The sequence below is a fragment of the Pseudoxanthomonas sp. LH2527 genome, from assembly GCF_022539275.1.
In the GTDB taxonomy this organism is placed as follows: Bacteria; Pseudomonadota; Gammaproteobacteria; order Xanthomonadales; family Xanthomonadaceae; genus Pseudoxanthomonas_A.
In genome coordinates this window covers 1-57,337 of record NZ_JAKZBW010000029.1, presented here as the reverse complement: position 1 = coordinate 57,337, position 57,337 = coordinate 1, and the positions used below count along the sequence as shown (strand labels likewise).

46 protein-coding genes and 1 pseudogene are annotated in these 57,337 nt (G+C 67.9%); 16 read left to right on the top strand and 31 right to left on the bottom strand.

Going from position 1 to position 57,337, the window contains the following annotated elements:
* Together MMG85_RS15125 and MMG85_RS15120 are read right to left on the bottom strand one after the other, a co-directional pair.
* Nucleotides 1-1,184: M56 family metallopeptidase (locus tag MMG85_RS15125; protein WP_241046774.1), on the bottom strand; the 1,184-nt coding region annotated here is incomplete at its 3' end.
* 1 nt (nucleotide 1,185) lies between these two features.
* Nucleotides 1,186-1,581 carry a BlaI/MecI/CopY family transcriptional regulator gene (locus MMG85_RS15120; protein WP_055939387.1) on the bottom strand — a complete coding sequence of 132 codons (396 nt, stop codon included), beginning with the start codon at nucleotides 1,579-1,581 and terminating at the stop codon, nucleotides 1,186-1,188.
* Nucleotides 1,582-1,744: 163 nt separating this feature from the next.
* Here MMG85_RS15120 and motA point away from each other — a divergent pair, with 163 nt between their 5' ends.
* Both motA and motB read left to right on the top strand, forming a co-directional pair.
* Nucleotides 1,745-2,599, top strand: coding sequence for a flagellar motor stator protein MotA (gene motA / locus MMG85_RS15115; protein WP_241046779.1), 855 nt, complete (start codon nucleotides 1,745-1,747; stop codon nucleotides 2,597-2,599).
* Nucleotides 2,600-2,608: 9 nt separating this feature from the next.
* A complete protein-coding gene (motB, locus tag MMG85_RS15110) occupies nucleotides 2,609-3,607 on the top strand; it encodes a flagellar motor protein MotB (RefSeq protein ID WP_241046773.1) in 999 nt (332 codons plus the stop codon).
* A 21-nt stretch (nucleotides 3,608-3,628) separates the two neighbouring features.
* Here motB and MMG85_RS15105 read toward each other — a convergent pair whose 3' ends face one another.
* The 4 genes from MMG85_RS15105 to MMG85_RS15090 form a co-directional block, all read right to left on the bottom strand.
* Complete coding sequence (locus MMG85_RS15105; protein WP_241046772.1) at nucleotides 3,629-4,051, bottom strand: VOC family protein; 423 nt, start codon at nucleotides 4,049-4,051, stop codon at nucleotides 3,629-3,631.
* A 65-nt stretch (nucleotides 4,052-4,116) separates the two neighbouring features.
* Nucleotides 4,117-4,581: an AAC(3)-I family aminoglycoside N-acetyltransferase gene (locus MMG85_RS15100; RefSeq protein ID WP_241046771.1), complete on the bottom strand. Its 465-nt coding sequence runs from the start codon at nucleotides 4,579-4,581 to the stop codon at nucleotides 4,117-4,119.
* Nucleotides 4,571-7,051 (bottom strand): mechanosensitive ion channel domain-containing protein, encoded by a 2,481-nt coding sequence (locus MMG85_RS15095; RefSeq protein WP_241046770.1) that lies wholly within the window; start codon nucleotides 7,049-7,051, stop codon nucleotides 4,571-4,573. Before MMG85_RS15095 ends, MMG85_RS15100 begins: the two co-directional genes overlap by 11 nt.
* A 62-nt stretch (nucleotides 7,052-7,113) precedes the next feature.
* The gene (locus MMG85_RS15090) at nucleotides 7,114-7,668 is read right to left on the bottom strand and encodes a hypothetical protein (protein ID WP_241046769.1); all 555 of its coding nucleotides are present in this window, start codon (nucleotides 7,666-7,668) and stop codon (nucleotides 7,114-7,116) included.
* A gap of 249 nt (nucleotides 7,669-7,917) precedes the next feature.
* Here MMG85_RS15090 and MMG85_RS15085 point away from each other — a divergent pair, with 249 nt between their 5' ends.
* The 4 genes from MMG85_RS15085 to MMG85_RS15070 all read left to right on the top strand — a co-directional run bounded on the left by MMG85_RS15085 (nucleotide 7,918) and on the right by MMG85_RS15070 (nucleotide 10,014).
* Nucleotides 7,918-8,421 (top strand): fasciclin domain-containing protein, encoded by a 504-nt coding sequence (locus tag MMG85_RS15085; RefSeq protein ID WP_241046778.1) that lies wholly within the window; start codon nucleotides 7,918-7,920, stop codon nucleotides 8,419-8,421.
* A 127-nt stretch (nucleotides 8,422-8,548) separates the two neighbouring features.
* Entirely contained in the window at nucleotides 8,549-9,259 is a 711-nt protein-coding gene (locus tag MMG85_RS15080) for a DUF6445 family protein (RefSeq protein WP_241046768.1), read from the top strand.
* Between the two features lie 52 nt (nucleotides 9,260-9,311).
* Nucleotides 9,312-9,560 carry a DUF3297 family protein gene (locus tag MMG85_RS15075; protein WP_241046767.1) on the top strand — a complete coding sequence of 83 codons (249 nt, stop codon included), beginning with the start codon at nucleotides 9,312-9,314 and terminating at the stop codon, nucleotides 9,558-9,560.
* A 79-nt stretch (nucleotides 9,561-9,639) separates the two neighbouring features.
* Nucleotides 9,640-10,014, top strand: coding sequence for a YciI family protein (locus MMG85_RS15070; protein WP_241046766.1), 375 nt, complete (start codon nucleotides 9,640-9,642; stop codon nucleotides 10,012-10,014).
* 630 nt (nucleotides 10,015-10,644) lie between these two features.
* Here the strand turns inward: MMG85_RS15070 and MMG85_RS15065 are convergent.
* From MMG85_RS15065 to MMG85_RS15005, 13 genes and pseudogenes are all read right to left on the bottom strand, one after another.
* Nucleotides 10,645-11,514, bottom strand: coding sequence for an RHS repeat-associated core domain-containing protein (locus MMG85_RS15065; RefSeq protein ID WP_241046765.1), 870 nt, complete (start codon nucleotides 11,512-11,514; stop codon nucleotides 10,645-10,647).
* A 14-nt stretch (nucleotides 11,515-11,528) separates the two neighbouring features.
* Complete coding sequence (locus tag MMG85_RS15060; RefSeq protein ID WP_241046764.1) at nucleotides 11,529-16,856, bottom strand: RHS repeat protein; 5,328 nt, start codon at nucleotides 16,854-16,856, stop codon at nucleotides 11,529-11,531.
* 499 nt (nucleotides 16,857-17,355) lie between these two features.
* A complete protein-coding gene (locus tag MMG85_RS15055; protein WP_241046763.1) occupies nucleotides 17,356-19,293 on the bottom strand; it encodes a prolyl oligopeptidase family serine peptidase in 1,938 nt (645 codons plus the stop codon).
* A 97-nt stretch (nucleotides 19,294-19,390) separates the two neighbouring features.
* Nucleotides 19,391-20,764: a DUF2235 domain-containing protein gene (locus MMG85_RS15050; RefSeq protein WP_241046762.1), complete on the bottom strand. Its 1,374-nt coding sequence runs from the start codon at nucleotides 20,762-20,764 to the stop codon at nucleotides 19,391-19,393.
* A gap of 21 nt (nucleotides 20,765-20,785) precedes the next feature.
* The gene (locus MMG85_RS15045; RefSeq protein WP_241046761.1) at nucleotides 20,786-21,325 is read right to left on the bottom strand and encodes a hypothetical protein; all 540 of its coding nucleotides are present in this window, start codon (nucleotides 21,323-21,325) and stop codon (nucleotides 20,786-20,788) included.
* Between the two features lie 211 nt (nucleotides 21,326-21,536).
* Nucleotides 21,537-21,944, bottom strand: coding sequence for a VOC family protein (locus tag MMG85_RS15040; RefSeq protein ID WP_241046760.1), 408 nt, complete (start codon nucleotides 21,942-21,944; stop codon nucleotides 21,537-21,539).
* Nucleotides 21,945-21,954: 10 nt separating this feature from the next.
* Nucleotides 21,955-22,380, bottom strand: a complete 426-nt coding sequence (locus tag MMG85_RS15035) for a YciI family protein (RefSeq protein WP_241046759.1) — start codon at nucleotides 22,378-22,380, stop codon at nucleotides 21,955-21,957.
* 137 nt (nucleotides 22,381-22,517) lie between these two features.
* Complete coding sequence (locus tag MMG85_RS15030; protein WP_241046758.1) at nucleotides 22,518-24,617, bottom strand: gluconolaconase; 2,100 nt, start codon at nucleotides 24,615-24,617, stop codon at nucleotides 22,518-22,520.
* Between the two features lie 74 nt (nucleotides 24,618-24,691).
* Nucleotides 24,692-26,425, bottom strand: coding sequence for a DUF11 domain-containing protein (locus MMG85_RS15025; RefSeq protein ID WP_241046757.1), 1,734 nt, complete (start codon nucleotides 26,423-26,425; stop codon nucleotides 24,692-24,694).
* A gap of 241 nt (nucleotides 26,426-26,666) precedes the next feature.
* The gene (locus tag MMG85_RS15020) at nucleotides 26,667-27,377 is read right to left on the bottom strand and encodes an energy transducer TonB (RefSeq protein WP_241046756.1); all 711 of its coding nucleotides are present in this window, start codon (nucleotides 27,375-27,377) and stop codon (nucleotides 26,667-26,669) included.
* 49 nt (nucleotides 27,378-27,426) lie between these two features.
* Nucleotides 27,427-28,167 carry a hypothetical protein gene (locus tag MMG85_RS15015; protein ID WP_241046755.1) on the bottom strand — a complete coding sequence of 247 codons (741 nt, stop codon included), beginning with the start codon at nucleotides 28,165-28,167 and terminating at the stop codon, nucleotides 27,427-27,429.
* Between the two features lie 48 nt (nucleotides 28,168-28,215).
* Nucleotides 28,216-29,196 (bottom strand): isoaspartyl peptidase/L-asparaginase, encoded by a 981-nt coding sequence (locus tag MMG85_RS15010; RefSeq protein WP_241046777.1) that lies wholly within the window; start codon nucleotides 29,194-29,196, stop codon nucleotides 28,216-28,218.
* A gap of 201 nt (nucleotides 29,197-29,397) precedes the next feature.
* A pseudogene (locus tag MMG85_RS15005) lies at nucleotides 29,398-29,961 on the bottom strand (cyanophycinase); the annotation flags it as partial.
* Between the two features lie 314 nt (nucleotides 29,962-30,275).
* Here MMG85_RS15005 and MMG85_RS15000 point away from each other — a divergent pair.
* From MMG85_RS15000 to MMG85_RS14990, 3 genes are all read left to right on the top strand, one after another.
* The gene (locus MMG85_RS15000) at nucleotides 30,276-30,869 is read left to right on the top strand and encodes a sigma-70 family RNA polymerase sigma factor (protein ID WP_241046754.1); all 594 of its coding nucleotides are present in this window, start codon (nucleotides 30,276-30,278) and stop codon (nucleotides 30,867-30,869) included.
* The gene (locus tag MMG85_RS14995; RefSeq protein ID WP_241046753.1) at nucleotides 30,847-31,902 is read left to right on the top strand and encodes a FecR domain-containing protein; all 1,056 of its coding nucleotides are present in this window, start codon (nucleotides 30,847-30,849) and stop codon (nucleotides 31,900-31,902) included. The genes MMG85_RS15000 and MMG85_RS14995 overlap by 23 nt, the downstream gene beginning before the upstream one ends.
* 99 nt (nucleotides 31,903-32,001) lie before the next feature.
* Nucleotides 32,002-35,085 carry a TonB-dependent receptor gene (locus MMG85_RS14990; protein ID WP_241046752.1) on the top strand — a complete coding sequence of 1,028 codons (3,084 nt, stop codon included), beginning with the start codon at nucleotides 32,002-32,004 and terminating at the stop codon, nucleotides 35,083-35,085.
* An 839-nt stretch (nucleotides 35,086-35,924) separates the two neighbouring features.
* On the opposite strand, the gene MMG85_RS14985 is transcribed toward MMG85_RS14990, so the two are convergent.
* Both MMG85_RS14985 and arfB read right to left on the bottom strand, forming a co-directional pair.
* The gene (locus tag MMG85_RS14985) at nucleotides 35,925-36,521 is read right to left on the bottom strand and encodes a lysophospholipid acyltransferase family protein (protein WP_277399907.1); all 597 of its coding nucleotides are present in this window, start codon (nucleotides 36,519-36,521) and stop codon (nucleotides 35,925-35,927) included.
* A gap of 4 nt (nucleotides 36,522-36,525) precedes the next feature.
* Complete coding sequence (gene arfB, locus MMG85_RS14980) at nucleotides 36,526-36,960, bottom strand: alternative ribosome rescue aminoacyl-tRNA hydrolase ArfB (RefSeq protein ID WP_241046751.1); 435 nt, start codon at nucleotides 36,958-36,960, stop codon at nucleotides 36,526-36,528.
* Nucleotides 36,961-37,084: 124 nt separating this feature from the next.
* On the opposite strand from arfB, the gene MMG85_RS14975 reads away from it, so the two are divergent.
* Nucleotides 37,085-37,645: a DUF2059 domain-containing protein gene (locus MMG85_RS14975; RefSeq protein ID WP_241046750.1), complete on the top strand. Its 561-nt coding sequence runs from the start codon at nucleotides 37,085-37,087 to the stop codon at nucleotides 37,643-37,645.
* A gap of 112 nt (nucleotides 37,646-37,757) precedes the next feature.
* Here MMG85_RS14975 and ung read toward each other — a convergent pair whose 3' ends face one another.
* From ung to rhlB, 5 genes are all read right to left on the bottom strand, one after another.
* Entirely contained in the window at nucleotides 37,758-38,465 is a 708-nt protein-coding gene (ung, locus tag MMG85_RS14970) for a uracil-DNA glycosylase (protein WP_241046749.1), read from the bottom strand.
* A 16-nt stretch (nucleotides 38,466-38,481) separates the two neighbouring features.
* Nucleotides 38,482-39,321, bottom strand: a complete 840-nt coding sequence (locus MMG85_RS14965) for a response regulator (RefSeq protein WP_241046748.1) — start codon at nucleotides 39,319-39,321, stop codon at nucleotides 38,482-38,484.
* A 16-nt stretch (nucleotides 39,322-39,337) separates the two neighbouring features.
* On the bottom strand, nucleotides 39,338-40,282 hold the full coding sequence (gene ftsX / locus MMG85_RS14960) for a permease-like cell division protein FtsX (RefSeq protein WP_241046747.1): 945 nt from the start codon (nucleotides 40,280-40,282) through the stop codon (nucleotides 39,338-39,340).
* Nucleotides 40,279-40,965 carry a cell division ATP-binding protein FtsE gene (gene ftsE, locus MMG85_RS14955; RefSeq protein ID WP_241046746.1) on the bottom strand — a complete coding sequence of 229 codons (687 nt, stop codon included), beginning with the start codon at nucleotides 40,963-40,965 and terminating at the stop codon, nucleotides 40,279-40,281. The genes ftsX and ftsE overlap by 4 nt, the downstream gene beginning before the upstream one ends.
* Before the next feature lie 103 nt (nucleotides 40,966-41,068).
* Complete coding sequence (gene rhlB, locus MMG85_RS14950; RefSeq protein ID WP_241046745.1) at nucleotides 41,069-42,769, bottom strand: ATP-dependent RNA helicase RhlB; 1,701 nt, start codon at nucleotides 42,767-42,769, stop codon at nucleotides 41,069-41,071.
* Nucleotides 42,770-42,994: 225 nt separating this feature from the next.
* Here rhlB and trxA point away from each other — a divergent pair, with 225 nt between their 5' ends.
* Both trxA and rho read left to right on the top strand, forming a co-directional pair.
* Nucleotides 42,995-43,336, top strand: a complete 342-nt coding sequence (gene trxA / locus MMG85_RS14945) for a thioredoxin TrxA (RefSeq protein WP_055939299.1) — start codon at nucleotides 42,995-42,997, stop codon at nucleotides 43,334-43,336.
* 215 nt (nucleotides 43,337-43,551) lie between these two features.
* Complete coding sequence (rho, locus tag MMG85_RS14940; RefSeq protein WP_241046744.1) at nucleotides 43,552-45,255, top strand: transcription termination factor Rho; 1,704 nt, start codon at nucleotides 43,552-43,554, stop codon at nucleotides 45,253-45,255.
* 76 nt (nucleotides 45,256-45,331) lie between these two features.
* Here the strand turns inward: rho and MMG85_RS14935 are convergent, their stop codons facing one another.
* Nucleotides 45,332-46,180: an energy transducer TonB gene (locus MMG85_RS14935; RefSeq protein ID WP_241046743.1), complete on the bottom strand. Its 849-nt coding sequence runs from the start codon at nucleotides 46,178-46,180 to the stop codon at nucleotides 45,332-45,334.
* Nucleotides 46,181-46,238: 58 nt separating this feature from the next.
* The gene (locus tag MMG85_RS14930; protein WP_241046742.1) at nucleotides 46,239-47,105 is read right to left on the bottom strand and encodes a TonB family protein; all 867 of its coding nucleotides are present in this window, start codon (nucleotides 47,103-47,105) and stop codon (nucleotides 46,239-46,241) included.
* A gap of 72 nt (nucleotides 47,106-47,177) precedes the next feature.
* Between MMG85_RS14930 and MMG85_RS14925 the strand changes: the two genes are divergently transcribed.
* The gene (locus tag MMG85_RS14925) at nucleotides 47,178-48,971 is read left to right on the top strand and encodes a monovalent cation:proton antiporter-2 (CPA2) family protein (protein WP_241046741.1); all 1,794 of its coding nucleotides are present in this window, start codon (nucleotides 47,178-47,180) and stop codon (nucleotides 48,969-48,971) included.
* Here the strand turns inward: MMG85_RS14925 and MMG85_RS14920 are convergent.
* Nucleotides 48,968-52,207 carry an ankyrin repeat domain-containing protein gene (locus tag MMG85_RS14920; protein ID WP_241046775.1) on the bottom strand — a complete coding sequence of 1,080 codons (3,240 nt, stop codon included), beginning with the start codon at nucleotides 52,205-52,207 and terminating at the stop codon, nucleotides 48,968-48,970. The two genes, MMG85_RS14925 and MMG85_RS14920, sit on opposite strands and share 4 nt — an antisense overlap.
* 49 nt (nucleotides 52,208-52,256) lie before the next feature.
* On the bottom strand, nucleotides 52,257-52,514 hold the full coding sequence (locus MMG85_RS14915) for a YcgL domain-containing protein (RefSeq protein WP_241046740.1): 258 nt from the start codon (nucleotides 52,512-52,514) through the stop codon (nucleotides 52,257-52,259).
* A 163-nt stretch (nucleotides 52,515-52,677) separates the two neighbouring features.
* On the opposite strand from MMG85_RS14915, the gene MMG85_RS14910 reads away from it, so the two are divergent.
* The 3 genes from MMG85_RS14910 to hemF are packed head-to-tail and all read left to right on the top strand — an operon-like array spanning nucleotide 52,678 to nucleotide 56,557.
* Nucleotides 52,678-55,044, top strand: coding sequence for a S9 family peptidase (locus MMG85_RS14910; RefSeq protein ID WP_241046739.1), 2,367 nt, complete (start codon nucleotides 52,678-52,680; stop codon nucleotides 55,042-55,044).
* A 6-nt stretch (nucleotides 55,045-55,050) separates the two neighbouring features.
* Entirely contained in the window at nucleotides 55,051-55,617 is a 567-nt protein-coding gene (locus MMG85_RS14905; RefSeq protein WP_241046738.1) for a hypothetical protein, read from the top strand.
* Between the two features lie 10 nt (nucleotides 55,618-55,627).
* Entirely contained in the window at nucleotides 55,628-56,557 is a 930-nt protein-coding gene (gene hemF, locus MMG85_RS14900) for an oxygen-dependent coproporphyrinogen oxidase (protein WP_241046737.1), read from the top strand.
* A gap of 186 nt (nucleotides 56,558-56,743) precedes the next feature.
* Here hemF and MMG85_RS14895 read toward each other — a convergent pair whose 3' ends face one another.
* Nucleotides 56,744-57,232, bottom strand: a complete 489-nt coding sequence (locus MMG85_RS14895) for a YetF domain-containing protein (RefSeq protein ID WP_241046736.1) — start codon at nucleotides 57,230-57,232, stop codon at nucleotides 56,744-56,746.
* Nucleotides 57,233-57,337: the final 105 nt, after the last annotated feature.

Below are 57,337 nucleotides of genomic sequence, written 5' to 3'. Positions count from 1 at the left end.
GCCGGAGGCGGGGCGGGTGGCGCGGGAGGCGCCGGCATGTCGCGCGCATCGGCGACCACGACGGGCCGGGGCGCTGCCAGCGGCGAGGGCCTGGCGACGGGATCGGCCTGCGGCGCGATGGCGGGCGTCGCCACCGGCGCAGCCGCGACCGGCGCCATCGGCGCGGGTGCCGCCATCGGTGTGCTGCTGGCGATCACGCGGTACGGCACCACGCCCAGCAGCACGAGGCCGATGGTGAGGGCCAGCGCACTCGTGCGCAGGGGCGAAGCGGTGTGCTGCAACATCAGCAGTCTCCTCTTGAGGATGCGGAACGTGGGGGAGGCGCCGGCGAGCGCCGGCGAGGGCGCGGTGGAAACGCCCAGCTTCACCAGCAGGCGTCCGTAGTCGTGGGCGGCGTGGCGTTCGTCTTCGAGCACGGCCGCATCGCAGGCGACTTCGCGGGCGAAGGCGTACTCGCGCGCGGCCAGGTGCGCGACCGGATGGAAGAAGAACAGGTGCTGCGCGAGCGCCGGCATCCACGCCCACCACAGATCGCGCCGCTGCAGGTGCGCCAGTTCGTGGTGCAGGGCCATGTGCAGGTCGTCGGTGCGCATGCCGGCGATGCTGGCGGCCGGCAGCATCAGCACGGGGCGCCAGGGCCGGGCCAGCATCGGCGAGTCGATCTCGTCGCTGACCCGCAGCGAAGGTGGGCGGGCGATGGCCAGGTGCTGCGTCAGCGACCGGTACACCGCGCGCACGCGGCGATCGCGGCACGGACGGGCGTGCCGGATCTGCCGGCGCAGGCGCCAGGCGTGGCGCAGCGTGTTGGCCAGCATCACCGCCACGCCGGACAGCCACGCGACGAGCAGCAGCACGCCGGTATCGAGACTGGAGGCCTGCGACGTCGCCACCGGCACCACCGTCACTGCCGCAGGGAACAGCGCCGACGCATCGGCGGCCGCCGCCAGCGTGGCCGGTGCCGCCAGCGATTCCGCCGGCAGCAGCGGCAGCGCGACCGGCGCATGCCAGACCAGGCCGACCACCATCTGCGTGGCCACCAGCCACCACAGCCACGCGCGGGTGCGTGCATCCAGCCGCGGCAGGTAGCGGCACAGCGCCCACACCAGCGCGGCGAGCAGCAGCGACTGCAGGCCGACGGCAAGCAGGCGGGACATCAGGTCATCGGCCAGCGCAACGAGGTCCATGTCAGCCCTCCTTCCGCTTCGACTGCAGGTTGGCGACCAGCGCTTCCAGTTCCGCCAGTTCGTCGTCGCTGACCTCGGTGCGCTGCGACATCCAGGCCACCAACGGCGACAGCGAGCCCTGCAGCGTCTTCTCGACGAAGCTGCCCACCGCGTGGCGCATCACCTCGGTGGACTGGGCGACCGCCGCGTAGCGGTAGACGCCATCGACCTGGCGGCGGCGCAGGTAGGCCTTGGCGCGCAGCCGCTCCATCATCGTCAGCACGGTGGAACGGGCCAGGCCGCGGGGCTCGCCGAACGCGGCGGCGACTTCGCCGACACTGGCTTCACCGTGTGCGGACAGATGCTGCAGCAGCGCCAGTTCCTGGTCGCCGATGGACTTGCGGGCCTTGCCGGGCATGGGTTCGCCTTGTGACTACACTTGTCGTCAACATGCCCGTGACGACAAGTGTAGTCAACCCTGCCGAAGGTCATTCCCGGCGCACCGCCGACGAACGGTCGCGGCTCAAGAAACCGCCGCGCGGGCCGATCCTTGGGTGACCCCACCCTGCGGCCGCGTCGCCATGCTCATCATCGTCGGCTTCATCATCGTCACCCTGAGCGTGATCGGCGGCTACCTCGGCTCGCACGGCAAGCTGGCCGCCCTGTGGCAACCGTTCGAGCTGGTCATCATCGGCGGCGCCGCGCTGGGCGCGTTCATGGCCAGCAACCCGACCAAGGTGGTGAAGAGCACCCTCGCCGCGTCGCTGTCGGTGTTCAAGGGCGCCAAGTACAAGTCGTCCGACTACCTGGACGTGCTGACGCTTATCCACGAGATGCTCAACAAGGCGCGCCGCGACGGCTTCATGTCGCTGGAAGAGCACATCGAGAATCCGACCAACAGCCCGCTGTTCCAGAAGTACCCCAAGATCCTGGCCGACCACCATCTGCTCGATTTCCTCACCGAGTGCCTGCGCCTGATGGTGGGCAGCAACATCGAGCCGCACGAGCTGGAACCGCTGCTCGAACTGGAACTTGAAAAGCACCACCACGAAGCGATGGCGCCGGCGCACGCGCTGCAGAAGGTTTCCGATGGCCTGCCCGGCTTCGGCATCGTGGCGGCGGTGCTGGGCATCATCGTGACGATGGGCTCGATCGGCGGCGACATCGCCGCGGTCGGCGCGCACGTCGCCGCCGCGCTGGTCGGCACCTTCCTCGGCATCCTGCTGGCGTACGGCTTCGTGTCGCCGCTGGCCGCCGCCATCGAGGCGCAGGTGGAGCAGGACAGCCGCATGTACGAATCGGTGAAGACCGCGTTGCTGGCCTGCCTGCGCGGCTACAACCCGGCGGTGGCGCTGGAGTTCGCGCGCAAGACGCTGCCCTCGGACGTGCGCCCGCCGTTCGCCGAGTTCGAAGCGCATCTCAAGGCCAACAAGTAAGCCACGGCGATGAGCGAGCAGCGCCCCACCATCATCGTCCGCCGGGTCAAGAAGGTCGCCGGCGGCGGCCATCATGGCGGCTCGTGGAAGGTCGCCTACGCGGACTTCGTCACCGCGATGATGGCGTTCTTCCTGGTGATGTGGCTGATGGGCGCCACCACCAACAAGGAACGCGCGGCGATCTCGGAATACTTCCGCAATCCCAGCCCGTTGAGCGGCAAGAGCTTTTCGCCGGCGCCCGGTCCGGCGGGTCCTGGCGGCGCCAGCACGTCGATGATCAAGCTCGGCGGCACCATGGACATGCCCAAGGGCGAAAGCGACAACCCGTTCGCCCAGCCGCCCGGCGACGCGCAGCAGGCCTCGGAAGAACAGCAGAAGGCGCAGGAAAAGCAGCGCCTGGAAACCCTGATGCAGGCGCTGCAGGAGGCCATCGGCAAGAGCCAGGCGCTGGAACCGTTCAAGGACCAGCTGCTGCTCGACCTGACGCCGGAAGGTCTGCGCATCCAGATCGTCGACCAGCAGAACCGGCCGATGTTCGACCTGGGCGGCACGGTGCTGAAGCCGTACACGCAGGCGATCCTCGCCGAACTCGCCGGCTTCGTGAACCAGGTGCCGAACCACATCAGCATCACCGGCCACACCGACACCACCCAGTACACGAGCAACCGCGGCTACACCAACTGGGAGCTCAGTGCCGAACGCGCCAATGCCGCGCGCCGCGCACTGGTGGTCGGCGGCATGCACGAGGACAAGGTATCGCGCGTGGTCGGCCTGTCGTCGTCGGTGCTGTTCGACAAGCAGAATCCGCAGAACCCCATCAACCGCCGCATCAGCATCGTGGTGATGACCAAGGCGGCCGAGGAAGCGCTGCAGGGCGAAGGCAGGCTGCTGGCACCGGGCGCGCCGCTGCCGGACGCCGACATCGCGATGCCGGATGCGCCGGTGGACGCGGGCGCCCTCGCCCAGGCCCCGGCGCCCGCCGAGCCGCGCGCCAGCGCATCTCCCTGACCGCCTGCCACGGCACGCGCTTCACCCTGAGCGCGACGGCCCTTTCAGCTCGATCGTATTGCCGTCGGGATCGGTGAAATACAGCGACAGGCCATCGCCCTCCGCACCGAAATTCAGCTCGGCAGGTCCGGCAGGCGCGATGCCGAAGCCGGCGAGATGCGCGACCAGCGCAGGCTCGTCGAACGGCGCAATACGCAGGCAGAGATGGTCGACGTTGCGGCCCTCGCGTCCGGCCGGTGCACCGCCGCGCGCGCCGAGTGTTCCGTCGATGCCGACCAGGTCGATCATCGAGGCGCCGGCACGCAGGTGCACCAGGCCCAGGTGCTCGCGCCGGCGTTCGACGTGGCAGCCCAGCACCTCGCCATAGAAGCGGACGCTGCGTGCGAGGTCGCGCACGCGCAGGACAACATGGTCGATACGCTGGACCTCGAAGATCGGCGGCATGCTGGACTCCCGGGATGTTCCTGCCTGCGACGATCCGCAGGATCCGATTTCGACACCGCCGCGACTCAGTCGATGCGAATGTCGAAGTGCATCACGTCCTCGCGCGTGCCGAGCCCCGTGTACAGCGCCACCGCCGGGTCGTCGCCGTAGTCCGCCTGCACGAACACGACCCACGCGCCGCGCGTCGCGGCGACCCGCCGCAGTTCGGCGATCAGCGCGGTGGCGATGCCGCGCCGGCGATGCGTTTCCGCCACCGCCAGGTCGTACAGGTACACCTCGCTGCGTGCCTGCTCGAACTTCGGCAGCACGTAGGCGGCCAGGCCGCCGACCACCGTGTCGTCCTCGAAGGCCGCCACCGCGATGAAGGTGTCGCGGCCCAGCAGGCCGGCGAGGTAGGCGTCGTCCGGCTGCGCCTGCGTGTAGGTCGCCATGTCGTCGAATGCGCGGCCGAACATGCGCAGCAGGTCGCGCATCGCCGCCAGGTCGGACGGCCCCAGCGCGCGCGGCACGATGTCTGTGTCAGCGGCCATCGTCGTGGCCCTCGCGGTCCGCGGTCGCCGGCCCCCGGCGCAGCGAATGCAGCAGATCCTCGGACACCGAGCGCACATGCAGGTCCTGTTGCGGGAACGGAATCTCGATGCCGGCCTGCGCAAGCGCGGCATGCAACCGCTGCATCAGCTCGCTGCGGATCGTCGACCAGTCGTCGAAGCGCTGGGTCCAGGCGCGGATGGCGAAATCCAGCGAGCTGGCGCCGAAGCCGGTGAACAGCACGGCCGGCGCCGGCTCGTCGGCGATGCCGGGCGTGCCGCGCGTGGTTTCCTGCAGCAGCTGCATCACCCGGGTGACGTCGGAGCCGTAGGCCACGCCGAGGTCCACGTCGACGCGCCGGTTCTGGTCCACCAGCGTCCAGTTGGTCACCTTGTCCGACAGCAGCATGCCGTTGGGCACCACCACGTCGGCGCCCTCGAAGGTGCGCACCGTGGTGGCGCGCATGCCGATGGCGCGCACGCGGCCGGCGGTGCCGCTGATGTCGACGGCGTCGCCGGGCTTGACCGGCCGCTCGAACATCAGGATCAGGCCGGAGACGAAATTCTTCACCACGTCCTGCAGGCCCAGACCGATGCCCACGCCGAGCGCGCCGAACATGAAGGCCAGTTGCCCGATCTTGAAGCCCGCCGCCGACAGCGCCGCCAGCAGGCCCAGCAACAGCAGCACGTAGTAGCTGAGCGAGGCGATGCTGTTGTCGACGCCGCGCGGCAGCGACAGGCGCGGCAGCACCTCCTCGCGCAGCATCGCGCGCAGGGTGCGCGCGATCCAGACCGCCAGCACCACGCCGATGCAGAACACCAGCACGTGGCCGAGGCTGATGGACAGCTCGCCGTACTCGAAACGATGCGTGACGATCGCCTTGCCGACGTCGTAGACCGGGCGGAAGATGCGGAAACGGACCATCGTGTAGACGACCCAGCCCACCACGGCCGCCCACCGCGCCCAACGCGACAGCGACTCCAGCAGGTTGCCGCCGTGGCGACGCATCAGCCACAGCCGCCTGACTTCCCTGCGCGCGCCCAGCCGGCGCAGCAGGGTGTCCAGCACGGTGACGGCGGCGTACAGCACCAGCGCGAAGTAACCGCTCTCGATGATGCCGGAGGTCAGCATTTCGGCCAGCGACACGTTGCCCAGCACGTTCGCCACGATGGACGCCAGCAGCATCGCCACGCCGACCCAGGCCAGGCCGTGCACCAGCCGCCCGGCCCGGCCCGCCACACCGGCGAAGCGCTCCCCGCGCGAGCGCCACAGCAGCCAGCACGTCGCCGCCAGCGCCAGCGTGGCCAGCGCGAGGCAGTACAGGCGATAGAGGTAGGCGCTGGCCATCAGCAGCACGGCCAGGTGCTGCAGCAGGTAGAACGCGGACGCCAGGTAAGGCCACGGACCGAGCAGCCGGCGCCCCTGCTGCGGCATCAGCCGCAGCACCGGCACCAGCGCCACCAGCATCGCCAGCTGGTGCAGGAACAGCGGCGCGTTGGGCTCGAACACCAGCACGCCGATCATCGACAGCAGCACCCAGGTGGAGAACGGACGCCGGATGACCCGCAGCTCGGCGTCGGTCGCCACCGGCACCGCAGGGTCCACGCCGCGTCGGCGATGGCGCCACGCCACCCACAGCAGGCACGGCAGCAACAGCAGCTGCAGGCCCTGCAACAGGCGCTGGTTGCCGACGTCGGCCGCCGCGTACTGCGCCACGAAACTGTTTTCCGACTCGACCTCGCGGCTCAGGCTGTCGGCCACGTCCTGGCGCAGGGTGCTGGCGTCCTTCACCCGCCACAGCGGCGGCGCGTCGGTCCGGAACAGGCGCCGGTCCGTGTAGGCGATGGCGTCGTCCACCGCCTGCTGCCCGGCCTGGATGCGCGCGGCCAGCAGGTTGGCGCGGCGCCCCAGGCCGATCTGTTCGGCCAGCGGCGACGACAGCGCCTGCTCGGCCTGCTGCAGTCGCGCGACGACCGCGTCCACGCGCGAACGCAGCGCCGCCGGCGTGCTGTCGGGCGCCATGCCCTGCCGCGTCAGGTCCCAGTCGGCGCGCCGCAGGGCGAGCTCGGCGGCGTCCTGCGCATACGGTGCAACCAGGCCCTGCATGTCGGCGCGCCAGCGCGCGTACTGGCGTGCATCGAATTTCCAGTGCCGCTCCATGCTCTCCAGGCGCAACACCGGCAACGTGCGCAGCTCGCCGTAGGCGAACAGGCCGTTCTTGTCCGCCACCGATTTTTCGATGGCTTCCAGCCGCGGCACGAGCCGGCCCAACGGGTCGGCGCGCGCCGCCCGCAGCGACACTTCCTCCGCATAGCGCTCGTCGGCATCGGCGCGGCCGGGAATGTCGGCCAGCGCGATGGCTTCGGGGGCCTTGGGCTTGGAAGGCGACAGCAGCGTGGCGACGTCCTGCGCATGCGCGCGGGGACCGACCAGCAGCATCAGGCAGGCAAGGCAGGCCAGCAGCACACGCATGACGGGCGATCTCGCAACCGGGGGACAGGGCGAGTCTAGCGCGCGCCGTCGCAGGGACGCGATCAGAACGCGTCGCTGCCCGGCCGGATCTCCACACCCATCACCGCCGCCAGCTGCTGCATGCCTTCGTCGTCGCGACGCAACGCCATCCAGCCACCGTAGGCATCGCCGTCGGTGTTCCAGTTCCACAGCGTGTAGCCATGCTCGCGCAGGCGGTCGTAGGCGGTGGCCATCAGCGCGGGCACGTCGGTGCCGTCGAGGAAGTCCTCGTCGCTGCTGTCGCCGCCCCAGTCGATCTTGATGGCGTAACGCGCGGCCAGCTGGTTGACGCAGTCGATGAAGGACTCCGTGTCCTTCCAGTCCACGTAGAAGCCGGAAGTCCAGTCGATGGCGTCCTTCAGCGTCCACAGCACCTGGTCCGGTTCGATGCCTGCTTCACCGCCGGCTTCGCGATAGGCGGCGAACTGCCGCAGCGCGGTCTCTTCGTCGCCGGGGTTGATCAGCACCAGCAGGTTCCAGACCAGCGCCTCGGTGTCGTCCAGGTCCATGTCGTCTTCGTCATCGAAGGCATGGCGGAAGTTGTCGTCGGGATCGAATTCGTGGTCGGGCAAGGTCATGGGGGCGTCGTCGCGTCGCGGGGCGGGATCGGCGGTGGCCGATGTCAAGGTTGGCTGAATATTAAGGCCACGTGATGCATCCGCGCGTGAGCGGGCGGCGTAGATGTCCTGGCAACCGCAACACGACACCACCCCTCACTCTGGAGATCACCCATGAATCGCACCGTCATTTCCGTGGCCCTGCTGGCCGTCATCACCGCCGCCGCCTGCTCGCCCAAGACCGCCGAAGCAGACGCCGGCGCCGCGCCGATGCCGGTGGCCGAGGCCAGCGACCCCGCGCCGGCCGAGAGCGCCATGCCGGCCGCCGAACAGAAGGACGTGGTGGACACCGCGATCGGCTCGCCCGACCACACCACGCTGGTCGCTGCCGTGCAGGCCGCCGGCCTGGTGGATACGCTGAAGGGCGCCGGTCCGTTCACCGTGTTCGCACCGACCAACGCCGCGTTCGACGCCCTGCCGGCCGGCACCGTCGACACGCTGCTGAAGCCGGAAAGCAAGGCCGACCTGACCTCCGTGCTGACCTACCACGTGGTCGCAGGCAACGTGGATGCCGCCACCCTCACCCAGCAGATCCAGGCCAGCGGCGGTACCGCCACGCTGAAGACCGTGCAGGGCGGTGAGCTGAAGGCGCAGGTGGTGGATGGCGGCGTGACCGTGACCGATGCCAAGGGCAACGTGGCCAAGGTGACCGCCGCCGACCTGAAGGGCAGCAACGGCGTGATCCATGTGGTCGACAAGGTGCTGATGCCGTAATTCCTCGACGGCAGCACACGCCGGGGCGGTCGTGGTGGGCCGCCCCGGCGTTTTTTTGTCTCCACCGCGCGCAAGGTCTATCGTGGCGGCGCCGGCTTGCGCGCCGGCCCGCCGGGGAGGCCGCGCCATGTTCAACCCGCGTCCCGTGGTCCAGCAGATGCCGATCGGCCACGGCCATGCATGCATCGTCATCGACGACGCGCTGTTGGCACCGGAGCGTCTGCCCGCCTTCGCCGAAGCCTATCGCGAGGATTTTCAGCCGGCGCCGCCGGCGGTGTTCCCTGGCGTACACCTGCGCATGCCGGAGGAATTCACTGAACTGCTGCATGACGTGGTGCGCGAGCATGCCCGCCATACGCTGGGCACGCGCCGCGTGCTGCGCAGCGCCAGCCGCCTGTCGCTGGTGACATCCCCCGCCGACAAGCTCGCACCGACGCACTGGCAACCGCGTCGGCTGCGCGCGTTCGCGCCGGACCAGTGCATGGTGGTGGCGGAACTGTTCCTGTTCCACGACCCGGCGCTCGGCGGCACGCATTTCTTCCTGCCGCGCGTCTCGCCGCAGCAGGTGGAACAGCTGGAACACGATGCCGAGGCGCTGTCGCCGGAGGCGTTCTCCGTGCGGCATGCGCTCACCGCCGGGTATCCGCAGGCGTCCAGCGCCAGTTTTACCCACGTGCTGACTGTGCCGGCGCGATGGAACCGCCTGCTGATCCACGATGGCGGCGCCTTCCGCGCGCCCGCCATCCCCGACGCGGCGCGGCTGAGCGCCGATCCACGCCACGGCCGGCTGACCCTGCAGGCCACGCTCGCCTGCAGCCGCAACCGCGTGGCCTGGTGAATACCGGCCTTCGGTTATCCTTGCGTCCCCGATCCCTGCACGACGTCTTCCCATGTCCGACACGCCTCCCGACCGCCTGGCCTCCGATCCACGCAGCCTGTTCCACGACGCCGAGGCGATGGACCGCGGCGTGGGCATCCGCTTCAACGGCGTGGAGCGCGACAACGTGGAGGAGTATTGCGTCAGCGAGGGATGGGTGCGCGTGCCGGTCGGCAAGTCGAAGGACCGTCGCGGCAATCCGATGACGATGAAGATCAAGGGCACCGTCGAAGCCTGGTACCGCTCACCCGCCGGCGAGTGAGCGCGGTCGCGCCCCGACACGGGGACTGGACATCATCGCGTGGCACAATCCCGGCCTGCACGGCACGCCGGGAGGGCGCATGAAGTTCCTGTTGATGATCTACACGGACGACCAGTTGCTGGAAGCGCTGCCCGAGGGCGCGTTCGACCGGATGATGCACGGCTGCATCACCCACGCCGATGAACTGAAGGCGCAGGGCACGCTGATCGAGTCGCAGCAGCTGGAACATGGCAGCAGCGCACGCACCGTACGTGTGCGCGACGGCCGCACCAGCGTGGTCGACGGCCCGTTCGCCGAGACCAAGGAAATCCTCGGTGGCTACAACCTGATCGAGGCCGACAGCCTGGACGAGGCGGTGAAGATCGCACAGGAATTCCCGTGGGTCGGTACCGGCAGCATCGAGGTGCGGCCGGTGCGCGACTTCGACGAAGTCCGCCGGCGCGTCGGCGCCTGAAAAAGCGGGATCACTCCATTCTGACCCCGTTTGTCGGCGTGTGATCTACACCACCCGCAGAACTTCAGCCGATCCATCAGCGGCGATTGAGTGTCCACGGAAATCTGGCCAGTCCAGTATGCCGAGGCTCTAAGACCAATCATCTTTGCGGCGCGCTGGGGTGCGAAAAACTCATTCACCCTAGCACCAAAGACACTTAATTGAATCGAGACTCCGAAAAATCCATTGAAGCACAGTAGACCACTAAATATCTTCCGAATGGACTAGCAATGGCATGCCGATACAGCCTCACTCGTCGTAGCCAACAAAGTTCTTGAATCGCCATTGAGGGAACCGCTCGCAGATCCTGATAGTCGGACCAAACTCTCTTGATCGCAGTGTAAGTAAACTCGAATCGCCTCTCATGGCTGTAGCTCACAAATGAGAGTCGTAAAGAATCACTCTCCATGCAAGCACCTACCAATTCCGAATTCCAGAATGAATTCTCCTCTCCAGGCTGGTAACGCTCCAGCGCCGTCATGCTCTGGAGCGACGTAGGCAACTCATCCAATATTGAGCGTCTGTAGGAAAAGAAATCGGAACCGTCCCAACTTGTGGGACCGCCGATATTTCTTAAGAATTTGAATTTCATTATTTACACAATGAATCTGATGGATGAACTTCACAAGCACGATCAAGACTACTCCTTGTGTACTCCAACATCACACCCGCAGGCCCAAGGTAGCGACCATAGCCGCCCAGGTTCCTTCTCAGGTGCTCCCTCAACTGCAACTTCTTGTCAGGCCCCTCGACGACCATACCTCGACTGGTCAGCTCGCGCTGAACAACCTTATTAAGCCCCTTCTGCCCTTCCTCCCCTAGATCCGGCGCCTCTGAGGGCTTCCCATGCTTACCCCAGGAGCCGTCCTGCTTAAGTGTATTTACTTCCAAGGCACGAACATCCGAAAGATTTCCGGATTCAACAGCCTTCGCGAGGCCTTTAGTATCCCTGTATACATGAACTTCAAACCTTGACTCCCCACCCTCAAGATTGAATGAGTCGACCCTCACAGCATATCGTCCACCGATCTCCTCAAACCCTTGTCGCTTCATCTCTTTTGTTATGCGGCCGTCTGGATCAGTGAACCTATAGGGATTGTTGTTCGCGTACCGATACCGATTGAACATCCCCACCGGCTCACTATGCGCCGTCACCGGATCTACAGACAGGAACAACCCCACCTGCGGGTCGTAGTACCGCTGCTGCATGTACGTCAGCCCGGTGGCCGCATCCTGCACATGCCCCGTGTAGCCGATGCCCTGGTAGTTGGGCTTGCCGATCACCGCGCCGTACGGCTCGTAGTCGCTCCGCTCGATGACCGTACCGGCCTGATTGGTCACCGCGACCGGACTGCCCAACGCATCCGTATGCAGATACTCCACGACCGTCTGCGCCACCGCAGACTCCGTGGCAGCCCACTGCCCCATGGCGATCAACGCCACGACGATCAGCTTGCGCATCAGTGAGAACGTCTTCATAGCGAGACCGGTCCTGCCCACGCGGAGCATCCATTGCTGTTGCACGCCCTGACCAAGTACGAGCGATTTCCGCCCCCGGTCTGCTGATGGCTGGTCGTGCCCCCCATATTGAGTAGCGATGTGCCGCCCTGCCCGTACGTGATCTGCAACTCGTAATAGGTCGCACCGTACGACCCCGACCAGGTCACGAAGTACGTGTACCGGATCGGCCTTACGTCATCCAAGACGTCACGCTCCCCGGTGAAATTCCCGGGCGGCGCTGGAATAGGGGGCGGCACGTTGACGACCGTGGAGGTCTCGGCACTCCATGGACCACACCCTGCGACATTGCACCCACGCACCAGATAGCCGTACGTGGCGTTGGCCTTGCCCGTCAACGCATAGCTTCCGGCTGCACCACTGTAAAGGGCGTTCCAACCCCCGCCGTTGACCCGCTCCAGCAACTCGTATCCTGTCGCTGCGGCCACACCGTTCCATGTCACCGTGAAATTGCTCACCGCGACGCTGGACGGCGAACTGATACCCGGCGCCGCAGCGGGCGGCAACGTCACAGTGATGGAGCCTACCGCGCTGAGGGGACTGCAGCCCGCTTCATTGCAGGCCTTCACGCGGTAGCCGTAGACGGCGGCCGGCTTGCCGGACACACCGTGCGCTGTGCCCGCTGCATTGTACACAAGCGTCCAGCCTCCACCGTTGACCTGCTCTTCCAGCTGATAACTCGTCGCACCGCCTGCGGCACTCCAGCTGACCGTATAACTGCCCGTGTAGCTGGCCTGCGGCACCGACAACGCGGGCGCGGCAGGCGGATAGATCACTTGCGTAGTACCCGTATTGGAGTACGGCCCACACCCGGCAGGATTGCACGCAACCACGCGGTGCTGGTAGCTGCCGGCAGGCCGGCTGCTGTAGTTGCGACTCTGTGCAGCGATGTCCTGCACCACCGTCCACCCACCCGAGTTGAAACTCTCCTCGAGGCGATACGTAGACGCAGCGGCGACGGCGGTCCAGCTCACCATGTAGCTACCCCCGGGCGCCGACGTCGGCGACGACAGGCTCGGCGCACTACCGGGCGGCAGCACCACCGTCGTGGTGCCGGTATTGCTCCATCCACTGCAGGTACTCGCCTGGCACGCTCTTACGCGGTACGCATAGGAGCCACTTGCCTGTCCGCCGACTGCATACGAGGTCTGCGGGCCAGCGTAGGCACCCAGCCAGTTGCCGCCATTGGCGCTGATCTGCAGTTCATAGCTGGTTGCCGTCGCGGTTGCCGACCAACTTACGGTGTAAGTGCCATTGCTGCTGTAGCTTGGCGCAGACAACGTGGGCACTGAGGGCGCCACGACGGTGGCAATGCGTGCGATGACGCTCCCCGCCAGCGTAACGTACTCGTGGTTCTTGCCTGTCCGTTGATCTTCCTGACGGCGCAGCACGCCGTCCTGGCCATACATCGAACGGATGGCGGCTTGCGCGGGATTGATGGCTTGCACGCGACGGCCATGGCCATCATAGCGATAGCTTTCGAGGTTGGTGGAGGCGCGCAGGCGATTGCCGAAATCGAAATCGTATAGCTGTCCGTTCTTGTTGTTTACGTTGCCCTGCGCGTCGTAACCGAAGCCGACAATGGCCGCGCCAGCGCTGTTCCTGATGAGCCCGAGTTGATTCCTGGCGTCGTAGACGTAGCTTGCATAGTCCTTGACCCCCGCCAGCTTCCACGACGTCATGTTGTCCAACGCGTTGTAGGAGAAGCGGTGCCAGTGATCGCCGCCGAAGCTACCGGAACCCGCATCCGTCAGACGATCCAGACCGTCATAGCTCAAATAGCGGTTGCGCAACGACCAGCCGAGATGGCCCCCATTCTGTACATCCAGGATGCTCGACACATTGCCATTCGCATCATAGGCATAACGGTCATGCAACACGCCGCCACTGGACACGACATCCGACGGCAGCTGACGGGCGTTCTGCGACATCGAGTGCACGATGCCATTGCCGTAGGTGAACTGCTTGATCGCGCCATTCGGGTAGTAACTTGCTCCCGAAGCGTAGTGCTGACCCGACTGGCTTTGCGCCTTTGTGGCCTGCCCCAACGCATTGGGAGCGTAACTGATGGCGAGTCCGCTAGGATAAGTCTGCGTGGACAAGCTGCCGTTGGCGTCATAGGCATAGCCCATGCCCCATGTATACGAGCCGAGCTGGGTCAGGCTCTCTCCTGTCAGCAGCCTGCGCCTGTTGTAGACATAGGCGTTCTCGACAATCCCCGCACCCAAGGCATCATTATGCGTGGTGATCTTGGATGGAAGGCCATCGGCGAAGTACTCCCATGACTGGTTGCCGCGGCCGTCGGGAAAGGTCAGCGTCTTCAGACGATTACGCGCGTCGTAGGCTCGAACGACCGCGCGTCCGCTCGCCCAGGCCTCCGCTTGATTGCAATGATTGAGATCGCCGTAACCTGTCAGGCCGGTCGCACTGTGCGTCAAGTTCCCCGCGCCGTCGTGCCCCATGACCGTCGCGCCCGTTTCAGGTTCGATAACTTTGCAGAGCAGCTGATTGGCGTGATAGACGTAATGCCGATCCACGAAGAGGCTGCCATCCGCATTCCGCTTGCGGATACGCAACGGTTTGCCGAAGACATCCCGATGGATCTCGGTTGCCGACGTATCCACACCCGCCGCCTGGGTGATCACGCTTGGATAGTCCGCGGTCGGCACATCGAAGGCCTGGTACTGCGTCACGGTAGAGAAGCCGCGGGGATTCGTGACTTGCTGCTGAAAGCCGGTCAGGTACTGGATTGTGGTTGTCAGCAGGCCCGGAGAAAGCTCGCTGTCCTGGCTGGTAGATGTGGGGCGCCCCAACGCGTCGTACAGGGTCCACGTGCCCGTCGTTAATGCATCCGTCTCGCCCGGATAGGATGCAAACGTCGTGCGCCCATCGTGATCGTAGGTAAAGCGTTGAAAGCGCCTGGTACCCGTTTCATTCGCTGCATCATATTCGCGCGTCACCAACGGGCGCCACAATCCGTCGTAGTAAGTGATCTTGCGGGCGTTTCCGGTGCTGGTAGTCTGTCGCCAATGGCCCGCTGGAATGCCGTACTCGGCGACCGTGACGGGCTGGAACACCTGCGTCGTGGCGGCCCACGTGGTCGTATCGAAGGTGTTCGCCACGCTTTCCGATGGGTAGGTGATCTGCGAAATGCGGCCCATCTCATCATGGGCGTAGCAGGTCTTTGAGCCGCTCTCATCGGTGATCGACGTTATCCAGCCAAGGTCGTTGACCACCGCCGACTCGACCGCTCCTGCCGAGGCTTCCGGCGTGGCGGGATGCCTGATCGACTGCGGAATGCCGCGCTTCCAGCTCTCCAGCGTCGTCACATGTCCATTGCCATCTGCTGCCGTTTTCAGTGTGCCCAACTGGCCAACGGCGGCAGTTTCGTACCCAAGGGTGTATCGCAGTCTCCCGAACGAGTACTGCTTCCATGGCAGGTGTTTCCAGCCGAACTCGGTTTTCGCCGTTTCCACGCCTGCCAAGGTCGTCCTGGCAACGCTTCCCAGCACCCAGAGATTGGGTTCGTCTACATATTCGGTGGTGCTGGTACGCGTGCCCGAAGGACCCGCCTGCGTCTGAGACGCCGCGCGCGCCATTCCGTCGTACGCTGTCACCGTGTTGGCAAACGTTGCGCCATCCTGGGTGATCACTCTGGACTTGGAAGGACGGATGAACTCGCTGGTGTAGCTGTCTGTGCGGATATTGACCGTGGTCCCGACCTGGGGCGCATAGGGCATGCCGGACTCAGCGAGCTCGTAGGTCGATACATCCTGGTGCAACACCACGCCCGTCGGCGTAATCACTTCCTTGCGAAGCAGCAGTCCCTCGTTGCCCCGATAGACATTGCCGAAGACGTAGCGTGTCTTGCTGCCGTCCGGCGCCAGGACTTCCGTCTGGATGGTGCCGCTGGTCACGTCCGGCGCGAACCCGTAAGCGACCTGATAGCTGTAGCTCCATGTCTGGCTTGCAAGCCCGGGACCGGAAACGCTTTTGCTGGTCAGGGCATAGTGGTCGTAGGCAACGGGATAGTACGAAACATCATCGCCCAGGAAGGATGGCGTGCCACCGCCATCGCACGACCGGGGCACGTTGGTTCGCCCGAATCGCCGAGGCTCCAAGACAAATGAACCAACCGCGCCGGAAGGATGGGTCACTGTCGCGCTGCGCGCTGGCGACCTAGGCTCACCCGGATGGAGGCAGTCGCGGTAAGCCTCACCCGGCTCGCCCTCGTAATAATCGACGGCCAGAGCCGCGAGAGTGCCAAGACTGAAACTCCACGACGAGCCGTCCGGCAGCGTCACGGACGCCAGGCGACCGCCGCTGTAGCCGTAGTTCCATGCTTGTCCATGGGCGGAGATCTGTGCGACCTGCCCCTCCGCGTTGTAGGACACCGAGATGGAACGGCCGTCACTGGACTGGATGGAGTTCAGTCGGACCGGACCTGCTGCCGCATTACCATAGCTGTAGGTGACCCAGTTTCCGAATCGATCCTCTACTCGGGTGGCGTACAAGCCATACATGTTTCGGTGGAGATACTTGGTCGTATCGTTGCCCCAGTGTGTGCTGCCTTGCTTCTTCTTCTGCAGCCTCGCCCGCTGGGACGCAGCCATCCAGTCGAACCAGTACTTCGTACCGTCAGGCGTTATCGCCAGGAAGCCCTCACCCGACCCGTTCTGAATCGTGGGAAGACACGAGACATGGGCGCGGTCCGACGTGGTCCAGTAGTAAGGTCCTCCGGTCGCCGGCTGGGGCACCCCGGCACGGACCAGCATCAGGTCTCCACTACTCCCTCCCGGAATGGCAAGGCGCGGGCCTTGCCAGTAATCCAGCGCGTGGAACGACACCGTGTCTATGGTTTGACCCGGCGGCATCGCGGGGTTCGTAGTAGTCACGCTGCAGCGCTGCTGAGGCGTGTAAGGGCTGCCGCTCACCCACCCGGTCGCAGCCGCGTAGACACCTTCAATCCGCGGGAGCTCGATCTCCCAATCGGCGAAGGGCGCATCGTTGAGACGTCCACGCCGGTTCTCTGCTGTGAAGCTTCTCGATACCGCCACCGGCAACGAAGAATTTCCAGGAACCGATACGTCAGTGGCATTGAAGGACAGGACACCGCTCGAAAAACTGACCTGGTCACCAAACAGGTCAGGCCCCAGCGCGCCAACCGCCTCCCGACTCTTGATGAGGCTGCTGTACTCCTCCCAAGGTTTGTTGCTGTCCTGAGCGGTCGCCGCTACTGCCACGAAAGCAAGCAGAACCGCCACCATCGCCAGCCTAGACTTCATCCTGAACACCCCTTTGATCCATGTCGCGGCACGAAAACACACCCCTTGCGAGTGCCGAGGCCAATTGCCTCTAGGTTGAGACGCTGGGCAAGCTCGCACGCGCCGACAGTGCCCCACACTGGTTCGGCGCGGTGGCGAACATAACGCGGTCCACGGCAACGGTGAAGAGGCTGCGCCAAGTAAATGCATGAACCTCCCATTGGTCGTTGACTACGACGATTGCCCGCAGACGCTCTGCTAATCCTCTGCCTTCTTGTCTTCGGCAGCGCAGTCAGCGCCAGCTCGAATCACTTCTCGTGCGGCACGCCCACCACCTCACTTCGGCTTGCCGTGCACGATCAGCGCACGTCATGAGTGGCCGCATCGAAGATCGATGGCACCTTAGGTGAGTGCGGCAGAGACATACGACAAGAAGAGGACGGCCCCGCTGCGCGGAGCCGTCCCCGAAACAGAGTCAGAATGGCTTTCGACGCCGTACGCCGGCGCGTCGGCGCCTGAGCTATTTCGCCTTCGCGCCGCCCAGGTGGCGCGACAGGAACTCCAGCAGGCGGGTGTAGTACGCACGCTGGTTGGCTTCGCTGTAGAAACCGTGTCCTTCCGTGCGCACGTAAAGCGTCTCCACCGGCACGCCGGCCGCCTTCAACGCCTTCTCCATGCGTTCGCTGTGCGCCTGCGGGGCGATCTCGTCCTTGCCGCCCGCGGCCAGGAACACCGGGGCACGGATGCGTTGCGCCAGCGCGGTGGGCGATACCTGCGCCAGGCTGGCGCGGTCGTCGCTGATCCAGTCCTCCGTCCACGTACGGCTGGAGCGGCTGTCGCGCGAATCCTGCTTGTGCATCAGCGCCAGGTCGTACACGCCCACGTAGCCGGCGGCGCACCGGTACAGGTCCGGTTCCCTGGCCAGGCCCATCAGCGAGGCGTAGGCGCCGTAGCTGGCCCCGTACAGGCAGATGCGCGCGGGGTCGGCGATCTTCTGCTCGATCGCCCAGCGCGTGGTGTCGGTGAGATCGTCCTGCATGGTGCGGCCCCATTGCCGTGCGCCGGCCTGCTGGAACGCGCGGCCGTAGTTGCCGGAGCCGCGGTAATTCAGGCGCAGCACGGCATAACCCGCGCGCACCAGCATCTCCGCCTCGTCGTTGACCTCCCAACCATCGAAGAGGCCGAACGGCCCACCATGCGGCATCACCACCAGTGGCATCGGCGCATCGCGCCGCTCGCGCGGACGCGTGAGGTAGCCATGCAGCGTCAGTCCGTCGCGGGCGCGCAGCGTGACCAGTTCGCTCGGCGCCAGCACCGCCGGATCCAGCCAGCTGCGCCGGCTGAAGATCAGGTCGGCGGAATTGGTGGTGGTGTCGAACAGGAAGAAATCGCCGGGGCTGGTATCGCTCCAGGCATGCACCACTTTCAGCCGGCCATCGCGCGTGCCCGAGGTGATGGCGATGGACGCGCCGGGGAACGAGCGCTCCAGCTTGCGGTAGAGGCGCGCGGTCGGCGACTTCTCGTCGAAGAATGCGGTGCGCAGCTTGCCGTGCATGAAGAAGCTGCCCACCGGCGTGCGGCCATCATCGGCATAGATGATGTCGTGCGGATCGACCACCGGATCGCGCAGCACCTGCGTGCGCGTGCCGGCCACGGTATCCAGCGCCACGATGGCGTCCGGCCCGTCCGCCTGCTGCGCCTGCAGGTACGCGATCCGCCCATCGGCCGACAGGCCCAGGGGCCATTCGACGAAGCCCGACTTCGCCTGGTCGTTGACCAGCGTCCACGGCGACCTGTCGTCGGCACGGTGGTAGAGCTTGCTGATGTTGTCGTCGCCCGCGCCGAGCGCGAAGCGCACGCGGCGGGCTGCGTCGACGGTGAAACTGGCCCTGCGCACCGGCGCCGTGGCCACGGTGTCCATGCTGCCGTTGAACACGTCCAGCCGCTCCACCCTCGTGCTGGGCGTCGACGTGTCCAGCGCATACATGCCCACCAGTACCTTGCGCGGATCATCGGGCAGCGTGTCGATCAGGTACGCCGCGCGCGGTTGCACCTGCGTCGCATCCAGCCCGTAACGCGCGAAGATCTGGCGCCGGTGGGTGCCGTCAGCATCGGTGGCGTACAGCTCCCCGGTCGGGTAGGGCCGGTCGCGCGAGCCGTACTTCTTCGCCACCGACACCACCACGCGCTCGTCGCTGACCCACCACACGTTGCTGATGACGCTGTCGCTGCCGGCGGTGATCTTCGAGGTCACCTGCTGGTCGGCACGCCGCACCACCGCGAGGATGGTCTGATCCTCCAGCGGCACGGTCATCGCGTAGTAGTCGCCGGTGGGCGAGATCTTCAGCGTCTGCAGCACGTCCTTCTTCAGGAACAGCTCCAGGTCGACCTGCGCATGCGCCAGCGGCGCCAGCAGGCATCCCAGCAGGATGCCCGCACTCCGTGTTCCCCACCCCATGGATGCCTCCCTTGGCATCGCGTATCCCCGCACGGATTAAAGCGCAGTGGCATGGATGCGGACAAGCGCACACGGTCACGCCATTGCGCGACGTGCCTCAGCGCGCGAGCGCGGCCGGCTCCTGCTGTCGCTCGACGGGCCCCGATTCGAGGGTGGCGGTCTCCAGGCGCTGCTGCCCGGCGCGCAGCCACGCCTGCCCCATGTCTCCCTGCAGGTGCTCTCGGGAAATCTGCTCGACCGCGCTGCCATCGCCCCGCTTCGCAGCGTCGAGCAGGCGCTCGACCATGCCGGCCTCCGGTGCGACGGTCTGCGCCTCCGGACGGGTCGTCGGCACCGGGCCGATGACGACCGGCCGCCATGCCAGTCCCGCGGCGAGCGCTTCATTGCGCGGCAGCGCATCCAGACAATCGATCCTGCACAGGTTCGACGGCGCCAGTTCTTCTCTGGTCCCACGCGTGCCTGCGCTGTCGTAGATCGAGGTGCCATAGAAGAACTGGTGTTCCTCGGAGCGATGGATCACATTGCGCGCGGGATCGTCCGGTTCTTCACGCTTGTCCAGGAACGGCCGGCCGCTCAGGCCGTTGAGGTAATCGATCATCAGGTTGCCGCTGCGGATGCCGAGGCCGTCCTGCGTGTAACCGCCACCGATGTCGCTGTGCGCGCCGGCCACGGTGACATTGAGGAACCGCCCACCATCGGTCACGCCGGGATCGAGCAGGCGCGTGGACGGGAACAGGTTGCGACGCTCATCGTCGGCGGTGATCTGGAAGCCCGATACCACCGATGACGGGAGACGGCGGTCGTGGTCGCGAGGCTCACCCGTGCCGACCGGATCGAACAGGCCGACGGCCTGGATGATGGTGCCGGGTTCGCGTAGCGGTGGGCCGATGTAGTCGACGTGCAGCACACGGCCGTCCCCATCGCGCGTCACTTGCGCACCCTCCGGGTTCCTTATGCCGCGCTCTTCGACCAACCGGGTAAAACCGGCCGCCTGTTCCGCGCCACGACTGAATCCGATGGCGGCAATGCGGATGTCCGCGTCCGGGTTCTCCTTCAACCAGGCGGCGGACTGCTTCACGAACTGGAGGTACATGTCCTCCATGCGCGACTCGTAGGTATGTCCCTTGATGAGGTCGATGCCTCCGCCGAGTCCACCTTGCGTTCCAGGACCTTCTACGTAGCCGCCGGCGACCGTGGTGCTTCCGTGTTCCGCCAGCGATCGCTTTTCCAGTGACTTGATCTGACCGTGGATGAACGCCACATTCGTGTGATTCTCCGGCGCATCCTTGAGCATGCTGTTACCGGTACCGTCGAATGACGCGACGAACAGGCGGTCTACATGCCGGCTGCCGTCATGCAGGACGGGCGCGGAGAATGTTTGCAGTTGTTCACTGGCATCGCGAAAGCTCGCGAGATCCGCGACCGACGCCGGCGCCGTACTCACACCATCAGGATGTCGTTCCCCGCCCATGCTCCACTCCGTGGAAGTGCATCAATACGTTCTGGTCCAGGCCAGGACGAGATCATCGAGATGGCCGCTGTAGCGATTGCCCGGAATCTGCAGCTGACGCGTAGGAACGAATGCACGCATGTACACATTGATGGTGCGGTCGTTCACTTCGAGGATGATGTCGGGATCCGTGATCGAAACTCCTTCACGAATGTCCTCTCGTGGTACCTGATGCAGGATCATCCGGTCCTTGAATATTGCGCCGATGTCCACGTCAGCCTCGTGGGCGACGCCGTCGGCGGATCGCCAGGTGACCTTTGCGGGCGCAGGAAAATTTTTGACGCCAAGGTAACCGGCGGAGGTCTTCCTGAGCGAATCAGGATGCGCGCGTGCAGACGACGTCTGCAGCACGCCGTCCTCTTCCGACAGGTGCACGAATCCGTTGTAGACCACCTTGCAGCCGTAAGTCGAATAGCTGGTGGCGCCGAAGTTGTGCCTGACGAACGTCAAGGGCCAGTCGGCGACGGTGTTGTCGATCTTTCCAGCAGCCTTTCCATGCCCCGATTCTTGCGTCATCGCCATGCCCTGGCATCCTGCGGTTGAAATGATGATCGCCGAGACCAGCGCCAGCGAACGTGCGTGGCGCGGCGAACGTCTCGAGACTGGCGGCTTCCTTCCCTGCATCCGATGAGCTCCCGTGTCGCGCGTGCGGGGACATCTATACGAAAGATGCACCCCGTCCGCAAGCGCTCGCGCATCGGCGCCATCGATTCCACACCTACATTCATGTACATCAATCCGCCGGCATCGCGTCCTCATCCATGTGCACCACTTCCCACAGGTGCCCATCGAGATCCTGGAAGCTGCGCTGGTACATGAAGCCGTAGTCCTTGGCCTCCATCGGCTCGCTGCCGCCAGCGGCCAGCGCCTTGTCCACCAGCACGTCGACAGCGCTGCGGCTGTCGGCGGACAGGCAGAGGATCACTTCGGTGTGCGTGCGGGCATCGCAGATCGTCTTGCGGGTGAAGCCCTGGAAGAACGGCTCCACCAGCAGCATCACGTAGATGGTGTCGCTGATGACGAGGCAGGCCGCGTCGTCGTTGGTGAACTTCAGGTTGGCGCGGTAGCCCAGCGCGCCGAAGAAGGCGCGCGACGCCGGCAGGTCGCGTACGGGAAGATTGACGAAGATCTGCGTAGTCATGCTGTGGACCTCAACGTTCAGTGGATGAAGGGATCTGTGTGGCGATGCGCGCTTCCTGTTCGCGCAGTTCCGGGGTCAGGGCGTCGCCGAAGTCGTCGGCCTCGAAGACCGGGCGCAGTTCGATCTCCTCCCCACCATCGAACGGCGCGCGCTTGATCCATTCGATGGCTTCGTCGAACGTGCGCACCTGCCACAGCCAGAATCCGGCGACCAGTTCCTTCGTTTCGCCGAAGGGGCCGTCGATGACCGTGCGCTGCCTGCCGTCGAAGCGCACGCGCGCACCGCGTGATGTCGGATGCAGGCCTTCGCCGGCCAGCAGGATGCCGGCCTTGACCAGGGCTTCATTGAATTTGCCCATCTGCGCCAGCAGGTCGGTGTCGGGCATGCGCCCGGCTTCCGAATCGGCATTGGCTTTGACGATGACCATGACGCGCATTGCGCTCTCCCGTCGTGCGGACCGGGGGTTCCGGCCGCTTTCAGGACAGCGACGATCCGGGCGGGCGCGGATCGACACGATCCCTTGCAAGAGACCGCGGGCAACAGAAGAGGGACGACGGCGGGCCTGGGCCCGCCCTACTGCAGGCGCAGTTTCAAATCGCGGCGCGCCTGGGCTTCGTTGCCGCTGTAGTCGCGGGCAGTGATCCGCAACGTGTAGTCGCCGGGCGGCAACGCCCCCACCTGCCAGCTGCCTTCGGCCCATTGGCCATCGCGGACGGTGTTGGTCACGCTGTAGCGGAAGCGCGTCACCGCGCTGCCGTGCACGGTGATGCCGCTGCCGGGAGCGTAGGCGACCTGCACGGCATCGTCCGAGGGCAGGCGCTGGAAATCGAGCGTCATCCGCGGCGTCTCGAAGCCGGCGACCGGCGTGCCGTCGTCGTGCAGCAGCTGGTAGCCCAGCGCATGCAGGCCGAGCCGGCGCCGCGGCAGGTTGCGGTCCACCTGGTCCCACGCGTCCACCACGATGCGCACGCCCTGCAGGTCGCGCGGCACCAGCACGCGGCCCTCCTGCCGCTGGTCGATGGGCTGGTCCAGCGTGTCGAACAGGGCGACCTCGTCGATGCGCGGCGGATAGGCGTCGGTGAAGCCGGCGAAACCGAGCGCGATGGCGTTGCGTTCGTAGCCCGACGGCCCGATCGACAGGTGCACGTGCGCCATGCGGTTGACCGTGCCCAGCGCGTCGCCGGCGGCGAAGCGCGTCCCGCGGCGCACGCGGATGCGGCTGGGGTCGCCGCTGAGGTCATGCAGCAACTGGAAACGGACCGGATCGAGCAGGTTGCCGCGCGGCGTGCGGCCAACGCGCATGTGGATGTAGTCCAGCGCGCCCAGGCCCAGGCCTTCGCTGAGGCCGTTGAAGTTCCAGGCGGCAGACGGGCTGCTGACCTTGCCGTCGGCGATGGCGAGCACCGTGGCGCCGACATCACCGCGGATGTCGAGGCCACCGTGCAGATGGTGGCGGCTCTCGCCGCTGTAGTCGCCGCGCACTTCGCCCAGCGTGCCGACGACTTCGTGCCAGCCATCCTGCGGTGCCAGTGGCCAGCGGCCCGCGGTCTGCGGCAGCGGATCGTCCGCCGACGGACCGACAATCGCCGGTGCCGGCAGGGCGCCGTCCGCCAGCGCCGCGATGCGGTGCACGCGATGGCTGCCCGCGTCGGTAACATGCACCTGCCCTGCGGCGTCGACCGCCAGTCCCGCCGTCCGCGACAGGCGCTGCCCCGGTATGTGGCCGGCCAGCGCGTGCCAGCGACCATCCCGCATCACCTGCATCACCCGACCGGTGAACAGCTCGCCGACATACAGATGGCCGTCGTGCGTCAGCGCCAGCGACAGCGGTCGGCGCGGGCCAGCCTGCGTCGGCAGGTCGGGCTGCATCGGCAGCGTGCTGACCCCGCCCTGCCGCCCGAGGCGGCGGATGGCGTCGTTGCGCAGATCGGCGATCCAGGCCACGCCGGTGGCGTCCACGACAATGGCGGTGGGCGTATCGAAGCGCGCTTCCTGCCCCGAACCGTCGACGAAACCCGGCGCATCGCCGCCGGCCAGCGTGGTGACGCTGCCATCGCGATCGATCAGGCGGATGCGGTCGTTGTAGGTGTCGGCCACGTAGAGGCGCCCGCCGCCATCCACCGCCACGCCGATCGGGCCGTTGAACTGCGCCTGCCGTGCGGGACCGTCGCGGAACCCCGGCGTGCCGGTGCCGGCCACCGTGGTCACCACGCCGTCCGGGGTGATCCGGCGGATGGCGTGGTTGCCGGTGTCGGCGACGTAGAGGTTGCCCGCGGCATCGCGCGCCAGCGCCGACGGCGTGTGGAACGCTGCCGCCGCGCCGGTGCCGTCGATGAAGCCTTCGCTTCCGCCGGCCAGGGTCGACACCACGCCATCGCGGGTGATGCGGCGGATCCGGTTGCTGTCGCCGGCATCGGCGACGTAGCGCGTGCCGTCTTCCATCACGACGATGCCCCAGGGATCGTCGAAGCGCGCCTGCGGGCCGGCACCGTCGCGCGTGCCGCGCACGCCATCGCCGGCGACCAGGGACAGTTGTCCGCTCCAGCCGAACGCGGTGGCGGGCGGACCGGCTTCGGGCACGGGAACGGGAAAACGCGGCGTGACCAGGAAGGTCGCGGCCAGGGCGATGGTGGTCAGTACCACCACCACCCACAGCCAGGCAGTACGACTCATTGCGTCAGGGAGGCGGCGGAGAACGGAGCCGCATCATGGAGACTCGGCACGCGCTTGGGAAGCGCGCCGCCGGGTCAGAACCCGCTCGCGCTCACCTGGCAGGGCACGGTGAACGTCACCACGCCACCGGACGGCAGCACGGGTACAGCCACGCCGCCGCTGACCAGGCCGGGCAGCGTGCCCGCACCCGGACAGGCGCCGCCCCCGCTGGCCGCGCAGGTGATCGGATTGCCTGCCGCCGGGCAGGTCAGGCCGGCGCCGGGCGTGTCGCTGACCACGGCACCATCGGCGGCGGCGGGACCGGCGTTCGATACGACCACGGTGAAGGTCTTCACCTGCCCGCTGGTGGCGGGCCCGGCGGCGGCCGACTTCACCACCGACACGTCGGCCACGCGCGCGCGGTTGGTGATCGTGCAGACGATGGCCTGGCCCGCATGCGCGCCGGTCAGGGTCAGCGTGTTGCCGCTGAGGCTGCCGCCGCTGCACGACCAGGCGCTGGCGGTGTAGCTCCGCGCGTTGCCGGCACCCAGCGTTTCCGCGAGGGTGATGACGTTGCCCGGCACGACCTGCACCGCGGTGCCGGTATCGGTTTCGGACGCGCTGTTGGCGGTGGACGACAGCGCGGCATTGTTGGCGCCGCCGGTGGCCGACAGCAGCGCGGTGTCGTTGATCGCCGCATCCACCCACGTCTTGGCCAGTGCCAGCGTGGCGGTCGCGCTGTTGGTCAGGGTGCAGGTGATGGTCTGGTTGGCGCGGTAGGCGCCGGCGGCGATGGTCAGCTGGCGCGTCGCCGTGTTGACCGTTGCGGGCACGCTGGCATTGCCCTGGTCGGTACAGCTGCCGGCCGTCAGCACGTAGCCCGACGGCACCGTGGTCTCGGTCAGCGTGATCGCGGCGGCATGGTTGGTCACCGGGTACGTGGCGGAGGCCACCGGCGTGTTCTGCGAGGTGGTGGTCAGGTTGAAACTCTGCGACAGCGCGTTGCTGGCGGTGATGCCGAACGTGCCGGTGCCGCCGGCGGATTGCTTGCGCACGATGACGTTGGAACCCTCGAAGCTCCAGCGCAGTTCCAGTTCGTCGCCACCACTCGGGCCCTGCAGCCCGACGTTGAACGTCAGGCTGGTGACGCCGGTGCCGTTGAAGCGGATCGAACCGCACGCAGTGCCGCGGGCGACGGACGCTCCATTGCCATCACGGCATTCGGCATCCGCCGTGCCCGAGAACCCGCTGCCGGTCGATCGCACGAACGTGCTGCCGTTGACCAGGAACTGCGGATTGCCGCTGAGGCGGGTCAGCGACACCGCGCCGCCCTGCGACACCGCGTTGTTCAGCGTCCAGCGCGAGCTGTTGGGATCGGAGCCGATGGCGCCACCCAGGCGATCGACATGCAGCACCGGATTGTCCACCGGCTTGCTGAAGGTGATGGTGTAGTTGCGGCTGCTGACTTCGTGCAGCAGGGTCAGCGACCGGCCGCCGTTCACCGTTTCGCCGTAGGGGTCGGACCAGCGACCGCCGTTGGTGCCGTTGAACGTACCGCTGCTGTAGTTCTGGTCGGAGGTGCCGGTCCAGGTGACGGTGATGCCGTCGAGCGTGGTGCTGGCCGAGGTGGACCCGTTGGTAGTCCACGTGCCGGTGATCAGCGCCAGCGCCGACCCTGCCGCCAGCAGGCCGGCGAGCAGCAGGCCGGCCTGCTCGGCACGGCGTTGCCGGCCACGGGATGCGCGGGCGGGGCGGGAGACGAGGGAGGACGGCAGACGTGCAGAACGTGCGCCCTGCGGACGCAAGGCATCAATAGCGTGGTACGACATCGACGAACGGATCCCCTGACGCTTCTGTGGAAGAGGCGCTCCGCAGGTCCATCCGACACGGACCTTATTGCTTGCCCCCTGTGGCAAGCCGACCCAGGACGCCGTCCAGGCAAGGAGGGGTCGACCGCAAATGTGATCTGTATCTTAACTTACAGAAGTCACATTTGCGACATGGGTCACATTGAGCCCCCTCTCTGGGGGGCGGGGTCGCGGCTGCCGTCGGCGGCCGCTTCCGCAGGGGTCAGCCGGTTTGCAGCGGCTTGAAGGGGGAGTCCAGCACGACCGGATCCGCCGGCTCACTCGGCTGGCCGGCGGCGGCGACGCATTCGGGCGTGCGGGCCGCCGAAGCCTGCAACTCCCGTCGTTGGGAGCGCTCGCTGAAGTAGAAACTGACCGGGATGCGCACCTGGGTGGCGATGGGCCGACCATCCACCTCTTCGGGCACGTAACGCATCACCGCGACCCAGGCTTCCAGGATGGCCTTGAAGTCCTTCACGGAGCCGCGCGTGGCTTTCATCGACTGCAGCGTGACCAGCCCATCCTCGCCCACCCGCACATCGAGGTTGATGTTGGCCTGCGCCCCCGACCGCATCGCGGCGGGCGGATAAGGCAGCCGGGGCAGTCGCAAGGCGTCGTTGGCGTAGCCCGGGCCGTTGCCTTGGTAGTCCATGCCGATGTGCAGGCTGCCATCGGGCTTGGGAATCGCGCAGGCCTGCAGCCTGACGTGGGTGATGCCCGGCTTGGCCACCCCGTCGACGAGCGCCGACTCGAAACGCCATTGCGCCACGCGCCGCTCGATCGCCTCGCGGACCGGCACGGGCAGCTTCGGATTGGCCTGCACCTGCCGGGGGACGCCTTCGGCGTCCAGCGCGATCCTCGCCGTGGCGGGAAACAGCACGGGATCCGTCTTGCCTTCCGAAAAAGCCGATCCGGCTACCAGCAACAGGCCCAATGCACACCATGGCTTCATCGTGGATCTCCTGATTTGGCGACGGCGCACGTCAGCTCGTCGTGATCGGCTTGAAGGGCGAGTCGAGCACGACGGGGCGACGGGGATCGGCGCCTTCGCCGGCCGCCGCCTGGCATTGCGGCGACTGCCGGTCCTTTTCAAGGCGCTCCCTTGCCGCCTGCCGCAGGGTGCCGCCCCCCAGCTTGAAGTCCACCAGCATCGACATCTGCGTGGCGATGGGCACAGCGTCGACCACCTCGGGCACATAGCGCATCGCGCCCACCCAGTCGCGCAGCGTCTTCTCGAACGGCTTCACCTTGCCGGCCACCGGCTCGATGCGCTCGATCGATGCGCGACCGTCCGGACCGATGCGCATGAACACATTGAAGCTGCCTTCCTGCCCGTAGCGCGCCGCGCTCACCGGATACATGGGGGGCGCCACCAGCGTCGCGCCGCCCGCCAGGCCCGGACCGTTGGAGCGATAGTCCATGGCCAGCGTCATGTTGCCGTCCGCGGCAGGCATCGCGCAGGCATCCAGGAACACGTGCGTCACGCCCGGCTTGGCGACACCGCCCATCTTCGCCGGCTCGAAGCGCCACTGGATCACGCGCTGCTCGACCGCCGCGCGGACGGCCGGCGGCAGCTTCTCGTTCGCCTCCACCTGCTGCGGCACGCCCTGCGCATCCAGCACGACCCGCGCATTGGCGAAGAACCTGACCGGCTCTGCAGCCTTGTCCCCCGCCACGGCGCCAAACGCCACGGACAACAACCCCATCCCTACAAGTCGCTTCATGCCACCTGCTCCCCGTTGTCGACGCGGGGAGCATACCGCCATCCGCCCTCAGCGCGCAGGCAGCGGGTCGTCCTTGTAGATGGCCACGTGCGGCACGCCGTCGGTGCCGATCCAGCCGCGGTACATGCCCTCGGTGTTGAACGGGAACGCCATGCTGCCGTCTGCACCGAGGGCGATGGCACCGCCGTCGCCGCCGGCCTTGGGGATGTCGCGGTTGATCACGGCGTCCGACGCACGCGCAATGCTGAGCCCGGCCAGGCGCACGCGCGCGCAGACCTCGTGCGCGGCAGCGGCGCGGATGTAGTACTCGCCCCAGCCGGTGCCGGATACCGCGCAGCGATCATCGGCCCACGTGCCCGCACCGATGATGGGCGCATCGCCGACGCGGCCGTAGCGCTTGTTGGTCATGCCGCCGGTCGACGTGCCCGCGGCCAGGTGGCCCTTCGCGTCCAGCGCCAACGCGCCGACCGTGCCGAAGTAGGCCTTGCCCGGCAGTTCCAGCGGCGTGTTGCTCGCCTGCGCCTGCGCTTCTTCCTGCAACGCCTTCTGCAGCTGCTGCCAGCGCTTTTCGGTGCGGAAGTACGACGGATCGACCAGCGTCACGCCCTGCTCCTTGGCGAACGCTTCCGCGCCGCCGCCGACCATCATCACGTGGCGCGATTTCTCCATCACCGCACGCGCCAGCGTGATCGGGTTCTTGACCCGGTGCACGCCGGCCACCGCGCCGGCCTTGCCGGTGGCGCCATCCATGATCGACGAATCGAGTTCGTTCTTGCCGTCGTGTGTGAACACCGCGCCGCGACCGGCGTTGAACGGCGGCGCATCCTCCAGCACGGTGATGGCGGCGGTGACCGCCTCCAGCGCGGGCTTGCCGGCGGTGAGTTGCGCATGGCCGGCACGCAGCGCCGCTTCCAGTGCCTTGCGGGCGGCGTCTTCGTCGGCGGGTGTCATGCCGGCGCGCTCCACGCCTGCACCGCCATGGATCACCAGCACCGGCGCATCCAATGCGACCAGCACGCCATCGCGCACGGCGTAGCGGCGTTCGGCGGCAGGCTTGTCGACGCGGCCGCTGGGCAGATGCAGCACGGAATCGACACCGGCGATGACGGTGTCGACGCGATCGAGCTTCATCGCTTCGTCTTCGACCTGTTTCTGCGCGAAGCCGCCTTTCACCACCGTCGCGCCGGCACCGGTCGCGGTGGCATACACGCGTGCGCGGCCATCGCCTTCCACGGCGACGGCGGCGTCTTCATCCACGCCCAGGCCGATCAGCGGGCGCTGCGCGATCGATTCGGCCTTGGCGACGAAGGCGATCAGGCGGCCCAGGCGATTGCGTTCGCTGAAGTGCGTGTCGGTGATCACGCCCTTCAGCAGCGCCAGCTGCAGGAAATCCGTTTCGATGGTGTTGTCCGGGCCGAGCGGATCGGCCAGCGCGCGCGGGCTGATCTGGCTGCCGCCATCCATCGCGCCGTACAGGTACTCGCCCTGCATCGCCAAGCCGGCACTGGTGCCGCCCAGCGGCTTGCCGGCGCGCACGTGCGCATCCAGCGCGGCGCCGACCGGCGTGCCGCGCCAGTAGCGCACATAGCGCGACTGGTCGCCGCCGGCCAGGAAGATGCCGTCGGCGCGCTTGAGGCTACGCAGCACGGCCGGATCGCTGGCGCTTTCGCGGTCGCTGAACACCCAGGTCTCCACCGAGGCGATGCCGCCGACCTCGTTGAAGAATTCCTCGCCGATCTCGCCGGCCTGCGACGCGCGCAGCACCACGATGTGGCCGTTGCCCGCCTTCTGCATGAACCAGCGCAGCGCATCGAAATTGCGGTCGCCGCCGCCCATCAGCAGCAGGCCGGGCTGCACCTGTCCTGGCGTCTTCGCGCTGACATCGCCGAGCACGTAATGCGCAGGCTGGGCGGCGAGTGCCGGCAAGGACAACGCGAGCGCCACCACGCAGACCGCGCCGCGCCGCAACAGGCCGAAGACAGACACCATGCCGTACTCCCAGGGTCGAAGGTCGCGGCAGGATGCCACGCACCGATGCCTTGTGGAGACGAAGCGACGGCCGTCTTCCCCCATGCGGATCGGCGCTTCGCTTGGGATAGAGTGCGGCCATGTCCACCGAACTCGACGACTGGTTCGTCCGCGAAGTCCTCATCCACGAACGCGCGCTGGCGCTGTTCCTGCAGCGCGCGTGGCCGCACCGCGACGAGTGGCACGACCTGCGCCAGGAGGTGTACGCGCGCGTCTACGAGGCCGCGGCGCGCAACCGTCCGGACACGCCCAAGGCCTTCCTGTTCGCCACCGCGCGCCACCTGATGACCGACCGCCTGCGCCGCAGCCGCGTGGTGTCGATCGAGCCAGTGGGTGATTTCGAGTCCTCGAACGTCTACCTGATCGACGAGGTGTCGCCCGAGCGGTGGACCGGGACCCGCCAGGCGCTCAAGCGCGTGGTCGAGGCCCTGGACCGGCTCCCCGACCGTTGCCGCGAAGTGGTATGGCTGCGGCGCGTGGAGGAACTGCCGCAGAAGGACGTCGCCCGCCGACTGGGCATCAGCGAGAAGACCGTGGAAAAGCATTTGGCCAAAGGGATGCGCCTGCTCGCCGACCATCTGTACGGCGGCGACGCCGTGCCCGCGCTGGACGGGCGACGTGCCCGGCCCGTCATGGACGAGGACGAGGCGCATGACCGACAGCAGACAGATTGAGGCCCGGGCCGCCGACTGGCTGGCCCGCCGCGACGCGGACGACTGGACGGCGCAGGAGCAGCAGGCGCTCGATGCCTGGCTGGCCGCATCCGCGCGGCACAAGGTCGCCTTCCTGCGGCTGCAGTCCGCCTGGGCCGAAGCCGGTCGATTGCAGGCGCTCGGCGCAGGCGTGCCGGCCGGCGCGCTGCCGCCGCGCAGCACGCCGATGGCCGAGGCCGAGGACATGCCCGCCGACGCCCGACCGGACCTGCGCGACATCACCTTCGCACCGCGCGAGCGCAGCAGCCACCGCCGGCGCTGGCCGCAGGGCGTGGCGGCGGCGCTCGCGCTGCTGGCGCTCGGCTCGGTCGCCTGGGGCGGCTGGCAACTGAGCGGCCGCGAACAGGCGGTGTACGCCAGCACGGTCGGCCAGATCCAGACGGTGACGCTGCCCGACGGCTCCACCGCCACCCTGAGCAGCGACAGCCGCCTGGACGTGCGCATCAGTCGCGGCGAGCGGCACGTGGCGCTGGCCCGGGGCGAAGCCTTCTTCGATGTGGCGCACGACGCGCGGCGGCCGTTCGTGGTGGAAACCGAAGGCCGGCGCGTGCAGGCGGTGGGCACGCGCTTCTCGGTGCGCCGCGATCCGGACGCGGTGCGGGTGGTGGTGACCGAAGGCAAGGTGCGGCTGGAAAGCCGTGCCGGCCGCGAGGGCCCCGCGCAGCCGGTGTCGCTGCTGCCGGCCGGCAGCGTGGCCACGGCGGGCCGCAACGGCGTGCTGGTGCGCTCGCTGCCGGTGGCCGAGGCGGAGCGCTATCTGGAATGGCGCGACGGCTTCCTGACCTTCGACGACACCTCGCTGGCCGAGGCCGCCGCGGAGTTCAACCGCTTCAACACCCGCAAGCTGGAACTGGGCGACGACGCCGTCGCCGACCTGCGCGTGGGCGGCAACTTCCGCTGGTCCAACGCCGAGGGTTTCGCGCATCTGCTGGAACAGGGATTCCCGGTGCGCGCCGAACGGCATGCCGACCGCATCGTCCTGTACTCGCGCTAGGCCACGCACGCCACGACGAAGGTCACGGGGGGATTTGCGTGGTTCGTTCGTCCTGATAGCCAACAGGCGCCATTCCGAGCGCCCCCGGGGAGAGAGTCGATGCGGTATCCAGTGCGCGTCCTGCTGTTGAGCATGGCCTGTAGTGCGGCGCTCGCCGCGCAGGCCCAGGCGGCCCCGGGCCGCATCGACCTGCCCGCGGGCGAACTGACCACGGCGCTCAACACGCTGGCCAAGCAGTCCGGCACGCAGCTGGTCTACCGCCCCGACCAGTTGAAGGGCCGCCGCACCAGCGGCGTACAGGGCGCCACCACCACCGACCAGGCGCTGGACCGGCTGCTGCAGGGCAGCGGCTTCCAGGCCAGGCGCGACGCCTCCGGCGCCGTGCTGATCGTGCAGGCGGACGCGACCCCGCGCCGCGCACCACCACCGCGTCCCGCGCCCCAGGAGACGCCTCCCGGTGGCGGCGCCGCGCAAGCCGAAGAACCCGTGACCCAGCTCGAGACCCTGCAGGTCACCGGTTCGCGCATTCCGCGCGCGCAGATCGAGGGACCGGCGCCGATCACGGTGGTGACCGCCGAACAGATCCAGGCGGCCGGCTTCACCTCGGTGCCCGACGTGCTGCGCTCGCTCAGCCAGAACAGCGGCAGCGTGCAGGGGCAGCAGAACACCACCAGCGCCCAGTCGACGCCCGGCGCGCAGGCGGTCGACCTGCGTGGCCTCGGCCCCAACCACACCCTGGTGCTGATCAACGGGCGGCGCACCGCGGACTTTCCGCTGCCGCTCAATGGCCGCAGCAACTTCACCGACATCGGCAACATTCCGCTCGGCATGATCGACCGCATCGAAGTGCTGACCGGCAGCGCCTCGGCCGTCTACGGTTCGGACGCCATGGCCGGCGTCATCAACTTCATCCTGAAGAAGTCGACCGACGGCACCATCATCGACTACCGCTACGGCGACACCGAGCGCGGTGGCGGCGAGTCGCACCGGCTGACCCTGACCGCCGGCTTCGAGCGCGACAACTTCAGCGGCATCGTCGGCCTGGAACTGCTGGACAAGCGCCCGCTGTGGGGCTTCGAGCGCGAGAACCAGGATTCCACCCTCGATGCGCCGACACCGCGCCGCCAACTGCCTCGGCTCACCGCCCAGCTCTACGACTGGGACGACGACATCAACATCGCGCCGGCCGACAACTGCGCGGCCATGGCCGGCCTCAACGACGGCACCACCGTGCTGGCCGAAGACCGCTTCGGCGAGCCGTACTGCGGCAGCGAGCGCGCCATCGCGTATCGCACCATCCAGAACGAGCGCAAGGGCTTCACCGCGTACGGCTCGTTCGAATACCGCTTCTCGGACAGCCTGTCGTGGTTCGCCGATGTCCAGCTCGGCCGTCAGGAAGTGCGCCTGCTGACCGGCACCAACGGCAACGACGTGGTCAGCGACATCATGGGCTGGGAATTCCACGACCCCACCTCGACCGACAACAACGACAAGATCTTCTACAACGCCGTCACCGGCCACTACGAGATCTGGTCGCGGCAGTTCACCCCCGAGGAAATCGGCGGCCTGCGCAACCGCATGAACGTCACCACCCAGAAGACCTTCGCCGTCACGACCGGCCTGCAGGGCGCCTTCGGCGACAGCTGGAACTGGGAAGCGGCCTACAACCACTCGCAGTACAACGCCGACGTCGGCATGCCCCGCATCCGTGCGGCGGCGGCCAACCGCCTGTTCCTGGGCGAACAGCAGGGCTACGACGCCGATGGCTACGCGATCTTCAGCCCGGACCCGACGCGCCTGTTCACGCCGCTGACCCAGGCCGAGTTCGCCTCGATCGCCGCGATGTCGACCTTCCGGCCCAAGGCCGACAACGACACCCTCAGTTTCACCGTCGACACGCCGGCGCTGTTCTCGATGCCGGCCGGCGACGTGGGCTTCGCAGGCGCCATCGAGTACGGCCAGCAGTCGTACGAGATCAATCCCGACCCGCTCGCGCTGACCGCCGATGCCTACTACGGCCCGCGCTACGGCGACGGCAGCGGCGACCGCGACCGCTGGAGCGTCGCCGGCGAGTTCCGCCTGCCGCTGCTGTCTTCGCTGCAGGCCAGCCTGGCCGGCCGTTACGACCGCTACGAGTACGGCAACAAGAACCCAGGCAAGTTCACCTACAGCGCCGGCCTGGAATGGCGCCCGCTCGACACCCTGCTGGTACGCGGCTCCTACGGCACCGGCTTCCGCGCCCCGGATATGCACTACCTGTTCGCCGGCGACGACTACTACCGCACCCTGTCGACCGACTACTACCAGTGCCGGACCGACGAGCCCGGCTTCAGCGATGCCGAGTGCTACGACGACGGCACCTGGGACATCAACACGTTCGACGTCTATACCGGCAACATCGACCTGGACGTGGAGACCAGCAAGTCGTTCTCGGCCGGTTTCGTGTGGTCCCCGTTCGCCAACTTCGACCTGGCGGTGGACTACTACAAGATCCGCGTGTCCAACCAGGTGCAGACCCAGAGCCGCGAACAGCTGCGCATCGACGAGGCGAACTGCCGCCTCGGCAGCACCGAAAGCGGCGCGCCCGTCGACATCGCCTCGCCGACCTGCGTGGATGCACTGGCGCGCGTCATCCGCGATGCGGATGGCGACATCACCAGCGTGCGCTTCGCACCGATCAACATCGCCAACGAAGAAACCACCGGCATCGACCTGACCGCCAACTACCGGCTGACCACCGCCAACGCGGGCGACTTCCGCTTCACTGGCAGCTACACCTGGACCGACACCCACACCCGCCAGCAGTACCCGGGCGACCCCGAAGAGGACATGCTGGACCTGAGCTTCAGCGCCACCACCCTGCCGCGCAACAAGGGCAACCTGGGGATCAGCTGGGATCGCGACAACGTGGGCCTGAGCTTCTTCGGCAACTACCTGGGCCAGGTGGCGAACTACAACAACGATGCCTGGACCGGGTCCACCTGGCGTTTCAATGGCGGTGCCCGCTTCGACATCAACGACCACCTGCGCCTGTCGCTGAGCATCAACAACCTGCTGGACAAGATGCCGCCGCGCGATGCCACGTGGGCCAACTATCCGTACTACGACACCTCATGGTTCGACTCCATGGGCCGCAGCTACTACGTGCAGGTCACCTGGAAGCTGGGTGGCGAAGCGCTGTAAGCCTGTTCCGCCGCATCAGCGAGAGGCCCACCGCAAGGTGGGCCTTTTCTTTAACGCGGGACCTGATCTTTTCAGGCAGAACTCGCCTGATGGCGCAACCGTCATGGAACCTCAACTCCGTCATCCCAGCGGCATTCAACAGCCGAATGGCTGGTCACGCTGGGATCCATTGCGCTGTTGCTGTTTCACGGCGCCTCTAGCGTTCTGTCGAGATTCCGTCGAAGGCCAGTCACTGGCGCAGAACCGCAGAATCAAGATGGGTCCCAGCGTGCGCTGGGACGACGTTGCTTCGTCATCCCGGTGTATTCAACCGCCGAAGGCTGGTCAAGCCAGGACCCGGCGTCCCTGCATAACGCAATCACCAATCCTGCAGCGTACCGGACACCCCGACCCCTTCATCCCAGCGCACGCTGGGATCCATTGCGCTTTTGCTGTTGCACGGGGGCCTCAAGCGTTCGTCGAAACGTCGCCGAAGTCCAGTCGCCGGCGCATAGAACCGCAGAATCAAGATGGGTCCCAGCTTGCGCTGGGACGACGTTGCTTCATCATCCCGGCGGCATTCAACCGCCGAAGGCTGGTCAAGCCAGGACCCGGCGTTCCTGCATAACGCAATCACCAATCCTGCAGCGTACCGGACACCCCGACCCCGTCATCCCAGCGCATGCTGGGATCCATTGTGCTTTTGCTGTTACACGGGGGCCTCAAGCGTTCGTCGAAACGTCGCCGAAGTCCAGCCGCTGGCGCAGAATCGCAGAATCAAGATGGGTCCCAGCTTGCGCTGGGACGACGTTGCTTCATCATCCCGGCGGCTCAGGCAATCAGGCCCACCACCGCACGCCTCACACCGTCCCGCGGTTCTTCCCCTGCCACGGCTGGTACCACGCGCGGATCGCGGCCATGTCGACCTCCATGTTGCCGGTCGGGTAGTACACGTCGCCGATGCCGATGGTCTTCTCGGGATAGTGGAAGTACGCCATCAGGATGGGCACCTGCGCCTGGTGGGCGATCTTCAGGAAGCCACCTTTCCATTTGTCCACGCGCTTGCGCGTGCCTTCGGGCGTCAGCGCGAACCACATCTTGTCGGACTGCCGCAGCATGCGCACCGCCTGCTCGACCGTGCCCTGCGGCGAACTACGGTCCACCGGCACCACGCCCAGCTTGCGCAGCAGCGGCGACAGCGGCCACCAGAACAGCTGCGCCTTGCCCAGCACGCGCACCTGGAAACCCATCGCGATCTTCGCCGCCATGCCCCAGATGCCGTCCCAGTTGGACGAGTGCGGCGCCACGATCATCACCAGCTTGGGAATGTCCGGCAGCGTGCCGGTCATCTTCCAGCCGAACATGCGCAGGAAGGTGCGCCCCATCCAGCGGGTGAAGCGGTTGGGCGGCACCTGCGGCATGTTCGGCGGGATGCGCGGAATGATGTCGTTGCTCAAACACTTACTCCCAATGGCTTTTCTGCGATCGGCCGCGCTTGATGTCGCTGCGCCCGCGCTTGGCGTCCAGCCGTCGCGCCTTGGCCGCACGCGAGGGCTTGGTGGCGACGCGCTTCTTCGGCACCACCAGCGCGGCGGCGATGATGCCGGCCAGGCGCTCGCGGGCGTCCTGCCGGTTGCGGTCCTGGGTGCGGAAGCGCTGCGCATCGATCACCAGCACGCCGTCGTCGGTCAGGCGCCGGTCTCGCCGGGCCAGCAGGCGCTCGCGCAGCGCCTCGGGCAGCGAGGGCGAGCCCGCCACGTCGAAGCGAAGCTCCACCGCCGTCGCCACCTTGTTGACGTTCTGTCCGCCGGCACCGCTCGCACGCACGAAGCGTTCGACCAGTTCGTCGTCCGGAATCGCCAATGTCGGCGTGATCTCGAGTGCGGTGCTCCCCATGCGGCGGATTGTAGTCAGGATGGGCGACGGTTCGTAGCGTACGGCCGCAGGATCGGCGCCAGTTAACGTCTGTTTTACTCCCCGGCAGGCACCCTGTGCCCCCGCTCCATGCCACCCGCACTGCATGATCGTCTCTTCGCTGACCGCGGCCCGCCGGCTTGCCCGCCTTCTCCTCGTCATCCTCGCGCTGGCCTTTGCCGGCACCGCCTTCGCGGCCGAACCGTCGGACGCCGACATCGACCGCCTGCTCAAGGCCTCGCGCGCCGAGAGCCTGCTGGCGGGCATGATCCCGCAGATGGAGGCCGTGCAGCAGCAGGAGTTCGACAAGCATTTCGCCGGCCAGGAAATGACCGAGGAACAGAAGGCCGAGGTCGCCCGCATCCAGGCCAAGACCCAGGAGATCATCCGCAAGGCGCTGTCGTGGGAACAGATGCGGCCGGTGTACCTGGATGTCTACAAGAAGACCTACACGCGCGAGGACGTGCGCGCGATCAGCAAGTTCTACGAAAGCGCCGCCGGCCAGCGCATGCTGGACAAGAACCCGGCCCTGATGCAGAACATCATGAGCGCCGTGCAGCAGAAGATGGTGCCGATGCTGGAAGAACTGCAGGCCGAGATCAGGAACATCCCGGTCACCCCGCCCCCGCCCGTCTCGCCGCCGCAGAAGCGTCGCCGCACGCGGTAGCGTGCGCTGTGGGAGCGACGTAAGTCGCGATGATACTGGTAACGCCTCATCGCGACTGACGTCGCTCCCACACCCTAAGCCCATGGATCATGGGTCGTGCGCGCGGCGCACGCTACGGCGCCAGCTGCTCGCGCGGTGGCAGCCGCCAGTCGATGGGCGTCTTGCCGCGCTGGGCGAGGTATTGATTGGTCGCACTGAAATGCCCGCAGCCCAGGAAGCCGCGATGCGCCGACAGCGGCGAGGGGTGCGGTGCGCGCAGGACGCGGTGGCGTCGCGTGTCGATCACCTTGCCCTTGGCCTGCGCGTAGCTGCCCCACAGCAGGAACACCAGATCCTCGCGCTCGCGCGCCAGCGTCTCGATGGCGTGGTCGGTGAAGCCTTCCCAGCCCTTGCCCTGGTGCGCGCCCGCGCGTCCGTCTTCCACCGTCAGCACCGCATTGAGCAGCAGCACGCCCTGTTGCGCCCACGGCAGCAGGCAGCCATGGTCCGGCGGCGCAATGCCGAGGTCGGCGTTGATTTCCTTGTAGATGTTCAGCAGCGACGGCGGCACCGGCACGCCGGGCAGCACCGAGAAGCAGAGGCCATGCGCCTGGCCCGCACCGTGATAGGGATCCTGCCCCAGGATGACCACCTTCACCGCGTCGAACGGGGTGGCATCGAACGCCGCGAAGATCTGCGGTCCCGGCGGGTAGATGCGTGCGCCGGCCGCCTTGCGCTGGCGCAGGAACGCGGACAGCTCGCGCATGTCCGGCCGCTGCAGCCAGTCGCCGATGTGCGCCTTCCACGAAGGTTCCAGCCTGATGCGGTCGTCGTCGGTCATGCGCGTGGCGTACGGCTCAGACCAGGCTGCGCGATTCGTCCATGCGCGCCAGGCGCAGCTGGAACAGCACCTTGGTCACCAGCAGGCGCTCGGCGATCGGCTTGAGCACCAAGTCGTTGGCGCCCGCCTGGAGAAGCTCGGCCTGGTTGTCGCGGTTGCTGTCGCCGGTCATCACCAGGATCGGCAGGCGGCGCTTGCCGTAGGCGAAATCCACGCGGATGCGCTGCACGATGTCGCGACCGCTCAGCTCGCCCTTCAGGATCACGTCGGTCAGCACCAGGTCGAACTTGTGCGTGGACAGGCCCAGCGATTCGGCGGTGAGCAGCGCGAAGGCATCCTCGGCCCGGAGCACATGCACCACGTTGAGCGACTGCCGCTCCAGCATGCGCCGGGTGGTCTCGGCCACCACGCGGCTGTCCTCGATGTAGAGGATGGTGGCGCCGGTCACCGGCTCGGGCTGCACGTAGCCGCGGATGAAGGTCGCCAGCGCCTCGTGGCCCAGCGCCTTGTCGAAATAGTCGGTGACGTACTCGGTGAAGCGGCGCTCTTCCAGATGCTGCTGCGCATCGCCGGACACCACGATGACCGGCACGTAGGCCTGGCCCGAGGCCTCGCGCACGCTGCGCGCGATCTCCAGCCCGTCGCCGTCCGGCAGCGCCAGCGCGGTGGTGACCAGATGCACTTCGCCCGCCGCCAGCGCCTCGCGCGCCTCGGCGATGCTGGCGCAGCCGATCACCTGCACGCCCGGCAGGTCGCGCTGCAGCACGTCGGCAATCAACCTGCGGACCAGCTTGGACCCGTCCACCACCATCACGCGGGGCGCGTCGCTGATCAGATGCCGGAGCTCTTGGGCCATGAAGATGCGCGGGGGGTCAGGTGGCAGTCGGGCGAGTCTGACGCAAGAAGTGGCCTGTCACCAGCCATGCGCCCAGCCAGCCGATCAACGTGGCCGCTGCCACGACCGCCGTCGCACCGGCCGGATCCAGCCCCACCAGCACGAACGGACTGCCATAGCTGCGCGCCAGCGCCGCCAGCGGCTCACGCAGCGCCAGTGCCGCCAGCGTCAGCAGGCCCAGCGCCAAGGCGCCCGCCGCAAGGCCATACCACGCGCCCAGGTAGATGAAAGGGCGGCGGATGAAGCCATCGCTGGCGCCAAGCAACTGCAACACACCGATTTCCTCGCGCCGCGACTGGATGTCCAGGCGCACGGTGTTGCCGACCACCAGCAGGGCGCCCAGTCCGAACAGCGCCGCGAGTACCCAGACCAGGCGCTTGCCGAAGCCCATCCAGCCGGCGAGCCGCTCGCGCCAGGCGGCGTCGTGCTGCAGCAGGTCGGTCTCGGGCAGCGCTTCCAGTGCGGCGACCAGTCGCGCCTCGTCGCCTTCGGGCACCACCACCAGCAGGCTGGGCAGCGGATTGCCGTCCAGCAGGTCGAGCGAACCGGCCAGGCCGCTGCGCTCGCGGAATTCAGCCAGGCCCTGTTCTGGCGTGCGCAGTTCGACGCGGGCGACATCGTCGCGACTGCGCAGCGATTCCGCCAACGCCTGCGCGCGCGCCACCGGCGTGTCCGGCGTCAGGAACAGGTCGATCTCGCGCGACTGCTGCACATCGCCGGCGAAGTGGCCGATGTTCTGCAGCGCCAGCCACAGGCCCAGCGGCAGCACGAACGCCACCGCCATCACGCCGATCGTCAGCAACGTCGCCCACGGCCGGCGCACGGTGCGGCCCAGGCTGGAAACGAAGCTGTAGAGATGCTGGTCGAGCCAGATGCCGAACCCGGAACGCGCCTGCGCGCGACTGTTCTTCGCGTCGCTCATTCGGCCAGGTCCGCCGGGGAAATGTCGTCGACCAGCTTGCCGTGGTCGAGGATCAGCACGCGCTTCTTCATCCGCTTGAGCAGCGACAGGTCATGACTGACGACCAGCACGCTGGTGCCGCGCTCGGGCATGGAGGCGAACAGCGACATGATCTCCGCCGCCAGCGTCGGGTCGAGGTTGCCGGTCGGTTCGTCGGCCACCAGCAGGCGCGGCTCGGCGACGATGGCGCGCGCGATGCCGACGCGTTGCTGCTCACCGGCGGACAGCTGCGTGGGCAGCGCCTTCTCGCGATGGCCCAGGCCCAGGCGCGCCAGCACTTCGCGCACGCGCTTGCCGATGTCGCTGCGGCGGTCGCCGCGCAGGATCAGCGGCAGCGAGACGTTTTCCATCACCGTGCGGTCGGTCAGCAGGCGATGGTCCTGGTAGACCGCGCCCACCTCGCGCCGGTGCAGCGGAATGCGGCCGCCGCGCACCTTCAACAGGTTGCGGCCGGCGAACAGCACCGCGCCGCGGCTGGGCCGCTCGCTCAGGTGGATCAGCTTCAGCAGCGTGCTCTTGCCCGCACCGGAGTGGCCGGTGACGAACAGCATCTCGCCCTCGGCCACCTCGAAACTGACGTCCTCCAGCGCCGCATGGCCGCCGGGGTACTGCTTGCTGACGTTTTCGAATCGAAGGACGCTCATGTGCGTCGATTATGCCGGAGCGATCAAGACGCTGGCGATGCCGGCGCGCAAAGAAAAAGCCGGGACATGCCCGGCTTCTTCTCGATGCGCAGGATGGCGCGGCTCAGCCGCCCGACACCAGCGAACGGATCTTGCGGCCCAGCCTGGTCAGGAAGCCCGCACTGTCGTCGGCCGGCTTCGGCGCGGCCACGGGTTTCGCGGTGGCCGGCGTGGCGTTCGCCACCGCACCCTCGGCACCTTCCAGCGGACGGCCATGGCGACGGCGACGGCGCTTGCGCGGCTTGCGTTCGCCTTCCGGCAACGTGGCCGTCTCGGAACGCGGCACCGTGGCCGCAGGCGTGTCTGCAGGCGCCACCGGTGCGGCGACGGCGGCGACCGCCTCGCCTTCGGCACGCGGCGGACGCGGTGCGCGCGGCGGACGCGGCTTGCCATCGGCCGAACGCGGACCTTCGCGGCGACCGCCCTCGCGACGACCGGCGCCCGCCGATCCACCGGGCTTGCGGCCACCGCCACGACGCTCTTCGTCGGCCGCCTTCTGTTCGCGCGCTTCGCGGAAGATCTGGCCGATGCTTTCTTCTTCGTCGTCGCCCTCGCCGGCGACCGGCTTCGGACGCTCGGGACGCGGCAGCGCCGTCAGCAGCTCGGCGGTGACAGGCTCGGACGGGATCTTCTGCTCGATGTAGGCCTCGATGTCGGGCAACGACATCGCATAGCGCTCGCAGGCGAAGCTGATCGCGTCACCCTCGGCGCCGAGGCGCGCGGTGCGGCCGATGCGGTGCACGTAGTCTTCGGCATCGAACGGCAGGTCGTAGTTGAACACGTGCGACACGCCGTCGATGTGCAGTCCGCGCGCGGCCACGTCGGTGGCCACCAGCAGTTCCAGCTGGCCGGCCTGGAACTTCTTCAGCAGCGACTCGCGCTTCTTCTGCGGCACGTCGCCGGACAGCACGCCGACGCGGTAGCCGGCCCGCTCCAGTGCGCGCGCCACACGTTCGACGAACGCCTTGGTGTTGACGAACACCATGGTGCGTGCGCCTTCGCTGCGCGACAGCAGGCCGATCAGCAGCGGGATCTTCTCCTCGTCGGCCGGGTAGTACAGCTTCTGCCGCACCTTGGCCGCGGTGATGAACTCGGTCTCGACGACGAGCTTCTCCGGCTCGTTCATGTGCTCGTAGGCCAGCTCCAGCACGCGGTGCGACAGCGTGGCCGAGAACAGCAGCGTCTGCCGGGTGGTGCGCTCGGGCATGCGGCGCAGCAGGAAGCGGATGTCCTTGATGAAGCCCAGGTCGAACATGCGGTCGGCTTCGTCCAGCACGCACATCTCGCAGGCGTGCAGGCTGACCACCTTGTGCTGTTTGACGTAGTCGATCAGGCGGCCCGGCGTGGCGATGATGACGTCCACGCCCTGCTGCAGGATCTCGCGCTGCTTGTCGTAGTCCACGCCGCCGTACACCAGCGCGAAGCGCAGGCCGAGGTCGGCGCCGAACTTCACCGCATCCTTGTGGATCTGGATGGCCAGTTCGCGGGTGGGCGCCAGGATCAGCGCACGCGGGTCCTCGGGCTTGCGCTCGGCCAGCGCCGGGCGCGTCAGCAGGCGGTTCATCACCGCCACCAGGAATGCCAGCGTCTTGCCGGTACCGGTCTGCGCCTGGCCGGCGACGTCGCCGCCCGCCAGCGCGACCGGCAGCGTCATCGCCTGGATCGGCGTGCAACGGGAGAAACCTGCGCCTTCAAGACCGGCGAGCAGCGCCGGATGCAGGTCGAACGAAGAGAAAGTGATATCGGTTAACGGTTTGTCGCTCATGCCTTCTTCTTTGCGTCGCTGTGTTCCGCGCGCGTCTCGTATGAATGCGGTGGGTGTGCTTGCAACAGCCTGACCGGCGTCGCACACTGCGCCCCCTGTGCCGGGTTGCGCGACCACTTGGGAAACCTTGAAAAGGTCGCGGAACGCCCCAGTTTACCCCAATAGTGGTGGCCGTCCCGGCCCGAACCCGTCCGCGCCCGCCCGCGGACCCCGCAGGAGATCCCCGTGAGCGACAAAGTGACCCACGTCGGCGATGCCGATTTCGATGCTGCCGTGCTGCAGTCCGGCGAGCCGGTGCTGGTGGACTTCTGGGCCGAATGGTGTGGCCCGTGCAAGATGATTTCGCCGGTCCTGGACGAGCTGGCCGAGACCTACGGCGGCAAGCTGAAGGTCGCCAAGGTCAATGTGGACGAGAACCGCGCCACCGCCATCAAGTACCACGTCCGCTCCATCCCGATGCTGCTGCTGTTCAAGGACGGCCAGATCCAGGCCACCCAGATCGGCGCCGTCGGCAAGGGCCAGCTGACCCAGATGATCGACAAGGCCCTGGGCACCCAGGCCGCCTGACGCCCCACCAGGCCCCCGCCCAGGTGGGGGCCACAGGCTGAATCCGCTTGAACCCGCCGCCCCCGCACGGCTTGCCGCCCCTCCGGGCCGGTGGTAGTGTCGAACCCGAAATCCGGCGCAGGGGATGCGCCGCACCCATCTGATCTGAACACCCACTCTTCATTTCACCCCGCCGCCGCAACGCCGGCGCTCGCCACCTAGCGAGGAATCGCACCTTGTCCGACAGCAGCAACGAAACCGGCGCTCCCGCCGAGAAGCGCGTGCGCAAAGCCCGTGCCCCGAAAACCCCGGCCGCCGATGGCGCCCCGGCGTCCGCCGAGCGCGCATCCGATCCGGCGCCGCAGCTTCCGCTGCCGCCCGTCGCGACCGAACGCCCCCCTGCACCCGCACCCGCACCCGCACCGTCCCACGACGGCGGCGGCGACGCCCAGGCCTCGCAGGCCCAGGGCGGCGGACAGTCGCAGGAAGGCGGCGACGCGCGCGACGGCAACCGCTTCAACAACGGCAACAACAACAATCGCCGCGACCGCTTCCGCAACCGCCGCGAGCGCAACCGCGATCGCCCGGGCAACGACGGCATGCCGCAGGATGCCAACGGCGGTGGCAATGAAGTCTTCGTGCCGCGCATGATGCCGAACGTGCCCGAAGGCTTCCCGCAGTATTCGCTGGGTGACCTCAAGCGGATGCCGGCGCCCAAGCTGCTGGACATCGCCGAACAGCTGAACATCCAGGAAGGCGTCGCCCGCGCCCGCAAGCAGGACGTGATCTTCGCCCTGCTGAAGGTGCTGACCCGCCATGGTGAAGGCGTGGCCGCCGACGGCGTGCTGGAAATCCTGCCGGACGGCTTCGGCTTCCTGCGCGCGGCCGAGGCCAGCTACCTGGCCGGTCCGGACGACGTCTACATCAGCCCCAGCCAGATCCGCCGCTTCAACCTGCGCACCGGCGACCACCTGGCCGGCCGCATCCGCTGGCCGAAGGACGGCGAGCGCTACTTCGCGCTGTCGACCATCGACACGATCAATGGCGAACCGCTGGAAGCGTCGAAGAACAAGGTGCTGTTCGAGAACCTGACGCCGCTGTTCCCGCGCCGCCGCTTCACCCTGGAGCGCGGCAACGGCTCGTCGGAAGACATCGCCGGCCGCATCCTCGACCTGATGGCGCCGCAGGGCAAAGGCCAGCGCGCGCTGATCGTGTCGCCGCCCAAGGCCGGCAAGACGATCATGATGCAGCAGATCGCCACCGCCATCACCACCAACCACCCGGACGTGCACCTGATCGTGCTGCTGGTGGACGAGCGTCCGGAAGAAGTCACCGAAATGCAGCGCACCGTGCGCGGCGAAGTGGTGTCGTCGACCTTCGACGAACCGGCCGCCCGCCACGTGCAGGTCGCCGAAATGGTGATCGAGCGCGCCAAGCGCCTGGTCGAGCACAAGAAGGACGTGGTGATCATGCTGGACTCGATCACCCGCCTGGCCCGCGCCTACAACAACGTCGTGCCCAGCTCCGGCAAGGTGCTGACCGGCGGTGTGGATGCCAACGCCCTGCACCGCCCGAAGCGATTCTTCGGCGCCGCGCGCAATGTCGAGGAAGGCGGTTCGCTGACCATCATCGCCACCGCGCTGGTCGAGACCGGCAGCAAGATGGACGAGGTGATCTACGAAGAGTTCAAGGGCACCGGCAACAGCGAAGTGCACCTCAACCGCCGCATCACCGAGAAGCGCGTCTATCCGGCGATCGACATCAACCGCTCCGGTACGCGCCGCGAGGATTTGCTGATCGAGCCGGAGCTGCTGCAGAAGATCTGGATCCTGCGCAAGCTGCTGCACCCGATGGACGAGATTGCGGCGATGGAGTTCCTGCTGGACAAGATGAAGAACACCAAGTCCAACGACGAGTTCTTCAGCTCGATGAAGCGCTGATCCGGCGACGGAACAGCGACAAGAAAACGCCCCGCATTGCGGGGCGTTTTCGTTTTCTGGACCGCGCCGAGCGCGGTTAAGAGCCGCTGCCCAGGGGTGTCAGCAGGCGCAAACCATCCTTGCCGAGTTGGCGTGGCTGGCCTGCCGCCATCGCCTCGGGCGATGTCTCGGCGAGGTCCGGATCCACCCAGGCGGCCTTTTCCTTGGGACCGGGGATGTAGCCCATCCAGCGGCCATAGCTTTGCCGCTGCGTTCCCATGTTGAAATCCACCGGAACGCGCACCGACCAGAATTCTGCGTCAACGTCGTCACCGCGCGTGGGGGGCGTGAACTGCCACTTCCTGGCGGCGGTGATCGATGCCTGCGCGAACATCTCGCGGAGCTTGACCATCATGTTTTCCGTGGTGACGACGCGCAGGTTCACTTGCTCGGCCACCACGTCCTGCACATTCCCATCGCGCCCGACCTTGACGATCAGGTACACCGTCCCCTGCGCGCCGCCCTGTGCCGCGGCTCGCGGGTAGCGCGGGGGATCCATCTTCCTGCTGGCGACCTCGTAGCCCTCTTCCGTGGACTGGGGGTAGAAGCTTGTCGCCTGTATCCGCATGAGGAAGTTGTCGTCGTCCAGCTTCTTCGCCACCAGCAGCAGACTCATGTTGTTCCGCAGGCTGACCGGCTTGCCGTCCACCTTGGGCGGCTCGAACGTCCAGCCGTCCAGGTTGCGGCGCACGAACGTTTCGACGCCTGCGGGCAGCTTGTCCGGGTCCTTGAGCGTGTACTCGGCGATCTCGCCCCGTTCGTCCACCGTGATCTCGCCGTGCACCAGCAGGCTGGCTTCAAGCTGCTTGCGGACCGCGCCGGCGCCCTGCGCCTGCGCCAACGCCGAGAACACCAACAATCCCATTGCCATCCACGTGCGCATCATCGTTTCTCTCCTTTTGCCTTCTCGGACATTCCGTTTTTCACACAACGCACCAGGCCACTCACGCCCCATCCAATGGCGTCAGCAGTTTCGGGCCACGATGGCCACCCGCCAGGCGGATGCCGCCCTCGGCCAGCGCATCGGGCGAGAAGCCGGGGGCGTCTTCGTCGAGCGCCCAGTCGGGCCGCGTCCGCGGGCCGGGCACATAGACCTGCCACTGGCCGTAGGGCAGCAGGCCGGTAAAGTTGAAATCGACCGGCACGCGGACGATCCAGTGCGACTGCGCTGCCTGTTCGCCCGCGGTCGGCGGCGCGAACGTCCAACCGCGCGCGGCGGCCATCGCGGCACGGGCCAGGCGGTCGCGGTGACGGTTCATCTGCGGCTCGCTGGCCACGAAGCGCAGGTTGACCTGTTCGGTGGAGACGTCGCCGACGGTGCCGTCGCGCGCGATCTTCACCAGCAGGTACACGGTGCCCTGCACGCCCTCCTCTGCCGCCGCGGTCGGATAACCCGGCGCCTTCATCTGGCGGGCGGCGACGCGCTCGGCTTCCGGCAGCACCGTGTCGTCGCTGAAGTCGGCGCCACGGATGGTCACGGACATCTGTCCGCCACTGATCGTCTTGCCGACCAGCAGTGCGCTCACCCGGGTCAGCGCGCGCCGCGGCACCCCGTCGACCACGACGGGCTCGAAGCGCCAGCCCGCGATGTTCTGGCCGACGAACGCGGCGATACCCTTCGGCAGTTTCTCCGGCGTATCCAGATCGACCGCCTCGACGCTGCCGTCCGTGGCGATGGTGATCGCTCCGGTCACCCGCATGCTGGCTTCCACCTGCTTGCGCACCCCGGCCGGCCCCTGCGCCGATACCCCCGGCGCCCAGGCCAGCATCACCGCCAGCCAGCACAGCATCCACGCAGCGCGTTGCTTCATGTGTCCTCCTCGATCCCTGGAAGAGGGCCGCTCCGGCCCGGTCGCCCGCATACTATCGCCACGAGGTGATGCATGCACGGTAGTGGTCTGGAGTTGGCGCTGGTGTTCCTGCTGGCCGCGGTGATCGCGGTGCCGGTGTTCAAGCGCTTCGGATTGGGCGCGGTGCTGGCGTACCTGGTGGCCGGCGTGGTGCTGGGGCCGGACGGGCTGGCGCTGGTGCGGGATGCGGACCGCATCCTCAACGCCGCCGAGATCGGCGTGGTGATGATGCTGTTCGTCATCGGTCTGGAACTGTCGCCCTCGCGGCTGCGGGTGATGCGCAAGCCGGTGTTCGGCGCGGGCGGATTGCAGGTGCTGCTGAGTGCGCTGCTGCTGGGTGGCATTGCGCTGGTGTTCGAGCACCATTGGAAGACGGCACTGGTGATCGGCCTGGGCCTGGCGCTGTCGTCCACCGCGGTCAGCCTGCAGCTGCTGTCCGAGCGCAAGGAACTGACCAGCGAACACGGCCGCCTCGGCTTCGCCATCCTGCTGTTCCAGGACCTGGTGGCGATCCCGCTGCTGGCCGCCATTCCGCTGCTCGGTGGCGCCAAGAACGAGACGCTCACCTGGACGATGGTGTTCCATGCCGTCGGTGCGATCACCGTGGTGATCCTGGGCGGCCGGCTGGTGCTGCGGCACCTGTTCCGCGTCGTCGCGCGCACGCGCATGCCGGAGGTGTTCACCGCCACCGCGCTGCTGGTGGTGCTGGGCATCGCCTGGTTCATGCAGTTGGCCGGCCTGAGTGCGGGCCTGGGCGCGTTCCTCGCCGGCGTGCTGCTGTCGGATTCGGAATTCCGCCACGAGCTGGAATCGCAGATCGACCCGTTCAAGGGCCTGGCACTTGGCCTGTTCTTCATCGCGGTCGGCATGGACATCGACCTGGATGCGGTGGCGGCGCAGCCCGAGCTGATCGCGGCCGGCGTGCTGACCCTGCTGACGGTGAAGTTCGCGCTGCTGTTCGGCGTGGGACGCTGGCCGGGCCGGCTGGATCCGCGCGGTGCGCTGATGCTGGCGGGTACGTTGTGGCTGGGCGGCGAGTTCGCGTTCGTGGTCTTCAGCGAAGCGACGCGGGTGAAACTCATGGGGATCGAGCTGCGCAACCAGCTGACCGCCATCGTCGGCCTGTCGATGGCGCTGACACCGCTGCTGCTGCTCGGCCTGCATCGCGTGCTGGCCGGGGTGAAGCGGCCGGCCGCCTCGACGCGCCAGTACGACGAGATTCCGGACGAACAGCCACAGGTGCTGATCGCGGGCATGGGCCGGTTCGGCCAGATCGTCGCGCGCCTGCTGACCGCGCAGCGCATTCCGTTCGTCGCGCTGGAGCACAGCCCGGACACCGTCGACACGCTGCGGCGGTTCGGCAACATCCGGCTGTACTACGGCGACCCGACGCGACCGGACCTGCTGAGGGCGGCCGGCGCGCAGCACGTGAAGGTGTTCGTCATCGCGATGGACGAGCCGGATACCAACATCAAGGCCACGCGCCTGATCCGCCGCATGTATCCGGAGGCGCGCGTGCTGGCGCGTGCGCGCAACCGCCAGCATGCGTGGCGATTGATGGACCTCAGCGCGGAGGCCTATCGCGAGACGCTGGGATCCAGCCTGGAGATGGCCCAGCAGGTGCTGGTGGAACTCGGCCTGCCGCCGGAAACGGCCGCCGAGCACACCCGCCGTTTCCGCCAGCACGACGAGAAGCTGCTGCGCGCGCAGTACCTGGTCTACGACGATGACGGTGCGGTGATCCAGACCGCGCGCGATGCGGTCGGCGACCTGGAGAAGTTGCTGGAAGCCGACGCGACCGGCGAGGGCTTGCCGCCCGCGCGCTAGCCGCGGTCGCGCAGGAAGCGCGCCATCGACGCGCCCGCGCCCGGTGTGGCCGGCACGAATTCGGCCGCGACGTCGATGAAACCGCGCATCACCGCGATCTCGCGCGGCGTGCGGTTCAAGGTATCGCGCAGTTCCGGATCGGCGCCGGCCCGTAGCAGGCGACTGACCACGCGCAGCAGGCCGTGCAGCGCCGCCAGATGCAGCGGGCCGAAGCCGCGCGGATCCTGCACATCCAGCGATACGTCTTCATCGAGCAGGCGCTCCAGGCCGGCCAGCACGACCTCCTCGTCGCAGGCGGTGCCCGGTTCGGCCCGTGCGCCCAACAGCAGCAGCAGCGGCGTCACCGCGCCGGCGGCGACCTGTTCGGATTCCGCACCGGACAGCAGCAGCGTGTCCAGCAGCGCCAGCAGCCGCGGCTTCTCGCGCGCGGTGAAGCCGTAGAGCGCCGCGCAGTGCAGCGGCGTGAGCCCCTGCGCATCGCCGGCCTGCACGTTGGCGCCGGCGGTGATCAGGCGGGCGGCGATTTCCGGCAGTCCGAGCGCGGCGGCCAGCATCAGCACGGTGACGCCACCGGGCAGGCGATGTTCGATGTCGGCACCGGCGGCCAGCAGCGCACCGACGATCTCGACCTGGCGCATGCTCACCGCTGCCGACAGCGGCGTTGCGCCGGTGTTGGCGGCACGCTGCGGATCGGCGCCGCGCGCCAGCAGCAGTTCGACGGTCGTGGCGGCACCGCCGCCGGCCGCGCGCAGCAGCGCCGTGCAGCCCTGCGCGTCCGGGGAATCGACATCGAAACCCAGGTCGAGCAGCCGGCGCACGGCATCGCGGTCGCCGGCCATCGCGGCCGCCGGCAGGTCGGCCGGGCGCAGCGCGCGGCGTGGCAGCGACCAGACGCGCCAGTCGAGCCAGTCGGCCAGGTCGCGACGCCCGCACGCCAGCGCGACGCCCAGCGGCGTCTGGCCGTCGGCGGCGCGCGCTTCCGGCGAGGCGCCCTTCGCGATCAACTGTTTCAGCGCGGCCTCGCGGCCGAGCACAGCCGCCAGGTGCAGCGCCGTCATGCCGTGGCTGTCGCGCGCCTCGCGATCCACGCCGAGGTCGAGCAGGCGGTCGAGCACGCGTTGCCATCCCAGCCGCACCGCCAGCGACAGCGCCGGATCGCCCTGCGGGGAAGGCGCGAACGGATCGGCGCCGCGTTCCAGCAGATCCAGCGCACAGGATTCCAGGGTCCGCGCCGCCTGGTCGTCCGCCGCGCACGCCGCCATGAAGCGGGCCAGTCCGCCCGCCCCCGCCGGCGAGGCGCCGCGTGCCAGCAGCGTGGCCAGCGCCGGTTGCCCGGCCGGTCCTTGCGCGAGCAGGGCGAACAGCACCGTGTCGCCCTGCGGATTGCGGCTGTCCGGGTCGGCGCCCTGGCGCAACAGCCATGCCAGCCGTGCCGGCCGGTGCATTTCCCTGTCGTGCAGCAGCGCGCCGAGTTCCTCGCGCGAGCTCAGTCGCGCCAGGGCTTCCAGGCCGTCGAACTGCCCGCTCGCCAGACCTTCGCGCAGCAACGCGGCAGGGGCACGGTCGGGCGGTGTTTCGTCTTCGGCGGTCGCCACTGCGGTCGGCAGCGCGTAACCCGGATCCAGCGCGGAGACCAGCGCCCAGCGTCCGGCTTCGGCGGCGACATCGACCGCGCGACGGTCCTGCGTGTCGGCCGAGGCGGGATCGACGCCCCACTCCAGCAGGCGGCGCACGATGACGGGCGAGGCCTGTTCGGCCATGCAGGCCAGCATCAGCGCGTTGCGACGCTCGCTGTCCACGGCATGCCGGTCGGCGCCTGCCTCGGCCAGCTTCTCCAGCACCGCCAGGCGCGCGCCGCGCGCGGCATCCAGCCACGGCGTGCGCTGCTGGCCGTCGCGGGCGTGCACATCGGCGCCGGCGGCCAGCAGGGTGGCGGCGATGTCGGCATGGCCGGCGAACGCGGCTTCGTGCAGGGCGCTGCGGCGCTGAGCATCGCGCGCATCGACCTTGGCCTTGTGCTTGAGCAGCAGCTGCACGCCGGCGGGGTCGTCTTCTTCGGTGGAGGCCGCCGCCAGCAGCACCGGTTGCCCGCCCTGCGGATCGGGCCGCGCGCCGCGCTCGAGCAGGAACTTCGCCAGTCGCCAGTTGCCGGCCACGCAGGCCACGCCCAGCGGGGTGAGGCCGTCGTGGTTCAGCGCATCCAGTTCCGCCGCGGCGTCGCGCAGCAGGGCGACCACGCCGGGATCGGAACTGCGGGCGGCATGGTGCAGCGGCGTGTTGCCCTCGGCATCGGCGATGCGCGGGTCGGCGCCGTTGGCCAGCAGCGTGGTGACGGCGTCAGGGCGACCGTGCCAGCTGTCGCGCGTGGCCGCGAGCAGCGGGGTGACGCCGGCATGCGCATGGTTGAGGTCGACGCCGTGCGCGATCAGCGTGCGCAGCAGGCGCAGGTCGGGCAGCACCGCCGCCAGCGCGCCGAGGCTGCGCTGGTCGCGCGCGCCTTCGGCGGGCAGCGCATGCGGGTCCGCGCCGGCTTCGATCAGCTCCAGCGCGCGGTCCACGCGACCGGAACGGGCGGCATCGAACAGTGCCTGTTCCAGATCGAAAACCTCGGCGGCGGCCTCGCTGGCGGGCACCGCGAAGGCGTCGTCCTCGCGGTGATCCGGCATCTCGACCACCGGCAGCACGCCCGCACCGTCGAGGCGCTGCACACCCCAGTGCAGCACCGGCAGCAGCAGCGCATAGGCCACTGCCACGCCGGCACGTGCCGCCTCGGGCAGCAGGGCGGGCCAGGCCAGGCAGAGTCCGCCGCCGACCGCGAGCGCCAGCAGGCTCGCCACGGCAAGGCCGCGCCAGGCATGGAAGTCGCGTTCGACCAGGCCACGCCAGTGTGCGGACAGGGCGCCGCCATCGCGTTCCAGCCCGTGCCACAGCGGCCAGGTCCGCCACAGTCCCACGATCACCGCGCCGACCACGGCACTGACGCCCAGTGCCGCCGGCAGGCTGCCGCTGTCGCGCAACGAGGCCAGCGGCCAGGCCAGCAGCGCGGCGCTGCCGGCAAACGCGACCGCCCAGGCCAGCAACAAGGCAGGCAGGTCTTCGCGCCACGCACGGGCGGGCGCCAGCACCCGGGTGCCGCGAAGCCACGACACGCCCAGCGCGACCGCCGGCTGCGCCAGGCAGGCGGCGAGCGCCGCGACCACGCCGCCGACCCAGCCGCCACCGGCAGCCAGCAGCATGCCGGCCAGGACAGCGGCGGCGGCGATCGGGCGGGTCTGCAGGCGCGACTCAGGCATCGGGACGGACGCGGGGATCGAGCGGCGGCGGGAACTGCACATGGAAGCCGCGTGCCGAGAGGTTTTCGCGGACGACGGCGGCATCCTCGCGCGCCAGCTTGCGGTCGGGCGTCAGGGCCACTTCCAGCACGAACGACAACTCGCCCAACTGGCTGCGCAGCGGCTCGGGCACGAGGGTGAAATCATCGCGCTTCGCCAGGTAGACGAACGTGTCGGCCTTGCGCTGGCTCTTGTAGACGTAGGCTTGCATCCGCGCGTGTCGCGCCCCGCGTGTGGACAAGCGGGGATTGTGCGGGAAATGCGATAGGCGCGAAACCCGCACGCGTTCACGCCGGGGCATGACCATCGGCGGCCGGAACCGCGCGACGGGACTGGTAATCTTGCGCTCTTCACCTCGCACTAACGGATGCCCGATGCGCCCCGCCCTGCTCGCCTTGTTGCTGCCGCTCGCCCTCGCCGCCCCGGCGCACGCCCAGACGTCCGCGCCGCTGACGATCGAACAGGCCATGGCGGAACCGGACTGGATCGGGCCGCCGGTCGAACGCGCCTGGTGGACGTGGGACGGCAGGCAGGTGCAGTACGAACTCAAGCGCGATGCCAGCCAGGTGCGCGACACGTTCGAGCAGTCGCTCGATGGCGGCGCCGCACGCCGCGTCGGCGATGACCAGCGCGCAGGACTGGATGCGGCCGGCCGGGTCTACGACGCCACCCGCCAGCGCATGCTGCTGACGCGCAACGGCGACCTGTTCGTGCGCGACCTGCGCAGCGGCGCGCTGACCCAGGTCACCCGCACCAACGAAGCCGAACAGCAGGCGCGCTTCGCCCACGACGGCGCGGTGCTCTGGCGCACCGGGACGCGCTGGTACCGCTGGACCGCCGGCAGCGGCACCTCGACGGTTGCCGAGCTCAAGGCCGAGCGCGATCCGCTGGCGCCGCCGAAGGCCGACGCGCTGCGCGAGCAGCAGCTGCGCACCCTGCGCACGCTGGCCGACGACCGCGCCCAGCGCGAGGCCGCGCAGAAGCAGGCGGAAGCCTGGCGCAAGGCCGACCTCACCCGCGCCCCGACGCCGATCTACCTGGGCACCGAGGTCGAGATCGAATCCAGTTCGCTGTCGCCGAACGGCCGCTGGCTGCTGGTGGTGACCCGCAAGAAGGGCGCCGACGCCGGACAGGGCGGCAAGATGCCGCTGTACGTCACCGAATCCGGCTACGAGGAATTCCAGGACGTCCGCACCCGGGTGGGCCGCAATGCGCCGTTGCCGCATGCGCTGTGGCGCGTGGACCTGGCCGACGGCAGCGTCAAGCCGCTCGCATTCGACCCGCTGCCCGGCATCGACCGGGACCCGCTCGCATCGCTGCGCAAGGCCGCCGGCAAGGAGCCGATGAAGGGCAACCGCGACGTGCGTGTGGAAGGCGGTCGCGACGGCGACGCCGTGGCCTGGACGAACGATGGCAACCAGGTCGCCGTGCAGGTCCACGCCGTGGACAACAAGGACCGCTGGATCGCCACGGTCGACCTGCCGGGCGCCAGGCTGCAGCCACGCCATCGCCTGACCGATGACGCGTGGATCAACTGGAGCTTCAACGAGTTCGGCTGGCTGCCGGACAACCGCACGCTGTGGCTGCTGTCCGAAGAATCGGGCTATTCGCACCTGTACACCGCCAGCGGCGCGGAGAAGTTCCGCGCCCGCACGACCGGCAAATGGGAGGTCTCCGAGCCGGAAATCGCGCCGGACGGCAACGGCTTCCTGTTCCTGTGCAACCGCGACTGGCCGGGCGACTACGAAGTCTGCAGGCTGGACCTGGCGGCCAACCAGGTCAGCGAGGTCACGGCCCTGGACGGTGTCGAGAGCTTCAGCGCGTCGCCGGATGGTCGCCAGCTGCTGGTCCGCCACTCGCGCAGCTACACGCCCGCCCAGCTTTCGGTCGTCGGCATGGACGGCGGCCAGGCCAGGCCACTGACCGACACCCGCACGGCCGCGTTCAAGGCGCGCGAGTGGATCGAACCGCAGTACGTGCAGGTGCCGTCGAAGCACGGCGCCGGCGTGGTCTGGGGCAAGTACTACGGCCCGAAGACGATGGAACCGGGCAAGCGCTACCCGATCGTGATGTTCGTGCACGGCGCGGGTTACCTGCAGAACGTCACCGCGCGCTATCCCAACTACTTCCGCGAGCAGATGTTCCACCACCTGCTGGTGGAACGCGGCTACATCGTGCTGGATCTGGACTACCGCGCCAGCGAGGGCTACGGCCGCGACTGGCGCACCGCGATCTACCGCAACATGGGCCATCCCGAACTCGAGGATTACCTGGACGGCCTGGACTGGCTGGTCGAGCAGAAGCAGGGCGACCGCGACCGCGCCGGCATCTACGGCGGCAGCTACGGCGGCTTCATGACATTCATGGCGCTGTTCCGCGAACCCGGCAAATTCAAGGCCGGCGCAGCGCTGCGGCCGGTGGTGGACTGGACCCAGTACAACCACGAGTACACCAGCAACATCCTCAACACGCCGGAACTGGACCCGGAGGCCTACCGCGCCTCGTCGCCGATCGAGTACGCCGCCGGCCTGCAGGACCACCTGCTGATCGCGCACGGCATGATCGACGACAACGTGTTCTTCAAGGACTCGGTGGTGCTGACGCAGAAGCTGATCGAGCTGCGCAAGGACAACTGGGAACTGGCGGCGTATCCGCTGGAACGCCATGGCTTCACCCGCTCGGACTCGTGGCTGGACGAGTACAAGCGCGTGCTGAAGCTGTTCGAGCAGAACCTGAAGTAAGCGGTGGTGTCCACGCCAGCCACCGCCGCGCCGTCGGCTTTCGTCACCGTCACGGCGAAGGTGTCGATCGCGCTGGGCATCCTCGCCACGCTGTACGCCGTGCTGCAGGTGATCGCGGCGCTGGTCCTGCTCGGGCAGGTGGATACCGGCGCGGTGCTGGACTTCCTGGCCACACAACCGATCCCCGCGCCCGCGCTGTGGGTGCTTACCCACCTGACGACGATCGCGGTCGGCTTCCTCGTGGTCAGCCTCGCGTTCCTGGCGGTGTCGGTCGGGCTGCTGCGCCGGCGGGCGTGGGGCTGGTGGGGCTTCGTGCTGTTCATGGTGCTGGGCGCGGCGGTGAACTTTGCCGGCATCGCGGTGATCGACGCGACGTTCTCCTGGGTGCAGGCGCTGCCGGGGCAACCGGGGCTCGCGCAGCTGCAGCAGGAACTCGCGGCGCTGCACCTGCTGACGCTGGCCACGCTGTGGGGCAGCGCGCTGGTGTTCGCCGTGCTGCACGGACTGGTGGTCTGGCAGCTGTGCAGGCCGGACGTGCGGGCGGAATTCGGGCCGCTCCGGACGCCCCGGTAGAATGCGCGGCATGAACGACATCACGCCTGTCCGCGATTATCTGACCGACCTGCAGGACCGCATCTGCGCTGCCATCGAAGCCGCCGACGGCGGCGCGCGCTTCCGCGAGGATGCTTGGGCGCGTCCGCCCGGCGATCCCTCGCCGATCCGCGGCGGCGGTCGCACGCGCGTGCTGCGCGACGGCGCCGTGTTCGAGCAGGCAGGCATCGGATTTTCCGACGTATCCGGCGACCGGCTGCCGCCCTCGGCCTCCGCCCATCGCCCGGAACTTGCCGGCGCATCCTGGCGTGCGGTCGGCGTGTCGCTGGTGTTCCATCCGCGCAATCCACACCTGCCCACCACGCACGCCAACGTGCGCCACTTCCGCGCCGAGCGCGAGGGCGAAACGGTGGCGTGGTGGTTCGGCGGCGGCTTCGACCTGACGCCGTTCTATCCGGTCGACGAAGACGTGCATCACTGGCACCAGACCGCACGCGACCTGTGCGAGCCCTTCGGCGGCCAGGCGCGTTACGACGCGCACAAGCGCTGGTGCGACGAGTATTTCTTCCTCAAGCACCGCAACGAGACCCGCGGCGTGGGCGGACTGTTCTTCGACGACCTGAGCGAGGACGTCGAACGCGACTTCGGCTACCTGCGTGCCGTCGGCGACGGCTTCCTCGATGCCTACCTGCCCATCGTCGCGCGCCGCAAGGACACGCCATACGGCGAGCGTGAGCGGCAGTTCCAGCTCTACCGTCGCGGCCGCTATGTCGAGTTCAACCTGGTCTACGACCGCGGCACGCTGTTCGGCCTGCAGAGCGGCGGCCGCGCCGAGTCCATCCTGATGAGCCTGCCGCCGCTGGTGCGCTGGGAATACGGCTACGCGCCGGAGGACGGCAGCGACGAGCAGCGCCTGACGGACTACCTGCGCCCGCGCGATTGGCTGGCCGAACGGGCCTGAGCCGGCTCTTGTGGGAGCGACTGTAGGAGCGACGTCAGTCGCGACCACGCGCCCCCGAGAATCCTAATGCCACAAGGCAATCAGGCCTAGCCAGAGAGCGACGTCTTCGCTGTTCGTGCGAGCTGATCCGAATCCTGCGCATCGGATGACCTGTGGTCGCGACTCACGTCGCTCCTACAGCAGCGGTCAGGGCTTCCGCCCCACCACCGTGATATGCCCGTTGTTCTCCAGCACGGCCAGGCGGATGTCGGCCATGTCCAGGCAACCCGCTTCGCGCATCGCCTTCTCGAAATCCTCGCGGCTGATCAGTTCGCGGCGCAGCACGTCGCGATAGACCTGCCCGTCGCGTGCGAGCAATACCGGCGCGCCTTCCACCCAGCGCTCCAGCTTTGGCGAGCGTGCCGATACCAGGCCCACGGTCCAGTTCAGCGCGATCAGCGTGGCCGCGAGCAGCAGGCCACCGCCCACCGAAGTGTCGGCGCCGAGCAGCGCGTTCTGCACGGCGTTGCCGAGCAGTACCACCAGCAACATGTCGAAGGGCGTGAACTGTCCCATCGTGCGCTTGCCGGTCATCCGGATCATCGCCAGCAGGATGAAGTACACCACGCAGGCCCGCAGCACGAACGCCCACCACGGCATGGCCAGCTGGAACATCTCGGCGAACGTCGCACTCATGGCTCACCCCCGGTCAGGACTGCACGCAAGGTAGCGCAGACGCCCTGCGGCACACGACAGGCAATAAAAAGCCCCGCAGACCAGGGGGAGGTCGGCGGGGCTTTT

Coding starts and splice junctions, on each gene's coding strand:
- MMG85_RS15120 (WP_055939387.1), bottom strand. CDS start 1,581: ATGCCCGGCAAGGCCCGCAAGTCCATCGGCGACCAGGAACTGGCGCTG.
- motA (WP_241046779.1), top strand. CDS start 1,745: ATGCTCATCATCGTCGGCTTCATCATCGTCACCCTGAGCGTGATCGGC.
- motB (WP_241046773.1), top strand. CDS start 2,609: ATGAGCGAGCAGCGCCCCACCATCATCGTCCGCCGGGTCAAGAAGGTC.
- MMG85_RS15105 (WP_241046772.1), bottom strand. CDS start 4,051: ATGCCGCCGATCTTCGAGGTCCAGCGTATCGACCATGTTGTCCTGCGC.
- MMG85_RS15100 (WP_241046771.1), bottom strand. CDS start 4,581: ATGGCCGCTGACACAGACATCGTGCCGCGCGCGCTGGGGCCGTCCGAC.
- MMG85_RS15095 (WP_241046770.1), bottom strand. CDS start 7,051: ATGCGTGTGCTGCTGGCCTGCCTTGCCTGCCTGATGCTGCTGGTCGGT.
- MMG85_RS15090 (WP_241046769.1), bottom strand. CDS start 7,668: ATGACCTTGCCCGACCACGAATTCGATCCCGACGACAACTTCCGCCAT.
- MMG85_RS15085 (WP_241046778.1), top strand. CDS start 7,918: ATGCCGGTGGCCGAGGCCAGCGACCCCGCGCCGGCCGAGAGCGCCATG.
- MMG85_RS15080 (WP_241046768.1), top strand. CDS start 8,549: ATGTTCAACCCGCGTCCCGTGGTCCAGCAGATGCCGATCGGCCACGGC.
- MMG85_RS15075 (WP_241046767.1), top strand. CDS start 9,312: ATGTCCGACACGCCTCCCGACCGCCTGGCCTCCGATCCACGCAGCCTG.
- MMG85_RS15070 (WP_241046766.1), top strand. CDS start 9,640: ATGAAGTTCCTGTTGATGATCTACACGGACGACCAGTTGCTGGAAGCG.
- MMG85_RS15065 (WP_241046765.1), bottom strand. CDS start 11,514: ATGCGCAAGCTGATCGTCGTGGCGTTGATCGCCATGGGGCAGTGGGCT.
- MMG85_RS15060 (WP_241046764.1), bottom strand. CDS start 16,856: ATGAAGTCTAGGCTGGCGATGGTGGCGGTTCTGCTTGCTTTCGTGGCA.
- MMG85_RS15055 (WP_241046763.1), bottom strand. CDS start 19,293: ATGGGGTGGGGAACACGGAGTGCGGGCATCCTGCTGGGATGCCTGCTG.
- MMG85_RS15050 (WP_241046762.1), bottom strand. CDS start 20,764: ATGGGCGGGGAACGACATCCTGATGGTGTGAGTACGGCGCCGGCGTCG.
- MMG85_RS15045 (WP_241046761.1), bottom strand. CDS start 21,325: ATGGCGATGACGCAAGAATCGGGGCATGGAAAGGCTGCTGGAAAGATC.
- MMG85_RS15040 (WP_241046760.1), bottom strand. CDS start 21,944: ATGACTACGCAGATCTTCGTCAATCTTCCCGTACGCGACCTGCCGGCG.
- MMG85_RS15035 (WP_241046759.1), bottom strand. CDS start 22,380: ATGCGCGTCATGGTCATCGTCAAAGCCAATGCCGATTCGGAAGCCGGG.
- MMG85_RS15030 (WP_241046758.1), bottom strand. CDS start 24,617: ATGAGTCGTACTGCCTGGCTGTGGGTGGTGGTGGTACTGACCACCATC.
- MMG85_RS15025 (WP_241046757.1), bottom strand. CDS start 26,425: ATGTCGTACCACGCTATTGATGCCTTGCGTCCGCAGGGCGCACGTTCT.
- MMG85_RS15015 (WP_241046755.1), bottom strand. CDS start 28,167: ATGAAGCGACTTGTAGGGATGGGGTTGTTGTCCGTGGCGTTTGGCGCC.
- MMG85_RS15000 (WP_241046754.1), top strand. CDS start 30,276: ATGTCCACCGAACTCGACGACTGGTTCGTCCGCGAAGTCCTCATCCAC.
- MMG85_RS14995 (WP_241046753.1), top strand. CDS start 30,847: ATGACCGACAGCAGACAGATTGAGGCCCGGGCCGCCGACTGGCTGGCC.
- MMG85_RS14990 (WP_241046752.1), top strand. CDS start 32,002: ATGCGGTATCCAGTGCGCGTCCTGCTGTTGAGCATGGCCTGTAGTGCG.
- arfB (WP_241046751.1), bottom strand. CDS start 36,960: ATGGGGAGCACCGCACTCGAGATCACGCCGACATTGGCGATTCCGGAC.
- MMG85_RS14975 (WP_241046750.1), top strand. CDS start 37,085: ATGATCGTCTCTTCGCTGACCGCGGCCCGCCGGCTTGCCCGCCTTCTC.
- ung (WP_241046749.1), bottom strand. CDS start 38,465: ATGACCGACGACGACCGCATCAGGCTGGAACCTTCGTGGAAGGCGCAC.
- MMG85_RS14965 (WP_241046748.1), bottom strand. CDS start 39,321: ATGGCCCAAGAGCTCCGGCATCTGATCAGCGACGCGCCCCGCGTGATG.
- ftsX (WP_241046747.1), bottom strand. CDS start 40,282: ATGAGCGACGCGAAGAACAGTCGCGCGCAGGCGCGTTCCGGGTTCGGC.
- ftsE (WP_241046746.1), bottom strand. CDS start 40,965: ATGAGCGTCCTTCGATTCGAAAACGTCAGCAAGCAGTACCCCGGCGGC.
- rhlB (WP_241046745.1), bottom strand. CDS start 42,769: ATGAGCGACAAACCGTTAACCGATATCACTTTCTCTTCGTTCGACCTG.
- MMG85_RS14935 (WP_241046743.1), bottom strand. CDS start 46,180: ATGATGCGCACGTGGATGGCAATGGGATTGTTGGTGTTCTCGGCGTTG.
- MMG85_RS14930 (WP_241046742.1), bottom strand. CDS start 47,105: ATGAAGCAACGCGCTGCGTGGATGCTGTGCTGGCTGGCGGTGATGCTG.
- MMG85_RS14925 (WP_241046741.1), top strand. CDS start 47,178: ATGCACGGTAGTGGTCTGGAGTTGGCGCTGGTGTTCCTGCTGGCCGCG.
- MMG85_RS14920 (WP_241046775.1), bottom strand. CDS start 52,207: ATGCTGCTGGCTGCCGGTGGCGGCTGGGTCGGCGGCGTGGTCGCGGCG.
- MMG85_RS14915 (WP_241046740.1), bottom strand. CDS start 52,514: ATGCAAGCCTACGTCTACAAGAGCCAGCGCAAGGCCGACACGTTCGTC.
- MMG85_RS14910 (WP_241046739.1), top strand. CDS start 52,678: ATGCGCCCCGCCCTGCTCGCCTTGTTGCTGCCGCTCGCCCTCGCCGCC.
- hemF (WP_241046737.1), top strand. CDS start 55,628: ATGAACGACATCACGCCTGTCCGCGATTATCTGACCGACCTGCAGGAC.
- MMG85_RS14895 (WP_241046736.1), bottom strand. CDS start 57,232: ATGAGTGCGACGTTCGCCGAGATGTTCCAGCTGGCCATGCCGTGGTGG.